Here is a 57,671-nt window from a genome sequence, read left to right as displayed (position 1 = left end):
CTTTACCCAAGATGGCCAAACTGCGGCGGATTTGATCAATCCGCTGACTGGCACTCGGCTGGCGACCTATCAACAGTCCGCAGTTTTTGCTTGGCTGAAAGATTTACACCGGGCTTTTTTGTGGGACGACAAAGGGCGGGCTGGCGCGGGCATTGTGGCGCTGCTGCTAAGCGTGCTATGTGTCTCTGGGGTATTTTTATTGGCGTCACGGGCGGGCGGTTGGCGCCAGCTATTTGCGCCGATGCGCAGTGCCAGCAATGGCGCAATCAGTCCAAGGCTACACGCCGAGTTAGCGCGTGCTGCGGCATTGGGGTTATTGCTATCGGCGCTGACCGGTAGCGTTATGTCAGCACTGCGTTTCGAGTTACTGCCTGAAGCCGCAGAGCTTGAGGCTGATTTCCCGCAAAAGGTGGCTGGCACAGCTGCGGCACCCGTTGGTACTCTGCCCGCATTACAGCAAACCGATTTGGTCGATTTACATCAACTGATTTTCCCGTCCCGCACCGATCCACAGGACTTGTATGCACTAAGCACCCATCAGGGCTCGGGGTATGTCGATCAAGCCACTGGGCAGTGGCTGTCCTATGCCGACTATGGCAATGCTGCACAGCTACAAACCTTCATTATGGAATTGCATACCGGTGAAACTTACTGGTGGCTGGGGTTGCTGTTTGGCCTTGCGGCGCTGACGGTGCCCGCTCTGGTTATCACCGGCTTTCAGATTTGGTGGCAACGACGTCGTGCCATGCCGCACCTGCAGGGGAACTCGGCAGTGGGGCAGGCAGATACGATTATGCTGGTTGGATCTGAGTCCAACAGTACCTGGGGTTTTGCCAACGCCTTATGCGAAGCATTAAAACACGCAGGTTGTCTGGTGCATCTGGCGCCGATGGATCAGCTGGCAAATCACTATGTCAAAGCCGAACGTTTGTTGATCCTCACCTCGACCTACGGTGATGGCGATGCACCGGCCTCGGCCAGTCAGTTTTTACAAAAGCTGCAAAAACTGCCGCCAACCCTAAGTTTACCCTTTGCCGTATTAGCGTTTGGCGATCGGCAATTTTGCAGTTTTTGTGCTTTTGCCGATCATGTGACTGAGGCGTTGCAACAACGGCAGTGGCCACAGCTGCTTGCCACCGACTATGTCGATCGACAGTCCGCCGCGACGTTTGAACATTGGGGCGTGGCACTTGGCAACGTGCTTGGCCGTCCTTTAATGCTGCACTATACGCCGGTGCTGCCAGCCTGCCATGGGTTGATGTTGGTCGAGCGGCAGAACTATGGTGAAGCAGTACAGGCGCCGACTTGTGTGTTGCGCTTTCAATCCGCCCCCCCGGGCAGCACACTACCGGTGTTTAGCGCGGGCGATTTGGTCGGCATTTTGCCACCAGGCAATGCGGCTCCTCGCTTTTACTCTTTAGCATCCGCCAGTACCGATGGCGTCCTCGAAATTTGTGTCAGGCAGCAGGACAATGGCTTGTGTTCAGGTTTTTTATACAACCTGAAATTTGGTGAAACTGCCGCGGGTTTTATTCAGAAAAATGCCCGCTTTAAACCTGCCGCCGGGAAGTCGCCCATTCTGCTGATCGGCGCAGGCACTGGCATTGCTCCGTTGGTGGGGTTTATTCGTGCCAACACCGCTCGCCGCCCTATCTACCTGTACTGGGGCGGACGTCTGGCAACTTCTGATTTCTTATACCAGAACGAACTTAACTCCTACTTGGCTGACCAGCGGTTATCACAACTCCATGTCGCATTCTCGCGAGGAGCAGAGCCTGCCTATGTTCAGGACAAACTGCTACAAGACGCAGATCAAATTCGGACTCTGATAAACGGCAATGCACAAATTATGCTTTGTGGCGGACGCCGAATGGCAACTGACGTCGCTACCAGCCTAAATACAATCTTGGCACCAATAGCATTAGATGTGGCGACTTTGAAAAAATCGGGACGATATTTGGAAGACACCTATTAAAACAAGCTAATCGCATGTTTATTAAAATTCATACTCCAGCGCAAAGCGCAAAGTACGATCAACAGTATCATTATCAATCGCCATAATCACCGCCAGCTCCCATTTTAATTGTTTCTGCTTATCAAACTTATGCACGCCCATTAAACTTGGTCCGGCGCCTTTGTAATTTTCTCCGACATATAATTCTATAGCGGGTTGCACTGCGGGTAACAAACGATAGCGGTATTGCGCCCTGAACTCCCCTTCCCATTCAGTTTCAATGGTTTTACCCCATTCGTACACTGCCAGTGCATTTAGCGTCAGACTGGTTGGGCCAAACTCTTTCTCCATTAACAGCCCGGTAGTAAATTCAAAGTTGTCCTGATTGTTCTGCCGCTCAAGTTCAAACAGCAGGCCCCAGTCAGCACTGTACTGGCCTTGCTCGGTCAGCATCCAGCGCAATTCGAGTTCGTAGCCAGACAACTTATAATCTTCAGGGCTTACTCTGTCTGCTATCAGATAAATTTCCAGTGCGGCGCGCTCAGCTACCGAAAAACCATAACCCAGCTTTTGCCCCATAGTGTTGTTGTCGGGGTGATCAGCCTGACGCTGATAAAAGTAGCGATATTCAACACTGCGCTCAAGCGCCTGTACATAAGGGTGATATACCTTATCTACTACCCGGCCATCGGCCAGACTATGCCCGCTTGTCATTAGCGCTAAAGAGCCAAGAACCCCATAAGCTAGTGAAGGAGAAAACCTCATTGCGCACTCCTTATGTTATTTTTCAGGTTGCGGCTACACCAGAGCAACAACCCCAGGCCGGCAATATATATAAGGCCTTGTGATAAAACCGGAGTGGCTTCATACCCCAGTAAAGCCTGCAAAAAGAAACCTAATTCAGACTGCTCCGGCAGCCATTGTTCGGTTTGCCATAGTCGCGGGCCTGAGGGCAGCCAGTCGGATTGAATGAGCAAAGCTGATGCCATCATTAACTGACGTACGCCCAGTAGCGACAGCAGCAACCGGTAACTGAGCATACGCCATTGTTTTAGCTCGGTTAGCAGGTAATACCACAGCACGGCAATACTGCTGCCAATGCCTACACCTAAGGCCATACCCAAAAGTAAAGCCGATGGGTCGGTATTGCCCTGAGTGGGCAACCAGATATACAGCAGTAAGTTGCTGCCATTGATACTGAGCAAACAGGCACAGGCAAAGGCCGACAACACCATTGCTGCATTACGCTTAGCTGCGGCCACACACAATAGCGCAAAGCAACCGGTGTATAGCAGGCTGTACAATAACTCCAGCCCGAAGCCATCAAGTTGCTCAGAGATCCAAAGCATATTGCTGCTAAAAAGTGTCAGCATCAGGATGGCTGGCAAAGAAAACAGCAGAATAAAACGCCGCCACTGGCTTCTGTGCCACACCAGCAAGGTAGCCAGCAGTAAAAATAATGGCAACAACTCGCGTAAAAACATCAGCACGGTATTAATTAGCATTGTCAGCCCTACGCTGTTGCCACTGCGCTTCGGGTAGCGCTATCAGCACCCCCTGGGCACTGTCGGGGTTATATTCACCAAAAAAATGGTAGCGGCCCGGTTGCAGTGGCCCTATAAACAAAGTGGCTTTGCCATTGCCTAAAATGACCTTTTCCCGGTTTAAGCTAAAGCTTTCAAATTCCTCTGGTGATGGGTCCTGGTTTAACACCTGCAGTTTTATTTTTTCACCGGCCGGCACATAAAGCACCGACGGGTGAAACAAGTGATCTTTAATCTGCAATTCAAATAGCGCGGGCTCTGCCAGCACAGGCAAAGCCAGACTCATTAATGCAAGATGTTGCCAGGGTATTCCCTTTGTCCTGTTTATTTTCACAAAGGCAGTTCCACTGTCACTTTTAAGCCGCTAACAGAATCTGCGGCGCCAAGGCGTACCTGACCCTGATGCAAATTAGCGATATCGCGCACTATAGCCAAACCTAAACCAGAACCCAAAGTACCCGATTGATGCCTGTCGCCACCTACCCGGTAGAAACGATCAAATACTCTGCTGTACTCTTCTGGCGGTATCCCCGGGCCGTTATCCTGCACCACCAGTACCGCTTTTCCGGCCTGTGTCATTAACTCCAGTTGAATAGCACCACCGGCCTGGGTGTATTTACTGGCGTTGCCTACCAGGTTACTGACTAGCAACCGTAACGCAAAAGCATCGCCTTTTAGCGATAAGTGCTCCAGCCCCAGAAGCTCAATCTGTTGCTGTTTTTTCTCAATCTGCGGGTACCAGTCGGCAACCACCTGACGGCATAAACCGGCTAAATCCAGTTGTTCTGTACGAGCCTGAAAATGCTCAGGGTTAGTGCGGTTTAACAGCATAATTTGTTCTATCAGGGCACTCATACGCTCAACACCGGCCTGTAACGCCAGCATAGAATCTTGCGAGTCAGCCATTCCCGATTGCTGCCATTGTTGTGAAGCATTATGTAAGTTCACCTGCAATACACTCAACGGTGTGCGCAGCTCATGCGCAACATCAGAGGCAAAGCGCTTTTCCCGTTCAAAAGCATCTGCTAAACGGGCAAATAACAGATTGGTGGTTTTCAGCATCTGATCTAATTCAGCAGGTACCTGCTCCAGCTCTACCGCTGTTAAATCATTGGCCTTTTTTGAAGCCAACTGAGCCGAAAAGCGTTTAATTGGAGACAATGCTTTGCTTACCACCAGCCAAATCAGTAATGCCTGTAGCGGTAAGCTAAGTACCACAGGGTAAATCGAGGCGGTAATCACTTCGTCGGCCAGTTGCTGGCGTTGCTGCAATGGCTGCGCCACTATCACAGTTAGTAGGGCTGTTGGCGTCTGGCGAAACACCCGCCATCTTTTGCCAGCAAAATTATGCTCGGTAAAGCCCTCAGTTTCTGCCATAGGTGTTTCAGGAGCTAAAGGGCTGCGATACACCAGTTGATTGTTTTGCCAAACCTGCAGTGCCAGCCCCAGCTCTTGCTGCGAGCCAGCCTGATACTGCTGTGCCAGACTGGACGCCAGCACTTGTAAATCCTGGTCAAACAATGCTTCTGCCCTGCTGGCACTTTGCCTGTAGCTTTGTAAAGCGGCTAAAAAACTGATTAAAGTAAAAAGCGCAATAAGGACAGTAACTAAATAGCGGCGAAGTGATCTCATAGCACGGTCATACCATGCTCACGCTGTAGCCCACACCGCGTAACGTTTTAATAAAATCTTTCGGCAGCTTTTTGCGTAAATTGGAAATATGCACTTCCAGAGCATTACTGGCAACTTCTTCACCCCAGGCATACAGGCTGGCTTCCAGTTGTTCGCGGGTTTTTATCCGCCCGGCGGATTCCATGAGTTCTTTGAGCAGCATAAATTCGCGACGCGACAAACCAACAACTTCACCTTCTACCTGCACTTTATGCGCGCTGGTATCGAGTTCTACCTGCTGCAGTTTAATTAAATGCGTGGCCGCAGTGCCAAGACGGCGCTCTATTACCCGTAAACGGGCAAAAAGCTCCGGCATTGCAAAAGGTTTTACCAGATAATCATCAGCACCTAAATCCAGGCCCCGAATACGATCATCTATGCCATCACGGGCGGTGAGCACTAAAACCGGCAGATTCCCTTCTCTTTGCCGGCTTTGTTTGAGTAAATCCAAGCCATCCATATCCGGCAGGCCAAGATCGAGGATCAGCGCGTCGCAATCTTTGGCTTTAATACTGCTTAACGCATGTTTGCCTGTACTGACATGATTAACCACAAACCCCTGGGCGGATAATGCCAGCAGCAAGCCTTTGGCTAAATCTAGATCATCTTCTACCAGTAACAGTCTCATTGCCTCTCCAGCATTAGTGCCTGACGCTGCCGTTTAACGTTTTAGTTTTTTAACCACTTTTACTTCCAGCGCAGTAAGCTCCTGCAACCGGCCTTTATCGGCAGTTTCACGCTCTGGGCGCGGCTTCGCCTGTTTGGCTTTGTCAATGTAGCCCATGGCTGCTTTATAGTCGCGCTTTTGCGTTAAAAATTCTGCATAAAAATAATTAGGATCAATACCTTGTGGGTTAATAGTTAAAGCCTTTTCTAACATCAGTTTTGCGGTTTTATCACTGCCAAAACCAATGGGCCAACCGGGCACCTTGTAATACAACACACCTAAACTGGTATAAGCCGAACCTTGCAGCGCCTGGCTATCAAGTTGCAATGCCGCTTCAAGATCAGTTTTTGAGCCTTCAGCCAGCGATATAGCGCCCAAACCACCTTTAGCACCGGCATAACTGGATTTAATAATGCCACGCCAAATTAGTGCTTCGGCTTTGTCAGGGTTAGCCGCTACCACTGCGTCGGCTTGTTCCAGCAGGGCCGCAAACGAGGCTTCTTTTTGCTCATCACTTATGCTGTAATTCACTTCCGCCCAACGATCTTGCAGGGGTTTAATATCCTGGAGTACATCGGCAAAAACCGATGCCGCCATCAATGTTGAAGTCAATAATAATGCTGGCACAAAAGCCACCAGACGTAATGTTTTGCTTAATGTGTTCATATCTACCTCGTTAGTGGTTTTTGCCCACTGCAAATAATTCAATGAGTGTTAATTTACTTTTTAACGCCATATCGACCAGCGCCGGGAACACCGCGTTCAGGCGAACAAAAAAACGCTCGGGCCAGCCAAGGAAACGGCGCAGTTCATTAGACTTCAGCTGTTTAATTAACTGCTCTGCCACCCAGGCCGGGCTATCCATGCTATTGCCCAGTTGTTGATTCAGTTGCACCACATCGCTGGAATTAATGCCGGTTTCTGTGGCTCTTGGTGCAAAGTACTTCACCTGAATATCGCTGCCCGCCAGCTCACGTTGCAAGGCTTCAGTAAAACCACGTAAGCCAAATTTAGTGGCGCAATAGCCGGTAAAGCCGGGGTGACCGATGCTGCCAAAGGCTGAGCCCACATTAACTATCTGGCCCTTACGCTGGCGTAACACCGGTAAAAACAGCTGACACAGCTGCATGGGTACCAGTAAATTAATACTGATCAGATCATTGAACTGTTGTTGCTGGCATAAACCAAATTGGCTGATACCAGCATTGTTGATCAGCACATCTATGCCGCCCTGCTGCTGGCAAAACTGCAGCAAAGCGTGTTGCTCTGTCACACGGGTTAAGTCGCAGCAGTACACCAGGGGTTCAACCGCCAACTGGCGTTGTAGCGTTTTGAGTTTTACGGCAGAGCGCCCGGTCAGAATAAGCCGTGTGCCCTCGCCGCTTAACTGTCTGGCCACTTCAGCGCCTATTCCACCGGTTGCCCCGGTTAGCAGAATCGTTTTACCCGCTAGAAAGCTCATGCCACACACTCCTCTGCCTGCGTTTTTTCGCTCAGGCCATGAGGTTGCTCCAAGCTACGAAATACATCACCGTATAAGTGGAAAAAGCGTTTGGCGCTGTGAATAATCAGTGCCTGCTCAGCCGGTTCGGTGATTTTATTCATCAGGCTTTCAAAGAACTTGATATGGTCCTGATCTAAAGCTCCGTGCGAGTTTAAATAGGTAAAGGCTTTACGTGGCAACTGCAAAGTACCGGCAATTTTACTGGCTGCCTGCTCCGCTAAAGCAATAGAGGTACCCTCAAGCACCAGCACCATGCCAAAAAAACACAATGGATTAACCCGACGCACCGAGTCATAAGCGTAAGATACCATCAGCTCAGTAGCAAAGGCTGGCGTGCTGCTGCGGGCCTGCTCTTTGTCATAACCACAGGCGGCTATGTCATTTAGCACCCACTCCTGATGGCCCAGCTCTTCTTCGATGTATTCTGCCACCGCTTCGCGTAACCATTCTTTCGACTCTGGCAGCAGAGCTCCCACCGACATTAACAGAGGTACTGTGTGTTTAACATGGTGATAAGCCTGAGTTAAGAAAGCCACATAATGATCCAGCGTGAAATCACCGGCAAAAGTGCGGCGGATCATCGGAGCGTCCAGCAAATAAGCCCGCTCTGCTTGCGTTGCGTTAACCAACGTTTGATAAAAACTCATAGGACTCTCCAATTGCTGTAGTAGGTACAAATAAATCATGAATTTGACGTTGGTATTTTTTAACCACGTCAGCACGGCGCGGCCGGCCATTGGCTGTTAGGGTGCCATCTGCCACAGATAAAGGCTGGGTTAGCAGGTGATAAGCTTTTATTTGCGCATAATCTGGTAGTTGCTGGTTCACCTGCTGCAGATAGGCAGGCAACAACGCTGCCGACTTGGGATCAGCAAGGTATAAAAGTGCCGCACAGTAAGGCTTGGCATCGCCAACCAACACCGCCTGGCGAATTAAACCGCTTTGTGTAAGCAAGGCTTCAGGCCATTCCGGTGAAATATTTCGGCCCAGGCTGGAAATAAGTAAGTTTTTACGCCGCCCCAGAATGCGTAACTGCCCTTTTGCATCCAGCTCGCCTAAATCACCGGTAAAAACCTTGTTGCCAGCTGAGGCCGCATCGCCCAAATAGCCCAAAAATGGCTGATTTACGACAATTTCGCCGCCAATAATCTCGATATCACGATGCGCTAACGGCAACCCAACTAATTCCAGTTCCAAGGCTGTGCTTTGCCTGGCATCAAAACTTGATAATGCCACCACAGATGCACATTCACTTAAGCCATACCCCTGGAACACTGGTAATCCAAGCCGTGACGCCTGCAGCAATAACGCAACAGAAACATGAGCACCTCCTACAGCGATAAATTGCAGTGACGACGGAGCTTGCCAGTCCTGAGTTCTCGCCATCACCAGCAGTTGCAGTAATTCCGGTACTAAAATCAGACTTTTGGGTGCTACGCTGGTTATAAGCTGAAGTAAAGCCTGTGGGCTGACAAGCTGGCTACCGCTAAAACCGCGCATTATATCCGGTGCTATCAGCACCTCGCCACCCGCTAACAATGGCGCATAAATACCCGCGATGTTTTCCAATAGCGTACTTAAAGGCAATAAACACAGGTGTTTAGGTGAATATTGTTTAATACGTTGAATAAGGCTGTGCGCCACATCAAGCTGGCTTTTTGCCGATAAACACACACCTTTTGGCTGTCCGGTTGAACCTGAAGTAAAGGTGATTTTTTGACAACCCGGTTTAATAGCTGCACCAGAGCCGGCTAATTCACGGCGATACATGAATAAATCACCGACTTGTTCCAACAGGGTAAATTCGGCTGTCAGTTGCTCGGTATCTGAAATATAAATATCTGGCTGCAACTGCGATATCACGTGCGTCAGTTGGCTACCAGTCAAATAAGTTGGCAGTGGCACCAATAATAAATCTGCATCCAGACAGGCTAAATCTAGCAGCGCCCACTGCGCTGAGCTATTGGCAGCCAACGCAATACGCCGCGCACCATAGCCTGATAATAGTTCCTGCCAGAAGCGCATCTGTTTTTTGATCTGGGCTTGCGGGTAACTTATCCCCGTTGCCAGATCGCGCAGCATAGCCGTCACGGGTAATTCAATACGCATTAGCAGTCTCCCGCCGGCAAACGGGCAACTAACTGATGTAACTGCGGCCAGTGCTGATGCGCTAAAGCAGTGAGCTTCTCTTCGCGATGAATAAGCCGGGTCACGGCGGCTAAATCCATCACGCACACTTTTGGATTGGTGTCGTAGTAGGTTCCCCAACTCGCCGCCTGTTCACCTAAAGCATCCGCTTTTGCCTCAGCCAATTCGGTCAGCTCAATGCCATGGCGGCTTAAAATATCGCGTACCTGTGTCGTGGCGGCACATAATAAATAGCGGTAATTTAACTGGTCCAGCGCATAAGCCATCAGTACGAAGAGTTGTAATAAGCTTTGCCGGTTTGACGCATACAAATGGCCAATTTCTATCAGCTGGCGACGCTCAGCAGACAAACCGTGATTGGCAAGTAATTGCTCTACGGCATCAGGCAAGTATTGCTCAATAAACAACGGCGTTTTAGCAGCACTGCGCAACCCCAATACGGCCTGCCACTGCCCATTGCGGCTTACACCTAATAAATTAGGCATAAAATGCTGCACTTTAGCCTGATAGTTAGTAGCAAAACCTTGTTGAATAAATTGCTGCAATGAACTGCGTTGTGGCTGATCAGGTAACACTAACTGTAAGCAACTTTCGCTGGGCTCAGGTTCGACGTTGTTGACACTTGTACTACCGCTGAGTTTGGCGCTGTGCATAAGACTAGTCATAACGGGCTCCTGTTTTACCGTTACAACCAGTCTGGAGGAGAATACTTAAAGTAGTCTTAAGACAATCTCAGGCAGGAGATTTATTTTATAACGTTGATGCAGCACAGCCATAAAGCGATTGTTCAACCGCTACGATACAGCCCTCAAGGCGTTGATAATAGTCGGGGGCATCTATTACGCAAAATTTATCTACATCAAAACCATAGCTCTTATACAACGCCATCAGTTGCTCAAAACTTACTTCACGGGTAGCCTGATCGCCCAGCTCACGCATACCATCTGCAACCCAGGGCACAGTGGGTTTAAGCGCGATCACCAGGTCGTACTTGGCAGGGTCAATAAAACTCTCTACCCGGCTTGCCACCTGGCCTAAAAATACCTGGCTGAAAAATGCTGTAACCACGGCATCGGTATCAAAAAAACATACCTTATTCGCGCTACGCAAGGCGGTTAAATCCTGCTCATACTGCAAATGGGTTATACGGTTAAAATCTTCCAGATCAAATAAATCGCCATTGCCGCCGACAATATCGTGCTGATAGTCACGGCCCAGCTCTTCCGACCAGGAGGTACAATACACTTTGGCAAGTTTGCGCGTTAGTGTGGTTTTACCACAAGACTCCGGCCCGGTGATCAGCACCTTACGGGCGAAAAACGGCCTGGCAGAGCCGGCGATATAGTCCCAGTGCAAATACGGGTGATTACGAATTTCTGTACCGCTAATGGGCCACTGAGTGCGCTGTGGGTCCAGGACTTTATACTCAATGCCGGGAAAATATCGATTGTGGCCGTCGCGGTAACTTTCTTCACCGCCATAAATCACGCTAAAAGGCTCAGGCACGGTGTGTTTAAGCTGCGTGGCGTAAGCGCCCCAGCCTTGTGGAAAAGGTGCCATAGCATCTTCATTCTGCAGCAGTATTTCAATACCCAGCCCCTGTAATTCCTGCGATAACCAGCGCTGGCGCAGTACGCCGCTGATATAAGCAATACCGGCGCTTTTGCACAGTTGCCCATCTTCCTGCGTACGCTCACTGATCACTACATACAGCTTGTCACACAAAGCATGGGCGCGCAGTATAGCGGTAATATGACCGCGGTGCGGTGGTAAAAACTTGCCGGGGAAAACACCCACTTTCATCGGTTTAATCCAAGTGTAATCTTAAAACTGAACCGTACACTGAATTGTAATAAAACACCATGCTAGTGCTTAAAACAAAAAACCCGCTACATAAGCGGGTTTTTATCAGCTAAATCAACAGCCTGTTACCAGCCAGTCAATTCTTTCAGTGCTTTACCGATATCGGCTAAGCTCTTAACCGTTTTAACACCAGCATCTTCCAGTGCAGCGAACTTCTCGTCAGCTGTACCTTTACCACCAGAGATGATGGCGCCTGCATGGCCCATGCGCTTACCAGCTGGTGCAGTTACACCGGCAATGTAAGACACAACTGGCTTAGTCACGTGTTGCTTGATATAAGCAGCCGCTTCTTCTTCAGCTGAACCACCGATTTCGCCGATCATAACGATGGCTTCAGTTTGTGGATCGTCCTGGAATAATTTCAGGATATCGATGAAGTTAGAACCTGGGATTGGGTCACCACCAATACCTACACAAGTAGACTGGCCGAAACCGTAGTCAGTAGTTTGTTTTACTGCTTCATAGGTCAGAGTACCTGAACGTGAAACAATACCTACTTTACCCGGCAAGTGAATGTGGCCTGGCATAATACCAATTTTACATTCGCCTGGCGTGATAACGCCCGGGCAGTTAGGGCCAATTAAGCGTACGCCTAATTCATCACACTTAACTTTAGCGTCCAGCATGTCCAGTGTAGGAATGCCTTCAGTAATACATACGATCAACTTGATGCCGCCGTTTGCCGCTTCCAGGATAGAGTCTTTACAAAAAGCAGCTGGTACGTAGATCACTGATGCTTCTGCACCAGTTGCTTCTACGGCTTCTTTTACAGTATTGAATACTGGTAAACCTAAGTGAGTCTGACCGCCTTTACCCGGAGTCACACCACCAACCATTTTAGTGCCGTAGGCAATAGCTTGTTCAGAGTGAAAAGTACCCTGAGCACCCGTGAAGCCCTGACAAATTACTTTGGTATCTTTATTAATTAAAACGCTCATTGATAACCCCTTATGCCTTAGCCGCTGCAGCAACTACTTGCTTGGCAGCGCTAGTCAGGTCTGTGTCAGCGATAATATTCAGGCCGCTTTCAGACAGCACTTTAGCACCCAGCTCTGCATTGTTACCTTGCAGACGTACAACCACAGGCACTTTAACGCCAACTTCTTTTACTGCGCCAATAACACCTTCAGCAATCATATCGCAACGTACGATACCGCCGAAAATGTTGATGAATACCGCTTTAACCGCAGTATCAGACAGGATAATTTTGAACGCTTCAACTACGCGCTCTTTGGTTGCACCGCCGCCAACGTCCAGGAAGTTAGCTGGTTGGCCACCGTGTAATTTAACGATGTCCATAGTACCCATAGCTAAACCTGCACCGTTAACCATACAGCCGATGTCGCCACCTAAAGCTACATAGTTCAACTCCCATGAGGCTGCATGTGCTTCACGTGGATCTTCTTGTGATGGGTCCTGCATTTCTTTCAATTCAGGGTGACGGTACAGAGCGTTGCCGTCGATAACCAGTTTGGCATCTAAGCAGTGCAGATCGCCAGCAGGAGTAATAACCAGTGGGTTTACCTCTAACAGAGCCAGATCTTTTTCCTGGAACAGTTTAGCCAGGCCCATAAAGATTTTTACGAACTGGTTAATTTGCTTGCCTTCCAGGCCTAATTTGAATGCTAACTCACGGCCCTGGAATGGCTGTGCGCCTACCAACGGGTCAATTGCTGCTTTCAGAATTTTTTCTGGTGTTTCGTGGGCAACGGTTTCAATTTCCACGCCACCTTCAGTAGATGCCATAAACACGATACGACGTGAAGAGCGGTCAACTACTGCACCTAAATACAGTTCTTTAGCGATATCTGTACAAGGTTCAACCAGGATACGGCTAACCGGCTGACCTTTTTCGTCAGTTTGGTAAGTCACCAGGTTCTTGCCAAGCCATTTTTCTGCGAAAGCTTTGATATCTTCTTTGCTCTTAACCAGCTTCACACCGCCCGCTTTACCGCGGCCGCCAGCGTGAACCTGGGCTTTAACAACAAACATATCGCCGCCGATTTTATCTGCAGCTGCTACCGCTTCTTCAACTGTAGCTGCGGCAATGCCTTTAGATACAGGCAAACCATATTGGGCAAACAGTTGCTTACCCTGATACTCGTGCAAATTCATGGCTATTTTCCGTTCATTTGAATATGAAAGCTGCACTGTTTAGTACAGCCTGACTTTGATCGGCGCATATTATAGTGCCAACCGGTTCGATAAAAAATGCTGTTGTCAAAAAACAACAGCATTTCTGCTTACTTTTGCCGAATAATCAGATATCCAGCAGGATACGGGTTGGATCTTCCAGCAATTCTTTAATAGTCACCAGGAAGCCTACAGACTCTTTACCGTCGATAATACGGTGATCGTAAGACAGCGCCAGATACATCATTGGCAGAATTTCCATCTTGCCATCCACTACCATGACGCGATCCTGAATTTTGTGCATACCCAGAATGGCGGATTGTGGCGGGTTGATGATTGGAGTAGACATCAGAGAACCAAATACACCACCGTTAGTGATAGTGAAGTTACCGCCGGTTAAGTCGTCCATAGACAGCTTACCGTCACGGCCTTTTAAGGCTAAGTCTTTGATGGCTTTTTCAATTTCAGCCAGGTTCATTTTGTCGCAATCACGCAGCACCGGTGTTACCAAGCCACGTGGCGTAGACACCGCAATGCTGATATCGAAGTAGTTGTGATAAACAATATCATCGCCGTCAATAGCAGCATTTACTTCAGGAAAACGCTTCAGCGCTTCAGTTACCGCTTTAACATAGAACGACATAAAGCCTAAACGGATACCGTGACGCTTTTCAAACACGTCCTGGTATTGCTTACGCAGGTCCATAATTGGCTTCATGTTCACTTCGTTAAACGTCGTTAACATGGCGGTTGAGTTTTTCGCTTCCAGCAGACGGTTCGCGATGGTTTTGCGTAAACGTGTCATAGGCACACGTTTCTGGCTGCGATCACCGGCTACCGCAGTGGGTGCAGAAGCAGCTGGCGCCGCAGCTTTTGCTGGGGCACCGGCGACAAACTTTTCTACGTCTTCTTTAGTCACACGGCCATTTTTGCCAGTGCCTTTAATTTTGCTGGCGTCTAAGCCTTTTTCAGCAATCATGCGGCGCACAGACGGACTTAAGGCATCGTCGTTGCTGTCGTCTGAACCTGTAGCAGGTGCGGCATCAGCTTTGGCATCGTCTTTCTTCGCTGGCGCATCGTCTTTTTTCGCTGCAGGTGCACCACCGGCTTCCATTTTACCAATAACTTCTTCAGCAGTTACGGTAGCACCGGTGTCATGAATGATTTCGCCCATTACGCCATCGGCCTGAGCAACAACTTCAAGTACCACTTTGTCGGTTTCAATATCAACTAATACCTGATCACGTGTTACGGCTTCGCCTGCTTTAACGTGCCAGGTGGCGATGGTTGCATCTGCAACGGATTCTGGAAGTACGGGTACTTTAATTTCCACTTTTTCACCTTTTACCGGTTGGTCTTATTTCGTTTAACCGGCCCGTTATACAGGCCGGACAATCAATTATTTAATAGTCAAAGCGTCGTTAACCAGCGCCTGTTGCTGCTTGTTATGCACCGACAGATAACCTACTGCTGGCGATGACGAAGCATCACGGCCGGTATAAACAAGCTGGCCGTTTTTAGGAATAGCAGCACGGAAATGATGCTGGCTGCAATACCAGGCGCCCTGATTCTGTGGCTCTTCCTGACACCAGACAAAGTCAGTCACATGCTGATACTGGCTTAACACTTCAGCCATTTCGTCATGCGGGAACGGATACAGCTGTTCAACACGGACAATCGCAACGTCTTTTTGTTCACGCTTGCGGCGCTCTTCCAGTAACTCGTAATACACCTTACCGCTACAGAACACCACACGCTTAACATCAGCTGGTTTGATATCGTCTATCTCGCCAATTACGTTATGAAACTTGCCTGCTGCCAGCTCTTCCAGCGTTGAAGTAGCCAATGGATGACGCAGTAACGACTTAGGCGACATAACAATTAGCGGACGACGCATTGGTCGTACCATCTGACGGCGCAACATATTAAATACCTGCGCCGGCGTAGTCGGGATACAAACCTGCATATTGTGATCAGCACATAGTTGCAGGAAGCGTTCCAGACGGGCTGATGAATGCTCCGGGCCCTGGCCTTCGTAACCATGCGGCAACAACAAGGTTAAGCCACACAAACGGCCCCACTTCTGCTCACCCGAACTTAGGAACTGGTCAATCACCACCTGTGCACCGTTGGCAAAATCACCAAACTGGCCTTCCCAAATCACCATGGCGCGAGGCTCTGCAGTAGCATAGCCGTATTCAAACGCCATCACGGCCTCTTCTGACAACGCAGAGTCGTATACCTGGAATGGCCCTTGTTTGTCACTGATATGTTCCAGCGGTGTATAGGTGCTGCCATCAGTCTGATTGTGTAATACCGCATGACGATGGAAAAAAGTACCACGGGCCGAGTCCTGGCCAACGATACGAATACGGCTGCCTTCGGCTACCGTGGAAGCATAGGCCAGAATTTCAGCGAAACCCCAGTCTATTTTCTTCTCACCAGAGAGCATTAAGGCACGGTCTTCATACACACGGCCGACCTGACGTTGCAGCGTGTGCGACTCTGGAATAGCAGTGGCTTTTTTGCCCAACTCGACCAGTTTTTCTACCGATACGCTGGCATCATAAGTTGAGTCCCAGTCATGGCCTAAGAACGGTGTCCAATCAACTGACGTTTCAGTCATTGGCCGCCACTCTTCTACCACACAATCGCCTTTATCCAGCGCATTACGGTATTGCTCAGTCATCTCACTGATTTGCTCAGTGCTGAACAAGCCTTCTGCCACCAGCTTTTGCGCATAAATTTCACGTGGGGTTGGGTGTTTTTTGATTTTCTGGTACATCAGCGGCTGCGTTGCATTTGGCTCGTCAGCTTCGTTGTGGCCGTTACGGCGGTAACATACCAGATCAATAACAACATCACGCTTGAAGGTATTGCGGTAATCCACTGCCAGCTGCGCTACAAACACCACAGCTTCAGGATCATCACCATTTACATGGAAAATAGGCGCCTGTACCATTTTAGCGATGTCAGTACAGTATTCCGTCGAGCGGGTATCTTCCTGTTTAGATGTGGTAAAACCAACCTGGTTATTGATCACTAAACGGATAGTACCACCCACTTTAAAGGCACGGGTTTGTGAAATATTAAAGGTTTCCGCTACCACGCCCTGGCCGGCAAAGGCTGAGTCACCATGAATGGTGATTGGCAATGCCAGTGAACCGTCGGTACAACCACGACGGTCTAAACGTGCGCGCACCGAGCCCATTACTACCGGATTTACAATTTCCAGGTGTGACGGGTTAAACGCCAGTGCTAAATGCACATTGCCGCCAGCTGTTTCAAAATCAGATGAAAAACCCATGTGGTATTTAACATCACCGGCGCCGACGACTTCATACTTACCGGCAAACTCGTCAAATAACTTTGACGGGTTTTTCCCCAGCACGTTAATTAAGGTGTTTAAACGGCCTCGGTGCGCCATACCGATAACACAATCTTTAGCGCCCTGCTCACCGGCACGGTGAATCATGGCTTTAAGCATTGGCACCATAGCATCGCCACCTTCCAGACCAAAGCGTTTGGCGCCCGGGAATTTGGAAGACAGGTATTTTTCCAGGCCGTCTGCCGCAACCAGGCCATTCAAAATACGGGTTTTGGCGGCTTTATCATAAGACGGTGCTGACTGAATAGATTCTAAACGCTGTTGGATCCAGCGTTTCTCATCAGTAGAAACAATGTGCATATACTCAGCACCGATAGAACCACAGTAGGTTTTCTCCAGCGCTTTGTGTAATTCACCCAGTTTCATGGTTTCTTTGCCAATGGCAAATGATCCAACATTAAACTCGGTATCGTAATCACTTTCTGATAAGTCGTGGTAAGACAGCTCTAAATCACGTACACGTGATTGCTTCCACAGGCCTAGCGGGTCAAGGTTAGCTTGCTGATGGCCGCGAAAGCGGTAAGAGTTAATCAGCTGCAATACTTTAACCTGACGACTGTCAGCAGCTGTACCGGAATTGACCACCACCACTTCGCGGTGTTTATTACGGGCCAAATCTGCGAATTGCTGCCTGACATCAGAGTGACGGGTTTCAAGATCGACGCCGTCAAGTTTTGGTAATTTGGCGAAAAACTCACGCCATTCGTCACCAACGCTGGTAGGTTCAGCTAAGTAGGATTCATAGAGCTCATCAACGTAGGCCATATTGCCGCCGCCAAGATGAGAAGACTCTAACCACGCCTTCATTACACCTTCGTGCATTTAGTTTCCCTTAATTTCCGCGCACCTGGAAAAAGTAGCAAAAAAACAGCCTGATTGCATGCAGCCTGGCTGTCTTTCACGCACATACCAAAAAAGGGCGCATTACAGCGCCCGGTTTAACAACATAGATTTAATTTCACCAATTGCTTTGGTTGGGTTTAAACCTTTCGGACAAACATTAACGCAGTTCATAATGCCATGGCAGCGGAATACGCTGAAAGCATCATCCAGATCGTTTAAGCGTTGCTCTGTTGCCGTATCGCGGCTGTCTGCCAGGAAACGGTAAGCATGCAGTAAACCAGCCGGGCCGATAAACTTGTCCGGGTTCCACCAAAACGATGGGCAAGAGGTTGAACAACATGCACACAGAATACACTCATACAAGCCATCAAGTTTAGCACGTTCTTCAGGTGACTGCAGATACTCACCGGCAGGTGGTAACTTACTGTCGTTGATTAAGTACGGCTTCACTTTTTCATACTGGGTGTAAAACTGGCTCATGTCGACAACCAGATCACGCACTACCGGTAAACCCGGCAGCGGGCGAATAACAATTTTACCGCCTTTAGTGCCTGCGGCTGATAAAGGCGTAATACAGGCCAGACCATTTTTACCGTTGATATTAAGACCATCAGAGCCACATACGCCTTCACGGCAACTGCGACGGAACGATAAACTTGGATCCTGCTCTTTTAATTTGATCAGCGCGTCCAACACCATCATGTCCCGGCCTTCCGGGTTGTCCAGCGTATATTCCTGCATGCGCGGCGCTTTGTCGACATCAGGGTTGTAACGATAGACTGAGAAAACTAACTTCTTCATCGCTGTGCCCTCTTAGTACGTACGTGCTTTAGGCACAAAGGACTCACGGAACTTAGGTTCCAGATTCACTTTACGCTTAAACATAGATTCAGTTTCCGGCGTGTAGACACTGTGACATAACCAGTTTTCATCATCACGATCCGGGAAGTCGAAACGGGCATGGGCGCCACGGCTTTCGGTACGGAAGTTAGCCGCTACCGCAGTTGAAAATGCCGTTTCCATCAGGTTGTCCAGCTCTAAACACTCAATACGCATGGTATTGAAGTCTGAGCTCTTGTCATCCAAACGGGCAAACTTTAACCGTTCACGAATTTCTTTTAATTCGGCCAAACCTTCAGCCATGGCAGCACCTTCACGGAATACCGAGAAGTTAAGCTGCATACATTTTTGCAGATCTTTCTTAATTTGCACCGGGTCTTCACCCTGGCCTGGCTTGGTATCTTCCCAGCGCTGAGTGCGGGCTAAAGCAGCATCCAAGTCTGATTGCGACGCCGCACGGGCTTCAGACGTAGCAGCCAATGCTTCACCCAAGTGCAGGCCGGTTGCACGGCCAAATACTACTAAGTCCAGCAGTGAGTTACCGCCTAAACGGTTAGCACCGTGTACTGATACACAAGCGATTTCGCCACAGGCAAATAAGCCAGCCACGATAGTTTCGTTGCCATCGGCAGTAGGTTTAATAACCTGGCCATGTACGTTAGTTGGAATACCACCCATCATATAATGGCAGGTTGGAATAACCGGGATCGGCTCTTTTACCGGGTCAACGTGAGCAAAGGTTTTTGATAACTCACACACGCCTGGTAAACGGCTTTCTAATACTTCGGCGCCTAAGTGGTCTAATTTAAGTTTGATGTGCACACCCCAAGGGCCATCACAACCACGGCCTTCACGGATTTCCGTCATCATTGAACGGGCAACCACATCACGGCCGGCTAAATCTTTCGCGTTTGGTGCATAACGCTCCATAAAACGCTCGCCGTCTTTGTTCAACAGATAACCACCTTCACCACGACAACCTTCTGTTACCAGGGTACCGGCACCGGCAATACCGGTTGGGTGAAATTGCCACATTTCCATATCCTGCAGCGGCACACCGGCACGCAGGGCCATACCTACACCGTCACCGGTATTGATATGCGCATTGGTAGTAGAGGCATAAATACGGCCGGCACCACCTGTTGCCAACACCGTTGCTTTGGCTTTGAAATAAACGATTTCACCAGTTTCAATATCAATAGCAGTACAACCTACTACAGCGCCGTCCTGGTTTTTCACCAGATCAAGCGCATACCACTCAGAAAATACCTGAGTTTTATTTTTTACGTTTTGCTGATACAGCAGATGTAGTAAAGCGTGACCGGTGCGGTCTGCAGCGGCGGCTGTACGGGCAGCTTGTTCGCCACCAAAATTTTTAGACTGACCACCAAACGGGCGCTGATACACACGGCCATTTTCAAAGCGCGAGAAAGGCAAGCCCATATTCTCCAGCTCGGTAATCGCTTCCGGGCCGGTTTTACACATATATTCGATAGCGTCCTGGTCGCCGATATAATCAGAACCTTTAACAGTATCAAACATGTGCCATTCCCAGTTATCCGGGTGGCTGTTACCCAGTGCCACAGTAATACCGCCCTGAGCAGATACCGTGTGCGAGCGGGTTGGAAACACTTTAGATAATAAGGCGCAGCTTAAACCAGACTGCGTAATTTGCAGTGCGGCACGCATACCTGCACCACCGGCACCAATTACAATGGCGTCAAACTCTCTTACTGGAATATTCACTTAAGCACCCCACAAAACAAACAGGCCAACCGCAACATACGAGAAAGCCAGCGCATAAAGGAAGAATTGCAATACTGCGCGCAGAGCCGCTGATTTGATGTAATCAGTCAGCACCTGCCACAAACCAATGCGGGTGTGCACGGCAATAGACACTAAGGCTAACAAGGTAAAGACTTTTACCAGCGTATTGGCAAACAAGGCTTGCCACGCTTCAAAGGTAACTTCCGGCGTAATAAGGAAGAAACCGAGAATAAATACACTGTAAAGCGCCAGCACTATGGCTGTTGCTCTCAGAGATACATAGTCCTGCACGCCATCGCGTTTCAGACTTGCCTGGTTTAAAACCATAACCATACTCCTGCTAATACTGCTAATACTACCCACAGCACTATTGTCACTTTTGCGCTTAAGTTGCCGGATTTCAGCTCTTCCCAGTGTCCCATATCCATGATCAGATGGCGGATACCGCCAACCAGGTGATAGATAAGAACAGTGATAGTGCCCCAGGCAATGAATTTAGCCAGATGAGACGTCATCAGCGCTTTAACATAGTCAAAGCTCTGCTGATCCTGAAGCGAGTAAGCCCAGGCCCAGATAACGAATACCAATGCAAAAAACAATGCCACGCCCGTAACACGGTGCAGAATTGACGCTATGGCAGGTGCCGGAAACGATATGGTAGAGAGGTCGAGATTTACTGGTCTTTGTTTTTTCACAGTGCTTGCCCATCGATGCCCATTATCGAGCTCTTGTTGTCATTGTCGTTGTCATTGCTGTATAAACAGTCAACACCCAAAACCAATACACCTTTTTGCTCAAGCTGGATCAGTCCTGCCGGATTCAGCAAAAAGTGCTTGCTGAGTGAACTGTTTAAAAACCGCAATAGTATATATTTCGCGACTCGGTATTACAATTTTTGTTTGGTTTTACTCGAAAAAATCCGTATTTGGAACATTACACATTTTACAGACTAGAGCAATAATACTAGAGTCGAATACTTATTAAGCAGAAACGCATTAAAATTGACTTTAAGGGGTCGTTTGCAGGTAGAATAGCGACCAATTTGCTAAATTCCTTTAACCCGATACTACAACAACAGGAGAAATCCAATGGCAGATAAAAAGGCCGTCGTGCAGGTCGATGGGAAATCGTTCGAGTTGCCAATATACTCTGGCACCGCCGGCACTGACGTAATTGATGTTCGCGCCTTGGGTCAGCATGGTTACTTCACTTTTGACCCGGGTTTTATGTCTACCGGCTCATGTGAATCCAAAATCACCTACATTGATGGCGATGAAGGCGTGCTTTTGCACCGCGGTTATCCTATTGAGCAGTTGGCTGAACACTCAGATTACCTTGAACTGTGCTACCTGTTATTAGAAGGTGAATTACCGCAGGCTGAGCAATATAACCAGTTTAAAAACACCATTACGCGCCATACCATGGTGCATGAAAAAATCGCCTCGTTTTTCCAGGGCTTCCGTGTTGATGCCCACCCGATGGCGATGCTGTGTGGCGTAGTAGGTGCACTGTCGTCTTTCTATCACTCCGATTTGGACATCAACGACCCTGAACAACGTAAACGCAGCGCGCACCGTTTAATTGCCAAGTTGCCAACTATTTCGGCGATGGCATTTAAATACACTGTTGGTCAGCCTTTCGTATACCCACGTAACGATTTAAGCTACTCAGAAAACTTCCTGCATATGATGTTCTCTGTACCGGCAGAAGATTACAAAGTTAGTCCTATTCTGGCTAAAGCCATGGACCGCATCTTTATGTTGCATGCCGACCACGAGCAAAATGCGTCTACTTCTACTGTACGTTTAGCCGGTTCATCAGGTGCTAACCCTTATGCCTGTATCGCGGCTGGTGTAGCCTCTTTGTGGGGCCCTGCGCATGGCGGTGCCAACGAAGCCTGTCTGAAAATGTTACAGCAAATCGGCTCTGTCGATCGTATTCCTGAGTTCGTAGCACGGGCAAAAGATAAAAACGACAGCTTCCGTCTGATGGGCTTTGGCCATCGCGTGTATAAAAACTTTGACCCACGGGCCAAGGTAATGCGCGATACCTGCCATGAAGTGTTAAAAGAGCTGAACGTTAAAGATCCACTGTTAGATGTAGCAATGGAATTAGAGCGTATTGCGCTGTCAGACACCTACTTTATTGAGAAAAAACTGTACCCGAATGTGGATTTCTACAGTGGTATTATCTTAAAAGCTATCGGCATTCCAACCAGCATGTTTACGGTGATTTTTGCGATGTCACGTACCGTAGGCTGGATTTCACACTGGGACGAAATGCTGGGCGAAAAAGGCCACAAAATCGGCCGTCCGCGCCAGTTATACACCGGCTACAACACCCGTGATTTTAAACCGCTGAATAAGCGTTAATCTCACTGGTTTGGCAAAGGCGGCTTCGGCCGCTTTTTTGTTGCCTAACCTTTCGGTGCATTTGCGCCAGCTTAAGAAAACAGGCAAAATCGCGCTATCTTAGCCAGTGGACCTCCCTGCCCTTATGCCCGCTTTTGATGTTCAGCAGTTTCGCCAACAATTTGCTTTTTTTCAGCAACAGCCAGATTGGGTGTATTTAGATAATGCCGCCACTATGCATAAACCGCAGGTGGTGATTGATGCAGTTACGCAGTTTTATCAGCAATACAACAGCAATGTACACCGCGGCGCACATCAGTTAAGCCAGCAGGCCACCGCGCTGTTTGAGCAAGCCCGCAATACTGTTGCCAGCTATATTAATGCCCCGCATTTACATGAGGTTATTTTTTGCAGTGGCGCCACGGCAGCACTGAATCAGATTGCTTTTGGTTTAATGCATACGGTGCTGCAACCAGGCGACCGTATTTTACTGACACAGCTGGAGCACCACGCCAATATTGTGCCCTGGCAACTGCACTGCCAGCGCTTTGGTGTGATCATTGATGTAGTGCCGTTAACACCCGATCATCAGTTGGATATGCTGGCATACCAGCAATTACTGCAATTAAAACCTAAAGTGGTCAGTTTCAGCCATATTTCTAACGTATTAGGCCATATTCAGCAGGTAGCTGAAATGGTTGCTCTGGCAAAAGCAGCAGATGCGATTACGGTAGTAGACGGCGCTCAGGGCATAGTGTACCAGCAGCCGGATATGCAGCAGCTGGATTGTGATTTTTATGTATTTTCCGGCCATAAACTGTATGGCCCCACCGGCATAGGTGTGTTGTATGGCAAAACAGCGCAGTTAGCGCGCTTAACGCCAATTTTTGCCGGCGGTGAAATGATTGACACCGTCAGCTTTGTTAACACTACATTCAACAAATTGCCATTCAGGTTAGAAGCCGGTACGCCCAATATTGCAGGCGCTATCGGCCTGTCTGCCGCTATTGACTGGCTACAAAAAAGCAACAATCAGCAAATCATACAGCATAAATCGCTGTTATTAAAAGAGTTCTACAACGGGTTAACGGCAATAAAAGGCATAGATATTTTATCTTCGTCTGTGCATAATGCCGGTATAGTGGCATTAAATGTTGACAGTGAGCACCCTGCTGACGTCGCTGAGTTACTTAATCAGCAAAAAATAGCGGTAAGGTCGGGGCAACATTGTGCTATGCCATTATTTAGCTACTTAGCGCGGCCAGGTGCCATAAGGTGCTCCTTTGCCGCTTATAATACGCTGGATGATGTGAACCGGTGTTTGCTCGCATTGGAGCAAGCCGTGGAGATTTTAACTGCATGACACTAGAACAATTATTAGCAGATACCAAACCCGCTTTGCTGGATATTCAGCAACGCGATTTGACGGAAATAGCACAAGCCAAAGACTGGCAGGCAAAATACCGGGTGCTAATGCAACTGGGTAAAAAGCTGCCTGCTATTCCGGAAAAAATGAAGCAGCCGGAACTGTTGGTAAAAGGCTGCGAAAGCCGGGCCTGGCTCCTGCATTATCATGACAAGGCTACAGATAAACACTACTTTGTGCTCGACAGTGAAGCCCGTATTGTTAAAGGATTGATGGCAATTATGCTGTGCCTGGTTAATGGTATGACAACCGCCGAGCTGTGCAAATTTGACTTATGGCATAAATTTGATCAGTTGGCTTTAAAGCCTTACTTAAGCCAGTCACGCGGTAATGGTTTACTCGCCATGGCCGAACGGATTAAAGCCTGCTGCCCTGCAAAGTAGTAATAATGTGTTTTGCACAGAAGGAATGCTTACGCCGACACGCCGTGAATACATCCATGTAGGCTCGATTCAGGCATCCATGCCTTCAACGGTCAGCTTTAAGCACACCTTCTGCGCTAATAACTATCGCTTTAAGCCTGTGCCAGCTTTTTCAATACTCTGGACACAGCGGCAAAACCGAAACTGGCGGTAACCACGGTAACAGCACCAAAACCGCCGCTGCAATCCAGCCGCATACTACTTATCTCGCCGTCTGCGCTCACCTGCGCGGTTTTTTGCTGACAAACGCTGCCATCTGGTTGCGGGTATACCAGTTGCTCGGTTGAAAACACACATTCAATACCAAAGCGGCGTTTTGGGTTACGGCTGTAATTGTAGTCACGCCGCAAGCTGTTACGAACTTTAGCCAGTAGTGGGTCGTTAACGGTTTGGGTGAGATCGGTAATTTGTATTTGTGTCGGATCAGTTTGGCCGCCAGCGCCACCGGTGCTTATTACTTTGATTTTATTACGCTTACAATGCGCCAGCAGTGCTACTTTGGCTTTAATCGAATCAATAGCGTCCACCACATAATTCATATCAGCTGTTATCAGCTCACGCAGGTTGTCGGTAGTGACAAAATCCTCTATCTGATGCACAACACATCGTGGGTTAATGGCGTTAATACGCTGCGCCATCACCGCTACCTTATCCTGCCCTACCGTATCGCTCAGGGCATGCAACTGGCGGTTAATATTGCTAATGCAGACATCATCCAGGTCAATCAGGGTAATTCTGCCAATACCAGAGCGGGCCAAAGCTTCCGCTGCCCAGCTGCCAACACCACCAATGCCGACAACACAAACGTGCGAGTTGCGAAAAGTCTCCAGCGCGGCCACACCATATAACCGGGCAATGCCGGCAAAACGTAATTGATAATCGGACATCTTTATTCGTTAACCTGCTGAGGTAAAATGTAATTTGGCCAGTTCATTTGCCAGGGCTGAGCCCAGTGTGACAGCGCCCCGCTTTGACCAAGTTGCTGATATAAAACGCCTTCTGTCGGCGCCTGTACATACTGATATTCGGTATTGTGCAAACAAAAGCGCAGCGCATAGGCATGCAGATACACCCGGTCTGCCGCTGTGCCCTGATACAACGTATCGCCGGCAATGGCCGCCCCCATACTTTTTAGCGCAACTCTGATTTGGTGGGTTTTGCCACTGTAGGGTTTAACTAAAAATGCCCGAAACGGCAGCTCTGCAAAACCCTGACTAATAAAATAGGTTACAGCCGGGTTTTGCTGGCTGCTAAGCAATTTCCAGGCGCCACGCCGTGCTGATGCCATATCGCCTTTCACCCAGCCCTGCTTTTTTGCCGGCTTGGCTACACTTAGCGCCAGATAATATTTCTCTACCTGGTGCGTGCTAAACAGCTGTGTTAACTGTGCCGCTGCAGCACTGCTGCGGGCCAGCACAATTAGACCCGAGGTCACTTTGTCCAGCCGGTGCACCGGGTACAACTTATAGCCCAGTTGCTGCTGCGCTAAAACCACTAAGCCCGGGCCATCGTCGGAGTGAAAACTAATACCGGCAGCTTTATTCAGCAGCACGAAATCTGCAGTTTCAGCTATCAGTGTAAAAGCGGTGGTCATCAGTTTAGGCTGGCAGCATAAGCGCGGGCATGCTCCAGATCTGCCGGCGTATCCACACCCACTGCCGGCGTTTCCAGTGCAGTATCAACATGAATTGATTCACCATGCCACAGTACCCGCAGTTGCTCCAGGCTTTCAATCTGCTCCAGCGCAGAGGCTGGCCAGTCGATGTAATGCTGAATAAAGGCAGCCCGGTAAGCATAGATACCAATATGGCGGCGATAATGGCTGGCTAATTCAGCCTGAAAAGTGCCGTCACGGTCAAACGGAATAACACTGCGGCTAAAATACAATGCATAACCGTGTTTATCGCTAACCACTTTGACAATATTCGGGTTGGCAATTTCAGCCGCATCCAACAGGGGTACGGCTAATGTCGCCATTTGGGCCTTTTGCTGAGCAGCCAGATTTTGCGCAACCTGGCGAATAATCAACGGCGGAATAAACGGCTCATCACCCTGCACATTTACCACTACCGTATCCGCAGCAAGCTGTAACTTATTGACCACTTCGGCCAGCCGTTCGGTGCCGGAATTATGATCTGCACGTGTCATGCAAACTTCGCCACCAAAGCGCTCTACGTCTGCGGCTACCCGGCTGTCGTCAGTGGCAACAACAACCCGGTGCGCACCACTTTGCAGTGCCTGCTGGTAAACCCGTTCAATCATCGTTTTACCGGCGATATCAGCCAGCGGCTTGCCCGGCAAACGACTGCTGGCGAAACGTGCCGGAATAACCACTATGAACGCCATTGTTCTGCCTCTTCCAATGTCAGTTCACGGGCTTCATCAGCCAGCAATACCGGAATATTATCGCGCACCGGATAGGCCAGGCGGTCAAAGGTACAAATCAGCTGCGGCGAAGCCTGATCATATTTCAGTTTGCCTTTACATAACGGACAGGCCAGAATTTCGGTTAATGCTACTTTAAGTGCCATAACTGCTCCGCAGATTAGTTAAAAGGGTATCTAGTTTTTGTTGTAGTGAGTTATCCAGTGCCGCATCCACGCCAAGGCTAAACCAGTCAGCACGGGCAAAATCGCGACATTTCACAGCATCTTTCTCAGTCATCAGCAGCGGGCCCTGAATATCAGAAAAATCAGCAGCGCTGAATTTATGATGATCAGCAAAATAATGCCGTGCTGTTACAGTAAAACCGGCAGCCAGCGCCGTGCGCTCAAAGCGCTGCGGGTTACCAATTCCAGCTATCAGGGTTACCGGGCCGGGCGTTAAGGTTGCTTCGCTGCACAGCGCTTTTGCTGTTGCGGCTTTTAGCTGCATCACGCCATCGGCCTGAGCATAAGGCAGACTGTTTGCCACGACCAGATTGGCCTGTTTTAAACGCCAGGTGCCTTCACGTAACGGGCCGGCCGGCAATAACTGGCCATTGCCCAAACCCCGGCTGCCATCAATCAGAACAATCTCTGCATCGCGTGCCAACCGGTAATGCTGCAAGCCATCGTCGCTGACTATAATATCAACCTTGGTATTGGCCAGCAGATATTCTGCGGCGGCAACTCTATCTGGGCATACGACTACCGGGCAACCACTACGCTGTGCCAACAACAGCGGCTCATCGCCCACCTCTGCCGCTGCTGCATCCGTTTGCACCAATACAGGTGCTTTGATGTTAGCGCCATAACCACGGCTGACAATGCCGGGTGTCCAGCCTTGATTGCGCAGCGTTTGGCACAGCAATAACGTAAACGGCGTTTTACCGGTGCCGCCAATGCTGATATTGCCGACGACAATAACCGGAGCATTCACTTTTACCTGCTGTTTTATACCCAAGCGAAACAGCGCCCGGCGTAATGCCGTGATAACGCCATACAGCCAGGCCAAAGGCAATAACAACCAATAAGCTTTATGGCCCTGATACCATAGCCGTTCGATAAAGCTCACTGCTGCTCGCCAAACTGCAGTTTATACAGCTGTGCATAAGCGCCGTTTTGTGCCAGTAAGCTGGTGTGATCGCCCTGCTCTACAATACGGCCCTGGTCCATCACAATAATGCTGTCGGCGTTTTCAATAGTGGATAACCGGTGTGCAATCACAATACTGGTGCGGCCTTTTAACAGCTCATTAAGTGCGGCCTGAATTTTACGCTCAGATTCTGTATCCAGCGCTGAGGTGGCTTCATCGAGGATCAGGATCGGCGCTTCGCGTAATAACGCGCGCGCTATGGCGATACGCTGACGCTGGCCACCGGATAAACTGACGCCGTTTTCACCGATAACGGTATTCAGACCATCTTTTAACTGGCTGGCAAATTCCAGCACATGGGCTTTTTCAGCCACGGCAAGTAAGCGCTCTTCAGACACCGGCTCTGTGCAACCATAACTGATATTGTTGGCAATACTGTCGTTAAATAAAGTTACGTGCTGCGACACCACGGCCATCTGCAACCTTAACGAGGCCAGAGTGCAATCGCGAATATTATGTCCGTCAATAAAGATACCGCCGCTGCTGATTTCATAAAAACGCGGTAATAAGCTGGAAATGGTGGTTTTACCGCTGCCGGAGCGGCCAACCAGAGCAATGGTTTTACCGGCTGGCGCACTAAAACTGACATCAAACAGCACTTGTTTGTCATGTCCGGGGTAGCTGAAGTTTACGTTTTCAAAGCGGATTTCACCGCTAACATTGTCTAATACTGCAGTGCCGGTATCCTGCTCTAACGGCTGGTCCAGCACCTCAAATACGCTGTTAGCCGCAGCCAGGCCACGCTGAAATTCACTGTTCACAGTGGTTAGCTGCTTGAGCGGGCGCAGCAACATCATCATAGAGCCAACAATAGTGGTAAATTTACCTGCAGTCAGGCTGTCGAGCATTTCGGGGAAACTGGCCATGTAAATAACAAACGCCAGCGCAAAAGAGGCAATAATCTGAATGGACGACACACTAATAGCGCGGGTGGCCTCCATTTTAACATCCTGGCGCCGGGTCAGGTTATTTACCTTGGCAAAACGTTGCTCTTCAATCTGCTGCCCGCCAAACGACAAAATAACTTTATGGCCGTTTAACATTTGCTCCGAGCAGGTGGTGACTTCACCCATCGCGCCCTGAATATTACGGCTGAGCAAACGAAAGCGTTTCGATACCAGCCGCACGACAATGGCAATAACCGGGGCTATCAGCAGAAAAATAGAAGACAACTGCCAACTGATCCAAAACATCATCACCAACAAGCCGATGACAAAAACACCTTCGCGCAGCAACACCGCTAATGCTTTTGAGGTGGCCTGTTTAATTTGTTCGGTATTGTAGGTCACCTTAGAGATTAACTCACCGGTAGAATGTTGATCATGAAAGCTGACCGGTAAGCGGATATAGTGGCGGAATAACTGGCGGCGCATTTCCTGCACCACATGGGTACCGACCCAGTTAAGGCAGTAGCTGGCGATAAAGTTAAACACGCCGCGTAAAATAAAAATGCCGATTATAAACAACGGGGCATAGCGCAGATAATCGGTGTTTTTCTGGTTAATACCAATATCAATAAAGTCTTCTAACTGAGAGATAAAAAATACGTCCACTAGAGCATAGCCCAACATGCCAAACGCTGCGGCAGCAAACCCCAGCCGGTAAGGTTTTACATAGCTGAGCAAACGACGAAAAGTAGCAGGTGATGTAAACTGAGACGCAGCCAAAGAATAGTTCTCTAAGAAAAATTTTGCTTATTCTAGCGTGTTGTTAGCAAGGTTTCAGCATTTCCCACCGGCTTTTGCAGCCAAAAGGGTATTCTTTGCGCGCGGTATTCACTCAGATGCAGCGCCTGCTCACTAATATCCAGCCTGATAGCGCCGCCATGCGCGGTGTTGTGTAGTGGAATACCCAGCATCTGCAAGCGTTGTTGCACAGCAATGGCCGGATGCTGATGGCGGTTATACAAACTGGCGCTGTTTAACGCCAATTGCGGCGCCAACTGGTGTAAAAAAGTAAAATGGCTGGAACTGCTACTACCATGATGAGACAGCACCAGCACGTTAGCGGTTAACTGCGGATAGCGCGCAATAAGCTGCTGTTCAACCTTGGCACCAATATCGCCTGGTAACAGGATTTGCCAATCATACAGCTGTATTAACAGTACACAGGAGCTATCATTTTTATTGCCGAAATCCCCGCCGGTGGCCAGCATTTGTAACCGGGCCGCTAAATAGTGTTGTGGTATGGCGCTGCAGGGTTGCGCATTATCAATGTGGTCTATATCAGTGTAAATTTGCGCCTGCGGGTAAAACGCTGTGAGCAATTGCCAGTCACCGGTATGATCGCTGTCATCGTGGCTTAAGATTACATAATCCAACTGGCGTACACCGCGCTGGCGCAAATAAGGCAATACCTGCGATGCCGTGGCACTGTGCTGGCCATAACGTGGCCCAACATCATACAACACACCGCGCTGACCATACTGTAGCAACACTGCCAGCCCCTGCCCGACGTCGATCAGATGCAACTGCCACTGAGCAGGCCGGGCAAATGCCAGCACTAATGGCAACACCAGCACAACGCCAAGATAAAGAAACAGGCGTTGGTATGACAATAAATACAGCACACTGGCAATAAGCAGGCTGCAAATCACCAGCCAGTGCTGATCCGGCCAGGCCCACCAGCTGTTGCTTTGTAACGCGCTCCAGTTAAGCCACCACAGCAAGGGCTGAAACAGGGTATCGGTTAACTGCCAAAACAGATTGCTGCCAGGTAGCTGAGCTAATTCAGCCAACAGGCTGAGAAACAACAACGGTATAGCCAGCAAACTGCACCACGGTACCCACAATACATTCGACACCAATGCCAGTACCGAACTGCCGTCAAATAATAACAGGCTCAGTAGCGACATAAATAAGGTCAGGCAAAAGTGAAAACGCAAAAACAGGTAGAATTTACTGCGCCAGTGGTGGGTATAACGCGGTTGCAGCCATAACACGGTAAAAATAACCGCCACGGCAAGCACCGACAGCCAGAAGCTTTTACTCAAGACAAAAAACGGCTGTACCAGCAACAGCCCTGCTGTAAGCAATAGCCAGTAATGGCTGTAACTCAAGCGCCGGTACTGCAACCAGGCCACTACCATCAGCAGTAAGGCAAATGCCGCTCTGATGGTTGGAATAGCAAAACCGGCCAGCCAGGCATAGCCAAATGCCGCCAACAGCGCACCGGTTAACGCTACGCCCTGGCGCCAGGCTAAGTAACGCAGCGGCCAGGGCATAAAACGCAGCACAAAAAAGCTCCAGCCAAACACCAGGCCAATATGCAAACCGGAAATGGCCAGCAAATGCGCTAAACCAGACTGCTGCAACCCGTGCCACAGCGCCGGTGAAAACTGGCGCTGTCCTGTAGTCAGTGCCAGTAATAATGGCGCACTGTTTAGATCTGCGGTGGCATGCTGCAACCGCGCTATCAGCCGCTGGCGCAAAGACACTGAGTGGGGCAGCAATTTCGCCTCAGAATCGGTCATTACTGAACCCTGCGCCAGCACGCCCTGCAGTAAAGCCTGCGCTTCACGGTTAACTCCGGCCGGGTTAGCACTGCCAGCGACCGGCCTTAGCCGTGCATTCAGCTGCCAGCGCTGGCCCTCCTGCAGAAGAACCGGAGGTTGTGACCAATTCAGCTGGATCTGATACCCTGCAGCGGTGCTGTTTTCCAGTTGTAATGTAAATTGGCTATACTCAGCATAGTGTTTTGGTATACCAACAATGCTACCGTGCAGTGGCGCACTGTAGTTCAACAGCTGCAGCTGTTCGGTTTGATAAGCGGCAAACTGGGTTACCCAGCAACAAAAAAAAGCAACCAGCCCCGCACAAAACCGGTAGCGAACCGCAAACAAGAGTATAGTTAGCGGCAGCAGCAAAAATACTGTGAAAAAAGGTGGCACTATTGGCAAAAATAATGACAATAGGCTGCCTGCAAGCACACCGATACAAAAAGATTTCATGTCTGTTTTTTGTGAATAGGTTGTAATGCCAAAGAACTTTATAAAGAAATATTTACCATCGCCAGAAAAAATCAAGCAGCAGAAGCTGCTTAAAATATTTGGCTCGCTGTTACACGATGGTAATTTATGGCACCTGAACCGACGCTCTGCCCGCGGCGCTTTTGCCGTTGGGCTGTTTTTCGCCTGGATGCCAATCCCGTTTCAGATGGTGGCATCTGCAGCTGTTGCAATACCGATGCGGGTGAATTTGCCATTATCGGTAGCGCTGGTGTGGTTAACCAACCCTATTACAATGCCGGTTTTGTTTTACATTAGCTATCTGGTAGGTTGCGTGGTGCTAAGAACGCCGCTGGAGCCTTTCGCTTTTGAAGCCAGCTGGGATTGGCTGGCACACAGTATTCATACTATCGGTAAACCTTTTCTGGCAGGCTGTTTACTGATGGGAATTTGCTCCGCCATTGTTGGCTATTTTGTTATCGACTGGCTATGGCGCTTATCGGTAAGAAAAGCCCAGCTGGGCAAAAAATTAAAACGGAAAAACCAACCACCGCTTTAACGTTGCCCCAGCACCCGCGCAGGTTGTACCTTACTGGCACGCCACGCCGGATAAAGCGTTGCCAGTAAACTCATCACTATTGCCACACCAAAGGTCAGCAACACATCCTGCCACTGTAATAATGACGGTACAAAATTAATAAAATAAATACTTGGGTCCAACAGCGATTTACCCAGCAGGTTCGTTACAAAGGCAAACACCGGCTCAATATAGCTGGCAAGCAATACGCCAACAATTAAGCCTGCTACCGCGCCAATTAAGCCGTTAAGCCAGCCCAGCCACATAAAGGTACGTATAATTACCGCTGGCGACACCCCCATAGTAAGCAAAATGGCAATATCGCCTTCTTTTTCCCGCACTGCCATCACCAGTGTGGCAACGATATTAAAACTGGCTACCGCAATCACCAATGCCAGTACCAGATATAAAATACTGCGTACCATCTGAATGTCCTGATAGACATGGCCCTGGCTGCGAAACCAGTCCAGCAGGTAAACATAATCTTCGGACACCCGGCCAAGCTCACGCGCCATTTGCGGTGCCTGAAAAATATCGTCCAGCCGAAAAGCAAAGCCCTGCACCGTGCCCGGCTCAAAGGCCAGCAATTTCGCCAGCGTGGCCATATCCAGCCAGACATGGCTGTAATCCAGCTGGCCGCCTACAGCAACTATAGCGCTGACGGTCAGGCTGGCAGTGCTGTGGCTGGCCAGGCGGCCATCTTCGGTTAGCTTTGGCAATAGTAACTGTACCTGCTCACCCACACTGACATTCAGCGCATCGGCAATACCCTGCCCCAGCACAATATCGCTTTCTTGCAGAGTATCAAGCTGCCCGGCACTGATATAACTGGCAAAATCACTGATGCCGCGCTCTGAGGTAATATCTATGCCGCGCACTTCTGCCGCTTTAACTTCTGTACCGGCCCTTAGCATGCCGTTACTTTTAATATAAGGTGCTACCGCTTCAACACCGGCAACCTCAGCAAACAGTTGTTGCTTACGTTGCCAGTCGTGCAAGTTATGCTGCACAGCTTCCAGCTCAACATGCGGGATCACCGACAACAAACGCTGTTTCAGTGCCAGCTCAAAGCCATTCATTACCGATAAAGCCAGGATCAGAATAGCCACACCAAGCGCAATGCCCAAAGTAGAACTGGCAGAGATAAAGCGGATAAACCCGCTGCTATGGCGGGTAGAACGATAACGCCGTGCTAACTGCCAGGCCAGACTAGCCATGCGGGTTCTCCAGACGGCCATCGCGCATAGAGACGTGCCGGTCCAGCCGGGCAGCCAGTGCCAAATCATGGGTAACAACAATAAAACTGGTACCAAGCTCGCGGTTTAACGTGCGCAGTAACTGATAAATACTCTCGGCAGTATGCTGATCCAGATTACCGGTCGGTTCATCCGCCAATACCAGTGCCGGCTCACCCACTAACGCTCTGGCAATAGCAACACGCTGGCGCTCACCACCGCTGAGTTCTGCCGGTTTATGGTGGCTGCGGTGTGACAAGCCTACCCGCTCCAGCATCACGTTGGCGCGCTGATTAGCAGCAGTGGCAGATAAACCGCGGATCAGCAATGGCATAGCAACGTTTTCTAATGCAGTAAAATCCATCAGCAAGTGATGAAACTGGTAAATAAAACCCAGCTGGCCATTACGCAAAGCTGCTTTTTGCGGCGATGTCATCCGGGCTACATCCTGACCTAACAAACTTAAGCTGCCGCTGTCGGCCTGATCCAAAGTACCCAAAATATGCAGTAAGGTGCTTTTACCTGAGCCAGAGCTGCCAACAATTGCCAGCATATCGCCACGTTTAATAGTTAAATCAATACCATGCAGTACTTCAGTAACCTGCTGACCGTCACGGTAACTTTTGCACAATTGTGTTGCCGTTAATACATTACTCATCGCGTAAAATGTCCGCCGGATTTATTGCTACAGCGCGTTTTGCCGGATACCACACTGCCATCAGTGTCAAAGCCAGTGCACTTAGCAAAATTAACAAGATTTGTTCTAGCTGAATATCTATCGGCAACTCTACGCCCGGAGCCACCGATAAACCGAGCATATGTAGTATTGGGTTTAGCTGCCAGCATAACAACACACCAGCAACGGCGCCGCTTACAGCACCGGCCAGGCCGTTACTGATCCCCTGCACAGCAAAGACGGTAAACAACTGACGATCTGTCATGCCCAGGGTTTTTAAAATGGCAATTTCAGCTTGTTTGTCAGTTACCATCATCACCAGAGCAGAGACAATATTAAACGCTGCTACCGCAACAATCAGCAGCAACATCAGCCACATCATGGCTTTTTCCATCGCCACGGCAGCAAATAATTTGCCATGGCTTTGTCGCCAGTCCTGCACTTTTAAACCGGATTCTGCCGCCAGTTGCCCACCCAGTGTAGGTGCGGCAAAGGGCTCTTTGAGGGTAACACGCCATTGCTGATCTTTGCCTGCGGCACTTAATAACCGGGTTAAATCATCCAGTGATGTTACTGCAATCAGCTTATCGACATCGGAGCCGGTTTCCAGAATGCCCGCCACGGTAAACAACCTCTGGCGCGGCACCCAGCCCATCGGCGTATAGCTGCCGGCCTGCGGCAACATAAAACGCACCGGGTCGCCCACAGATACTTCCAGTTGCTCGGCCAGGCCACGCCCCAGCACTACCCCGTAACGCTGCGACGCAAAATCCTGCCAGTCGCCAACCAGCAACGCCTGCTGCATAAATGCCGGTAAAGCATCGGTTGTTACGCCTTGTAACAACACAGCCGTTAACTGCCTGGGCGATTGCACCAGCGCTTCTGCCTGTAAAAACGGGTTAATCTGTAGCACCGCAGAGCCAGCCATCAGGCGTTGTTGCCAATCTTGCGGACTGTCTGCCGGCGTAGTCACCACCAGATGCGGAATCACACCGAGAATACGTTTTTTCAGCTCGCCCTCAAAACCGTTCATTACCGAGCTGACAATAGTCAGCGCCATCACGCCTAAAAAGATCCCGGCGACGGAAAATAACGTAATGAAAGAGATAAAGGCATTACCCTTTCGGCTCTGGCTATAACGTAAGCCGATTAATAAACTGACTGGTAACTGCATCCTAATATTCAGGACAATGCCCACGTTAGATGGTAAAGTGGCGTCGATCATAGAGATTATTGCCTGTCGTGACAAGCAGCTTGCAAAGGTATTGCCATGAGTGATTTCACATTACAGCAGTTAGATGATGCCTATCAGGATTACTTCAGCATTGAACATGCAATCAGCATCAATGCCCGGCCGCTGGATATTGCCTTACCCGATGCAGCTGCATTGCAAAATGCGATCCCGGCGCCGTTTTTAATGGCCTCTGAAGCCAGCAATTTGAATAACTCAGCATTACGCTCATTAAACCGCTTAGGTGAGCTGGCTGAAGAATTAGCACTTTATTTGCAACAACAGGCACGTAAAATAGATTTGCTGCTGCAATACGTACTGCAACAGCAAGACAGCAATAGCCAGCGTTATTCTACCCTGAGTTACGGCGGCAGCGGTTGCAGCTTTTTAGCCGATATTGCACTGCAGCCCATGCAAGTACTTGAACTGAAAATATTTCTGGATAATAACGATGGCGCGGTATTTTGCTATGGCCAGGTACTCAGCTCTGAGCCGGCAGACGGCCAATGGCAGATAAAAGTGGTGTTTAACCGTATTCGTGAAGAAGACCGCGAACTGATCGTACGCGCCAGCCTGCATCAGCAATCGCGTTTACTAAAACAAAAAGCAGAGCAGCGTCAACGGCAAGACACCTGAAAACGCTGTCAGCACTGTAACTCTATTTCATTTTTTGTAAGGCTTCGTCGTTTTAATGGATCTGATCTCTTCTCTGCCACAGCTTAAACATGCCCAGGATCAGCTACACTGGGGCAATTTACAAGGCGCCGCCCTGCCACTGGCACTGGCACAATTAATTACACAACAACCCGCATTGTACCTGTTGGTTGTACCGGACACGCCAACCGCATTAAAACTGGAGCAGGAACTGGGCGTGTTTTATCAGCAGCAAGACTGCCCGCTGCTTACGCTGCCCGATTGGGAAACCCTGCCTTACGACATATTTTCGCCGCATCAGGATATCGTATCGCAGCGGCTAAAAACGCTGTATCAGTTACCGCGGCTGACGCATGGTTTGGTGATAGTGCCGGTTAGCACACTGCTGTTACGTATTTGCCACCGTGATTTTCTCGAACAAAACAGTTTTCTGATTAAAAAAGGCCAGCAGGCGGATTTAGCCGCGTTAAAACGCCAACTGGCGGCTGTCGGTTATCGCAGTGTTGAACAGGTGATGGAGCACGGCGAGTTTTCAGCCCGCGGTTCAATATTAGATTTATACCCGATGGGTGCCAACGTCCCCTATCGCATCGACTTTTTTGACAACGACGTAGATGGTATTCGTACCTTTGACCCGGATAACCAGCGCAGCCTGCAAGCCGTAGAAGCTATAGAATTGTTGCCAGCACGCGAGTTTCCAACCGATCAGGCTGCAATAGAACGCTTTCGCATAGCGTACCGTGAACGCTTTAACGCCAGAAACGAAAAAGAGTCGCTATACCAGCAGGTTAGCCAGGGCATGTTGCCGGCGGGTATTGAATATTACCTGCCGCTATTTACCGAAAAAACTGCCACGTTATTTGATTATTTGCCAGCGAACAGCCGCTGCCTGCTACTGGGAGATACCGAGCACAGCGCCGATAAATTCTGGCAGGAGCTAAAGCGCCGCTTTGACGACCGCGCCATTGATCTACTGCGGCCAATACTGCCACCAGCACAGCTGTATCTGAGTACCGACCAGCTGTTTGCCAGCTTAAAAAGCTATGGCCGTATCCGGTTAAGTATTGCACCACTGCCCGCCAAAGCCGGTAGCGCCAATGCAGCAGCAGAAACCCTGCCCGATTTAAGCGTGAATCACCAGCTGAAAAACCCACTGCAGGCCTTGCAAGAGTTTATTCTGCAGTTAAAGCAGCAACAGGGCCAACTGGTATTTTTTGTTGAAAGCGAAGGCCGACGCGAAAGCCTGCTGCAACTGCTGCACAAAGCCGGCGTGCATGTATCGCAATTTGATGATCTCAATGCCTTTAGCCGCAGCAGCGACGATTTAGGCATAGTGGTAGGCGCATTGGAGCAAGGCGTATTGCTGCGCCGGGCTAAACCACTGGCGCTGGTAAGCGAAAACGAGCTGTTTGGCCAAAAGATTAGCCAGCGCCGGCGGCGTAAACGCAGCCAGCAGGTATCCAGCGATACCGTTATCCGCAATCTGGCCGAGCTGAGCATTGGCCAGCCGGTAGTACACTTACAACACGGTATTGGCCGTTATCAGGGCTTGCAGCTGCTTGACGCCGCCGGTATCAGTGCCGAATTTGTTACCATTGAATATGCCAGCAGCAGCAAGTTGTATGTACCTGTTACCTCTTTACATTTGCTCAGCCGCTACAGTGGTAGTGATGCCGAGCATGCACCGCTGCATAAACTGGGTAATGACACCTGGGAAAAATCCCGCCGTAAAGCCGCCGAAAAAGTACGTGATGTGGCTGCAGAGTTACTCGATGTTTATGCTCAGCGTGCTGCGCATAAAGGCTACGCCTTTGCTTTAGATGAACAGCAATACCTGTCTTTTGCTGACAGCTTCCCGTTTGAGGAAACCGCCGATCAGCAAGATGCCATTGATGCCGTGCTGCGCGATATGCAAAGCCCGCAACCGATGGACCGGCTGGTATGTGGTGATGTTGGTTTTGGTAAAACCGAAGTGGCTATGCGTGGTGCCTTCGTGGCGGTGAATGACGGCAAACAGGTAGCTATTCTGGTGCCTACTACACTGCTGGCGCAGCAGCACTTTGAAAACTTTAAAGACCGTTTTGCTAATTGGCCGGTTCGGGTAGAGGTATTATCACGCTTTGTCAGCGCCAAAGAGCAAAAAGCCATTCTGGCAGATGTGGAAAATGGCAAAGTGGATATTCTGATTGGCACCCACAAATTGTTGCAGGATGACATAAAACTGCATGATCTGGGTCTGCTGATTGTCGATGAAGAGCACCGCTTTGGCGTACGCCAGAAAGAAAAAATCAAAGCACTGCGTGCAGATATCGATATTCTTACGCTAACGGCAACGCCTATTCCGCGTACGCTGAATATGTCGATGTCGGGTATGCGGGATTTATCTATTATTGCCACGCCACCGGCGCGGCGCCTGGCAGTAAAAACCTTTGTGCGCCAGTACGAAAGCGGCTTGATCCGGGAAGCAGTAATGCGCGAAATTTTGCGCGGCGGCCAGGTGTATTTTCTGCATAACGACGTAGCCAGCATTGAAAAAGCCGCTGCCGATTTAGCCGAGCTACTGCCAGAGGCGCTGATCGGTATCGCACATGGCCAGATGCGTGAGCGCGAGCTTGAACAAATTATGTCTGATTTTTACCATCAGCGCTTTAACGTCTTACTCTGCTCTACCATTATTGAAACCGGTATCGACGTGCCTACCGCCAATACCATAATCATTAACCGGGCGGATAATTTCGGCCTGGCACAGTTGCATCAGCTGCGGGGCCGGGTTGGACGCTCACACCACCAGGCTTATGCCTATTTACTCACACCACCACCAAAACGCTTAACCAAAGACGCCGAAAAACGCCTGGAGGCAATCGCCAGCCTGGAAGATTTAGGCGCCGGTTTCGCGCTGGCCACACATGACCTGGAAATTCGTGGTGCCGGTGAGCTGCTGGGTGACGAGCAAAGCGGCCAGATTGAATCTGTGGGCTTCAGCTTGTATATGGATATGCTGGAACAAGCCGTTAATGCGCTAAAAAATGGCCGTGAGCCCAGCCTGGATGCCATGTTAAGCCAGCAAACCGAGATTGAGCTGCGTATCCCGGCCTTATTGCCAGACAGCTACATACCCGATGTAAACCTGCGGTTATCCTGCTATAAAAAGCTGGCATCTGCCCGCAGCACCGACGAACTGGATGAAGTACAGGTAGAACTGATTGACCGCTTCGGTTTACTGCCCGATGCGGCAAAAAATCTGGTAGCATTGTCTGAATTTAAGCTGCAGGCAGAGCAACTCGGTATTCGCCGCATTGAAGCCAATAATAAAGGCGGTGTGATAGAATTCAGCGACAGAACCGCCGTATCACCCGGTTATATTATCGAACTTATCCAAAAGCAGTCGCGCATCTTCAAGCTTGAAGGCGGCCAGAAACTGCGGTTTAGTATTAATACAGATGACAGCAAAGCGCGTTTAAGCTTAATAGAAAACATGCTGTCTGACTTTGCCCGACATAAGGTAAGCAAATGATTAAAGCCCTGAAGTATTGCCTGTTAAGCAGTGTTTTACTAACTAGCCCGCTAAGCGCTCAGCAACAACGCTGGTTTGAGGTGGAAATGCTGGTGTTCAGCCAGACACCCGGTGCAACGATACAGGAAACCTTTGGCGACAGCGTCAAAGCGATTAAACCCGGCCGCGCTTATGATTTGTTAACCCCGCGCTATCAGCCAGACATCGCCAATTTACTGTCTGAACTGCCGCTGTGCCCACAGGATACCGGCTTTGCCAGCGAATTTAAGCTAATGCCGCTGCGCTCACAGACAATGTGTATTTTTGAGCCGCAAGTAAAACCGTGGCAACAATACAACCTGTTTCAACCACGTAATACCATTAATAAAGTAGCCTATCCGTTACAGCTGCCAGCCGTTATTACCGGCCGTGGCGAGCATCAGAATACTCCTTATCTGGCTGATGACAGCGCCCTGCAGCTGCGCGATATTGCCCAAAAAATTAATCGTCAGGCCGGCATGTCACTGCTGCTGCATACCAGTTGGCGCCAGGCACCGGTAACAGAGCGGCGCGCCATAGCCAGCCGCTGGTTTGCCGGAAAAAACTTCTCGCAACAATTCGACTACTGGAGCCAGCCACGCAATTTGCTTGTAGCAACTGCTGATACCGCGCTAACCAGCAACACGCCAACCTATTCCATGACCGACACCGGTAGCGATACCCAACTGCTAAGCCAAATTGATACATTGCTACAACAACTTAGCGCTAACAGCCAGCTACCGCCACCTCCGGGTGAGCAACTGCCAGCCATTGCGCCAGAGCAACAAAGCCTCAGTAGCTTACCGGATCAGGTGTGGCAGCTTGATGGCTTATTTAAGCTGCATCTGGATCACTATTTATTTGTTAACACCGAATTTAATCTGCGTATTCCGTCGGCAGATAAGTTAAACACCGTTTATGTGCGGCAAAGCCGGCGGGTGATCAGCGGTGAGATACATTATCTGGACCACCCTCACCTGGGTATTATTCTGCAGATCCGCCGGTTTGATCCTCCAGCTGCGGAATAATGCCAGGCAAACGGGCCTCTGTAGTAAAAAAATTGCTACAAATGTATTGCTAAAGCAGGCGTAAATGCCTAAGCTTGCGCCCGTATTACATATTTAAACAAAACAGTGCGGGTATATAACAAATTGTTTTTCTATAGTATCTATACCAACCTGAAATATTACAGAGCAAAATGGAAAATCTGAGCCCTTTACCGGAATTTAGTGCCAAGCACTACTTACTGTTAGTGGCATTACTGGTTGTTGCCAGCAGTTGCGCACCAGCTTTAAGCTGGTTGTTTCCTTCTCTGGCCGGTACTGTCTGGATAACACTGGTGCCGCCTTTGCTGGGCCTGTACCAGCTATTATTGTTATTTCGCAACCTTGGCATTGTTAAGTTGCCCGGTGTTGCCTGTTATTCAGCCCTGCTGGCACCACTTTCTGTGCTGAGTTTTTATCAGTTCGTACTGCACTAACATAGCTTTTATCATTTTTGAGCTATTCATTTTGCGCTATCATAGCAGCGCCCACTAAAACAGTGGGTGCTTTTGCTATATGGCTGCCACTGTCTGCCATTTGCTATTTTAAGGTTGTAACGGATGTCTATTAACTGGTTCCCGGGCCATATGCACAAAGCCCGTAAAGAAATCGCTGAAGTCATGCCGCAGGTCGATATTATTATCGAAATGCTCGATGCCCGTATTCCGTTCTCCAGCGAAAACCCTTTGGTGCCGCAGCTGCGTGGCAATACTCCCTGTATTAAAGTGCTGAATAAAGCCGATTTAGCCGATCCGCTGCTAACCCGGCGCTGGGTTGAACATTTTGAGCAACAGGCCGGCGTAAAAGCTATTCCGATCAGCCAGCAAAACCCGGAGCAAATCCGGGCGTTGCTGCAACTGTGTAACGACATGCTGCCAGAGCGTAATCTGGATATCCGTGCCGCACGGGCGATGATAATGGGTATTCCTAATGTCGGTAAATCGACCTTAATTAATACTCTTGCCGGGCGTACCATTGCCAAAACAGGTAACGAAGCCGGTGTAACTAAAATGCAGCAGCGCATTAAGCTGGAAAATAATGTTATTTTAACCGACACGCCGGGCTTTTTGTGGCCTAAACTCAGCCCGCCTACCTGTGGTTACCGCTTAGCGGTTACCGGCGCAATAAAAGATACCGTGTTTGATTATGCCGATATTGCCATGTTTGCTGCTGATTATTTGTTAAAAACCTACCCGCAGGCAGTAATGCAACGCTTTGGCTTAACCGAACTGCCAGAAAACGATTTAGCCCTGATGGATGCCATTGGTGTTAAACGCGGCGCAATGCGCAAAGGCGGTATTGTGGATCTGGAAAAAGCCGGCAGCATATTAATTACTGAACTACGTGCTGGCAATCTGGGGCAGATAACCCTGGAAACCCCGGAAATGGTAAGCCAGGAGCAAATTGACGCTAAAGCTGAAGAAGGCGCTAAAGCTAAAGAAAAAGCCGAACGTGAAGCTGAGCGCAAGCGTAAAGCCCAGCGAAAATATCGCTAGACCATAGCGCCGGCAAGTAGCGTGAAAGCTAAGGCCACGCGGCGCTTGTTGAGAGCGCAGCAACACGCTACTATGAACACCTTGTTATTGAGGGCGTTATGCTGCGCAAAACCATAGGTTTGATTATTCTGCTGGCAATTATGCTTAACCACGCTGTCGTGGCGTGCGATGCTATGGTTGTGCATTTACCGGATCATACTCACTCCTATACCAGCCTGACCGACACTCATAACGACAGCAAACTCAGCAATACAAACCTCAGCGACAACAGCCACAGCGATGATACAGATCAGCACAGCCCGCATGCGCATGTAAGTTGTCATATTGCCTTTTTACATGGCGTTGAGCTGCTTAATTTCAGCAGCGCCGCCATCACCGGCACTAACCGCAGTTGCCAAACCATCAGTTACAGCCCTCCGGTACCGCCTCCTAACGTTTAATCCTGTTCGTTTTTCACTTTAATCTGAACTAACAGGAGCATACCTATGTGTATGAGATTTACGCTGCCCATCTTGCTGGCAGTTACAGGCTATTGCCTGAGCGCAAGCGCCGAACCAAGTGCAAACGCCGGGCTAAACGCAAACGCAGAACCGTTGTCATTGCAACAGGCATTACAACACACATTGCAGCGCAGCTCAGTGCTGCAGGCCTATCCTTATCAACAACGAATTGCCGAAGCTAACCTGTTGCAGGCAGGCAACCGCCCTGTACCACAACTGGATATTGCGGTTGAAAATATTTTTGGCAGTGGCGACAACCGTGGCCTGGCCGGTGCTGAACTGACTTTAAGTTTAAGCCAGCAGATTGAACTGGGCAGTAAACGCCAGCGCAGGCTTGATGTTGCCGGCTGGCAATCTCAGTTGCAGCAAGATGACTACGAATTAGCCCGCCTGGATGTGCTCGCCGATACCACCGGGCAATATATTCAGCTACTGCACTTGCAGCAGCAGAGGCTACTGACCGAGCAAAAAATTGGCCGCGAAACGGCTTTACTTAACACTGCACTGGAGCGCAGCAAAGCCAGCAACCTGCATGAAGCAGATATCAGCCGTATTAAACTGAAGCTGCTGCGTAGCCAGATTGCACTGACAACCTTAGATCAACAACTTGAGCTGCAACGTTATAAGCTGGCGGCGCGCTGGAATGCCGAGCCTGATTTTAGCGCCGTAACAGGTAACCTCTCTACCCTGCCCCTGCTACCGGGGTTAGCCGAGCTACAAACCCGTCTGCAACGCAGCCCACTGACCAACCGCTACCTTACCCGGCAACGCTTAGCCCAAAGCCGCTTGCAACAAGCCGAAGCTGACAGCAAAGCCGATATCACCTTATCTGCCGGGGTAAAGCGTAATGAAGCCCAGAATGATACCTCGCTGGTGCTGGGTTTCAGCCTGCCGCTATACAGCGCTGCCACCAGCAAAGCAAGCCGGCAGATGGCACAGGCTGAGCAAGAACTGGCAGCAACACAACAGCAGCTTAACCATACCGAGCTGAACTTGCTGCTAAAGCATTACCTGCTGCAGCTCAACACCTTGCGCTCGATTACGGCGGCTATTACCAACCAACTGCTGCCACAGGCCGCGCATTTGCTGGCCACCAGCACCGCAGGCTATCAGCAAGGCCAGATTGATTTACTCAGTGTGCTGGCCGCTGATGAAGAACTGGCGCAAGCCAACCTGGAACTGCTTGAAAGCCAGAGTCGCTTTCATCTGATCTTACTGGAGCTGGAACGCCTGACGGGACAACCGCTGGCGTTATCCGGCCCTGTGCCATTACCGGCAATGGAGAATGAATAATGCAACAACTTACCGTAAAACCATTAAAAACACCGCGCTTGTCTGTTGTTATCTGGCTGGTTGTGTTGGCTACTAATTTACTGAGTTTGCATGTCAATGCCGCTGCAGCGCTACATGGCAGTCATGGCTCTGCCCAGACACAGAATGACTCCCGGCACGATAAACATGAGGATAACCACGACCATGAAGACAGTGATGAACACAACGATGAACATAGCGATGAGCATGAACATAGCGATGAGCCACCGCTAAAAATCAGCGAGCGCATGCTAACGCTAAACCAGATCAGCACAGAAACTGCAGCCGCCATAACGCTGGTACAAAAAATTCACCTGTATGGTGTTATCACTGAAGTGCCGGAGCAGCAAGCCACAGTTAAAGCCCCCTACGCCGCTGTGGTGGATAAGGTGCTGGTAAAGCAAGGTGATAATGTCAGCAAAGGCCAGTTACTGGCCAACCTGACTAACCTTAGCAGTTTAAAAACCTATCAGCTGCGTGCACCGCTGGCCGGAATGGTTACCCGGCGCTATTTAAACGACGGCGAACTGATCCGCGACGAACCCCTGCTGGATATTGCCAACTACAGCAAGGTTTATGCAGAGCTGTCAGCCTTCCCATCTGATATTGCGCTGTTAAAACCGGATATGCCGGTTAGTGTTTTCAGCCTGCATCAGGCCAAAGCAGCCAACGGCACTATCAGTTATATCTCCGCACAAATGACCGAAGGCCACATTGCCCGCGCCCGCGCTCTTATTAATAACGACGACGGTTACTGGCGCCCGGGTATGCATATTAAAGCTGATATCCATACGGCAGAACTTAAGGTAGCGGTTGCAGTTAAGAAAAGCGCCCTGCAGCGCATTGATAATCAGCCTGCAGTATTTGTGCGCTACGGCGACAGCTTTGAAGTACAAAAGCTGACACTGGGCCGTGAGGATGATGACTATATCGAGGTGCTCAGCGGGCTGGAGGCTGGCAGCGAATATGCCAGTGCTAACAGCTTTATTCTTAAAGCCGATTTACTAAAATCCGGCGCAAGCCATCAGCATTAGGAGCACGCCATGATTGATTTGATCCTAAAACAGGCGTTGCAGCGGCGTTATCTGGTATTGCTGCTTACCCTGCTGCTGGCACTGGCAGGTTTATGGCAGGCACAAAAACTGCCGATGGATGCCGTACCAGATATCACCAATGTGCAGGTGCAAATTAATACCTCAGCACCGGGTTATTCACCTCTGGAGGCAGAGCAACGCCTTACCATCATTATTGAAAACGCCATGGCTGGCCTGCCAAAACTGCAGTATAGCCGCTCGTTATCACGTTATGGCATGTCGCAGGTTACCGTGGTATTTGATGAAGGCACCGACATTTACTGGGCCCGCCAGCAAGTGTCGGAGCGGCTGCAAAGTGTGCGCGATAACCTGCCCGCCGACAGCCAGGCCAGCCTTGGCCCGATAACCAGCGGGCTGGGTGAAATATTTATGTACTCGGTTAGCGCCAGTGCAGATGCACGTACCGCAGAGGGCAAACCGTACAACGCGGAAGACTTACGCACGATACAAGACTGGCAGATAAAACCGCAGCTGGTCAAAGTAACAGGCGTAACCGAGGTTAATGCCATTGGCGGCTACCAGCGCCAGTATCAGGTAGCCCCCGATCCTGCGCGGTTACTGGCTTTTAAACTAACCCTGGATGATATCGCTACAGCCCTGAAGCGTAATAACAGCAATATTGGCGCCGGTTATATTGAGCAGCGCGGTGAGCAATGGCTGGTTCGCTCCCCCGGCCAGTTTACAAGCCTGAATGATATCGGCGAGCTGGTTATTGCCAAGCGGGACGATGCCCCGGTGCGACTGCGGGATGTAGCAGACGTTATCTATGGCAAAGAACTGCGCACCGGCGCAGCCAGCCTGAACGGCGAAGAAACCGTACTGGGTACGGTGTTTATGTTAATGGGTGAAAACAGCAGAACAGTATCCAGAGCAGTAGCGGCTAAGCTGGATGACATTAACCTGCGCCTGCCAGAGGGCGTGCAGGCTTATCCGGTATATAACCGCACCACTTTGGTAGATAAAACCATTGCCACCGTGCAAAAAAACCTGTTTGAAGGCGCCGTGCTGGTTATGGTCGTGCTGTTTATCTTTTTGGGTAATATCCGCGCGGCGCTTATTACCGCACTGGTTATTCCGCTTAGCCTGCTGTTCGCCATCAGTGGTATGGCACTGAATAAAGTCAGCGGTAATCTGATGAGCTTAGGCGCAATAGACTTTGGCTTAATTGTCGACGGTGCCGTTATCGTCAGCGAAAACTGCCTGCGTCGTTTAGGCCTGGCGCAGCACCGGCATGGCCGTTTGTTAACACTACAAGAGCGTTTAGCCGAGGTGTATCTGGCCACGCGGGAAGTGTTTACCCCGGCAGTATTTGGTGTACTGATTATTATGCTGGTATTTTTGCCTGTATTTGCCTTAAGCGGTGTTGAAGGCAAAATGTTTCACCCTATGGCCTTTACGGTTATTGCCGCACTGGCAGGTGCTGTGCTGCTGGCCATTAGCTTTGTACCGGCAGCCATTGCCATTTTTATCCGCGGTAAAGTAACTGAACAGGACTCAGGCTTAATGCGGATATTAAAACGCGGTTACTCGCGCTTACTAAGCAGCACTTTGCACCATCCGTTGCCGGTTATTGCTTCGGCACTGCTGCTGGTTGTGCTGGTGTTCTGGCAGGGCAGCAAGCTTGGCAGTGAGTTTATGCCACAGCTGGATGAGGGCGATATCGCACTGCATGCGCTGCGGATCCCAGGCACCAGTTTGTCGCAGTCACTGCAAATGCAGTTGCTGCTGGAGCGTGAAATTGCTGCTATGCCACAAGTTAAGCATGTATTTTCTAAAATTGGCACCGCAGAAATCGCCACTGACCCTATGCCACCGAATGTCGCCGATACCTTTGTCATATTAAAACCACAATCAGCCTGGCCGGATCCTAACCTGAGCAAAGCCGCCTTAACAGAACAGCTGCGGCAGATAGCACAAGCGATCCCGGGTAATAATTATGAGTTTACCCAACCGATACAAATGCGCTTTAACGAGCTTATCGCCGGTGTAAGAGCCGATGTGGCGGTGCGTATTTACGGCGATGATTTAACCGAGCTGACTAAAGCTGCAGAAGCGGCAACGGTGCTGCTAAGTAATATTGCTGGTGCGAAAGATGTGCGTATGGAACAAGCATCTGGTTTACCTATGCTGTCGATTGAACCCGAGCGAAATCATCTGGCACTACTGGGAATAGACGTTGCTACGGTGCAACAGACCATCCAAACCGCTATTGGCGGTTTGCAGCTGGGGCATATTTATGAAGGCGATAAAGCTTTTGCACTGGTGCTACGTTTAGCTGACGATATCCGCTCAGATCCACAGCAATTAAAGCGGTTGCCGGTTGCTTTGCCCGATACCGGCACTGAACTAACCTATGTACCGCTGGGCGAGATCAGCCATTTTAATGAAATTAACTCACCCAACCAGATAAACCGCGAAAGCGGTAAGCGCAATATTGTTGTCAGCGCCAATATCGCCGGGCGCGATTTGGGCAGTTTTATTGCACAAACCCGCCAGGTTATGAATACACAGCTTACACTCCCGGCCGGATATTGGCTCGACTACGGCGGCAGCTTTGAGCAGCTGCAATCGGCCTCTGCCCGGCTGGCCTGGCTGGTGCCGCTGACATTACTGCTTATTTTTGGCTTACTGTTCAGCGCACTTGGCAGTGCAAAAGATGCCGCTATCGTATTTAGCGGCATACCACTGGCTTTAACCGGCGGGCTGGGGGCACTGATGCTGCGCGATATGCCACTGTCTATCTCGGCTGCGGTAGGTTTTATTGCACTATCTGGTATCGCGGTATTAAACGGCGTGGTCATGCTGGCGATGATTAAACAGCTACGTGAGCAAGGTGCGGTGTTGCAAGACGCCATAATGCAAGGTGCTGTACTGCGTTTAAGGCCGGTGCTGATGACAGCACTGGTAGCCAGTTTAGGCTTTATTCCTATGGCGTTTAACACCGGCGCAGGGGCCGAGGTACAGCGCCCGCTGGCAACGGTGGTAATAGGCGGTATTATGTCTGCCACTGTGCTTACACTACTGCTGCTACCCTTGTTATATAAACTGGTACACCGCAAACACAGCTGCTAACACAACGACTAGCACAGCTTTACGTTAGCTGCGGCGCTAACTATTTTAGCGCCGCCATTGTTAAACCCGGCTAGCAGCCCCAACTAGGTTGCAGCGCATTCTTAACGATTAAGACACAACCAACCAGCTCCAACTAAACAGTTTCAACCAACATAGAGGGTTAACCCATGTTTTACGATATTACCGTAGTGCAATCTAGCAAAATGCTGCAAAATTTAAGCGCCATCCTTGATAAAGGTGCCACCTTTGCCGAAAGTAAAAAAATTGATGTCGCGGTTTTACTGAATTCGCGTTTAGCGCCGGATCAATTTCATCTGATCCGCCAGGTACAAATTGCCTGTGATACCGCCAAATTAGGCGTAGCCCGTATCACCGGCAAAACAGACAGTGCCCCCAAGCATGCCGATGATGAAACCACATTAGCGCAATTACAGCAGCGCATCAGCGATACGGTGGCTTATCTGGCCAGCTTTACCGAGGCCGATTTCAGCCATGCCGCCACGCAAAAAATCACTCAGCCACGCTGGGAAGGTAAATACCTGAGCGGTTATGAGTTTTTAATCCAGCATGTAATACCCAACCTGTATTTCCATATCACTACCACCTACGCCATTTTGCGTCACAATGGTGTTGATGTGGGTAAAAAAGACTACCTGGGTGCGATGCCTTATAAAGTTTAACGCCTAGTGTAAAACGCCGGGCATTAACCCGGCGTTTTCGTCTTTGAAGTTTAGCGCTCCAGTACAATCCGATAACGGGCTTTACCGCTTTTTAAATGTGCCAGCGCCTCATTTATTTGCTCAAACTTAAACATTTCCACTACCGGTTTAATATCATGTTGCACGGCAAACTCCAGCATCTTAGCAATAGTTGCCGGGCTGCCTACCGGCGAGCCAGACACAGAACGCTGTGCCATAATCAGGCTAAATACGCCGATATTCAATGGCTCCAATGTAGCGCCAACAAAGTGCAACCGGCCTTTTGGCTTTAAAGTCGACAGGTATAAATTCCAGTCCAGCGCCACATTCACGGTAGAGATAATTAAATCAAAGCGCCCTGCTGCCTGCTCTATCTCTGTGCTGTTGCGTGAATTAATACATTGATGCGCGCCCAGCGTTTTGGCTTCCTCTGTTTTACTGTCACTGGAAGTAAAAGCCGTTACGTCACAGCCCCAGGCACGTAAAAACTGCAGCGCGATATGGCCAAGCCCGCCAATACCAATTACCGCCACTTTATCGGTGGGTTTTATATCAAACTGCACCAGTGGGTTAAATACAGTAATACCACCACAAAACAGCGGGCCGGCCGTTTTCGCATCCATGCCTTGGGGCAGTGGCACGACACTGGCGGCATTGGCACGTACTTTGTCGGCAAAACCGCCATGGCGGCCCACTATGGTGCCTTGCGCCTGGTTGCACAGGTTATGGTCGCCGCTACCGCAGCTGCTGCACACTTTACAATAATCTGAATGCCAGCCCAGCCCCACAACTTGCCCGGTTTTAAGATGGCTAACCGCTTCACCCACAGCACTGATGCGGCCCACTACTTCATGGCCGGCAACCAGCGGGTAAGCTGACATGCCCCATTCATTATTCAACATCGACACATCTGAATGGCAGATCCCACAGTAATCCACCTCTATTTCTACATAATCACGGCCAAGCGTACCCGGTTCATATTGCCAGGGTACCAGTTTACTGTTGGCCTCCAGTGCGGCGTAAGCGTTAATCATATTCTCTCCTGCAAGGTTGCGGTTTACGTTAGCAATACAACTAACAGTATTAACCAGATCCGCCAAGTTGCGGTGAATTTGGTAAAAAAGACGACCCGGATGCGATGCCGTATAAAGTTTAAACTAAAAAAACTTGCTTGTGACTATTAGTAACTAACTGTAAAAGCTCTATTTTATCCGCTTTGACTACTGATAAACTAGCCGCTTCGCGGTAAGTTGCCAGGTGGTATATATGCAATCGCAGGTTTTGTTGTCTCTTGTTGTACCGTTTTACAACGCTGCGGATTATTTTGCTCAATTATTGGCGTCGGTTGAAACACAGCTGACAGATGCGGTCCAGGTAGTGTTAGTGTGTGACGGTGCAACAGACAACAGCCTGGAATTAGCGCAACAGCATATTGCCACATCCACTAAGCCCGGCAGCTATCTACTGCTGCAACAGCCCAATAGCGGCGTGAGCGTGGCCAGAAATCTGGGTATTGCCCATAGTACAGGGTGCTATATTGGCTTTCTTGATGCTGATGATATGATCTTACCCGGCTATATGGCTCAGTTACTGCACGTTATCGCACAGCATCAGCCTGATCTGATTGAAATAGGCTATAAACGTTTTAGCGATATATCGGCCCTGCCAACTGCCAGACCACACTACATGCGCCACAAAGCCGGCAAGCATAAGGTTAGCGGTGTTGCTACCGCTGTGTTTCAGTCAAACCGCTGGTTTCCCTGGCTAAGAATATACCGTAAAGCGATAGCGCCAGATTTTAATTTCCCACCTGGCATCGCATTTTGCGAAGACGTTATGGCAGTACCCACCTTGTACCAGCAAGCGTTTCAACTGTTTCATTTACGTGTACCGCTTTATGGCTACCGTGAACACAGCTCAAGCGCATCGTTTAATGTTAAACCAGAGCAGCAACTGCAATTGCAGCAGTTTTTCACCGGCTTGCAGCAAGGCACCTTTTACCCGGCCATATCCGCACGCTGGCGCAATATTTTGTTGTTAAATCTGGCTTATTTGTTATACAGCTTACAGCTCAACAACCCGGCAGTTAAAGCACTGCCAGTAGCCTTTGAGCAGCAGTTCAGAACACTGCTTAAACAACTGTGGCTAACACCGGGTTTCTCGCTGCGGAAAAAACTAACGCTGGCATTTGCTTCGTACTTTTTCCACACCAACCGTGCACGCAAAATATGAAGGTGCCAAACCGCAACCATCACACCATACTATAAACTAGCACTCTGGTGTCAGAGCATAATCACCCAGCATCCTTTCCAGTTCAGCCGCGGGTAAGGGTTTACTGAAGAAATATCCCTGCATGGCATCACAGCCGTTTTTCTTCAGGTAATCTACCTGCTGCTGATACTCCACCCCTTCCGCCACCAGTTTTAACCCCATACTCTGCCCAAGCGAAATAATCGCCTGCACGATAACGGCTTCACCCTTAGTCTGGTTAATATCATCAATAAAGGATTTATCAATTTTAAGTGTATTAATAGGCAGGTTTTTTAAATAGCTCAGGCTGGAATAGCCGGTACCAAAGTCGTCTAACGATACCGATACGCCAATGTCGCGTAAGCCCTGCAAAATAGATACTGCGCTGTGCATTGTTTCCATCAGCACGCCCTCGGTGATTTCCAGATCAAGGTAAGATGCGGCAATATTATTTTCTGACAACACGTTCAGGATCAGGCTTTGTAAGTCACCGCGGTGAAATTGCAGGGTAGATAAATTCACCGACACCGCAGGCACATTCAGGCCGTTATCCAGCCATTGCCGGATCTGCCGGCCAACATTGGCCACTACCCATTCATCCACCAGTAATATTAAACCGCTACGCTCTGCCAAAGGGATAAAGTCTGCCGGAGACACTAGCCCCAATACCGGGCTGTGCCAGCGTACAAGCGCTTCCAAACCGGTAATATTGCCTGTTTGCAAACACACTTTGGGCTGGTATACCAAGGCAAATTCTTCCTGTTGCACTGCGGTACGTAAGCAAGATTCCATTTGCAACCGTTGCTGTACTTTAGTTTCCAGCTCCGGGCTAAAAATACAGTACTGATTCCCACCTGCGCTCTTACTGGAATGAAGTGCGATATCAGCGTATTTCAGCAGTGTATCAAAATTGAATGCATCATCAGGAAACACAGCAACTCCAATACTGGTAGTAACAGATAAATTAGTGTGTTCAGCCATTTTAACGGTATCAATACCCGACACCATCTGCTGCATTAATGCCGATAACTGCACGATATCTCTGACATCACGCAAAATGACTAAAAACTCGTCGCCACCGCTGCGCGAAACGATGCCATTGTCAGCCACCATGTGCGTAAGATAACCGGCAACTCTTATCAGCAGTTGGTCACCAACACCCCGTCCCAGTGCATCGTTCACATCTTTAAACCGATCCAAACCCAGGCATACCACAGCAATTTTTTTTAATGCTTGTTTTTGCTCAAATGCTGCAGCTTCAAAATAGCTTTGTGCCGATAATCTGTTTGCCAGCCCTGTCAAGCTATCGCGGCTGGCCAGATAGTTGATCAGGACCTGAGCATCATGTGCTTCTGATTTGTCGACCAGCGTAGTAATGAAATGAGAGATCTGATTACCATTTTCACAAAAGGTATAAATTGTCTCTGTCATGGGGATCACATTGGCGTCTTTAGAGCGGTTCCACACCTCGCCACTCCAACAGCCAGATTGTGTCAACTGCTGCTTAATTGCACTGAAAAATGCCGGTTCATGCTTATCAGAGCGGATTAACTGCAACGACTTTCCGACCACTTCACTTTGCTGATAACCAGTTAAATGACAAAACGCCGGGTTTACCGCTAAAATGGTGTCATCTATGTTGGTGATCAAAATCGCACTGGGGCAAACCGCAAAGGCTTTTTCCAGCAACGGCAGCTTAAACTGCGATATTCTTGACAGCCCCATAACCGCCTCCGTGTTGTTTCGCTACCACTTCATTATGGCTTTCGCTATCTCTGATAACGGCATTATCTGATCAACGGCGTCACGTTTTATCGCCTCTTTTGGCATACCAAAAACCACGCAGGATGCTTCATCCTGGGCAATGGTATAAGCACTGGCCTGGCGCATTTCCAGCAAACCGGCAGCGCCATCATCTCCCATGCCTGTCATAATGATGCCAAGTGCATTTTTTCCTGCGGTTTTAGCTACCGAGCGAAACAATACGTCTACTGACGGGATATGCCGGTTAACCAAAGGCCCGGCGATAACATCTACGTAATATTGCGCGCCACTGCGCTTTAGCAGCATATGTTTGCCGCCCGGAGCAATTAATGCCCGCCCGGGTATTAACCGCATGCCATGCGTTGCTTCAAGCACTTCTATTTCACAAATATTATTCAGCCGCTGGGCAAAGGCTGCGGTGAATTTTTCCGGCATATGCTGCACTATCACAATACCAGGGCAAACTCTGGGTAATTGCGACAACACCGCTTCCAGCGCCTGCGTTCCGCCGGTAGAGGTGCCCATTGCTACCAGCCGCTCCGTGGTTTGCGTCATCGCACTGCCAGACGCTGTTAGCACTGCATCTGCAGTGTGTTTTTGTTTTGCTTTCAACGGTATGGCAGGGGCTACCGTAAGCCGGCTTAACCGCGCCTGCGCAGCTCCGATAACTGCTGAAACAATGTCAGAGCCCGAGTCTTCCAAAAACTTTTTTAAACCCATTTTAGGTTTGGTCACAATGCTTACGGCACCGGCTGCCAATGCCTGTAAAGAGGTCTCCGCGCCTTTTTCGGTTAGTGTGGAGCAAATCACCACCGGTGTAGGCCGCTCTGCCATAATTTTGCGTAAAAAACTAATGCCATCCATCCGAGGCATTTCCACATCCAGTACGATAACGTCTGGCCACTGTTTTTGCATTTTCTCCAGCGCGTAAATAGGGTCTGCGGCCACATCAAGCACGTTTATTCTGGCATTCTCAGCCAGCTTTGCACTTAATACCTGGCGCACTACCGCAGAGTCATCAACAATCAGTACATTAATTTTATTCATGGTAAGACACTCATAACAACGCAGCCAGCTGCGCTTTTCGTACCAAAGTAGTGCCGGTGCCAACCATAAAATCGACATAACGGTATACCGTGCCGCCTAAGTCAGCCTCAACCACGGTAAAACCGTATTTGCGCGATTCATTAATTGCGGCAATACGATTGCGGCACGACACATTAACGCAGCTGTGGCACAACTCTGTACTCTGATTGCGATCGGGCCCGGTATCTGCACAGGTTGTTTTAAGTTGTCTGAACATATTGGCTGCGCCAAATAGCCGTACCTGATACTCGCGCGGCTTGGTGCCATGCTTCTCTATTTCTTTTAGCAAAATACGCATAAATTCATCGGCATAACGGGCATCGTTATCAGCGTTGCTTTTTCTGGTTGGCAACACGTAGTGGCACATGCCACCAATACGCTTTTTCGGATGCCAAAACACCATCGCCACACAAGAGCCCAGCAAAGTCTGAATGCGTAACGGCTGCACAGAGAACTGATAATCACCGGGCATCAGCACCTTAACCGGAGCGCTATGGGTCATTGCCGTCACGTTTTCGGTTTCTGAAACACAGCCGGTACGATCATTTTCAGTTCACTGTTAATGCCCTGTAAACTTTCGCTGTGACCAATAAATAAGAACCCTCCCGGTTTGAGTACCGCTTGCAGCCGGTTTACCACCTGTCGCTTGGTATCTATATCGAAGTAAATCATGACATTGCGCAAAAAAATAATATCAAACAGGCCAACGTCAGGCAGTTTGGCATTCAGGTTACAGTGAAAAAACTGCATTTTGTCGCGTAGCGTTTTATCAATCATAAAAGTGCCGGCCTGAGTACCAATACCTTTGAGGCAGTAACTGGTTAAATAAGGCCGGGCAATGTTGTCTGCCTGTGCAATCGGATACTGGCCGGTTCTGGCTTTGTCTAACACCCGCGTGCTGATATCCGATGCCAGCACCTCCCAGCTACGGCCAACCAGGCATTCCTGCATTACCATGGCAATACTGTAAGGCTCCTGCCCGGATGAACAGGCTGCACTCCAGATACGAAAGCTACCAGAGCCACGGTTTTGCAACTCCAGCTGCTTTTTTAAAAACGAAAAATGATTCGGTTCGCGAAAAAAGTAAGTTTCATTTGTTGTCAGTAAATCTATCGCTGTCTGAACTTCGTGCCGGTATTCCTTTTGCGCCAGCAACGCAAGATATTGGCCAAAATTGCTCAGTTGGTACTCTCGTAAGCGCTTCGATAAACGCCCGGCTACCAGAGGTTTTTTAGTGTCTGATAAGCTGATACCGGCAATGTCATATAGCATTGTTTGAAACTGAGCAAACTCACGATCGCTTAACTCTGAAGCATTCACAAAAAATCCTTTTACTCTCTGGCCACGATCAAACTGTTAGTCATGCCGTTCATCGTCAACCCGCTCAGTCAGGGCAGACAATTCATCTACCGACAGCACCCTATCGACATTAAGAATAATGACAAACTTGTCGTCTATTTTGCCCATACCAGAGATAAAGTCTGGCCGTAATTTAGCGCCAAATTGTGGGGCACGTTCAATTTGCGCCGGCGAAATTGCCAACACTTCAGAAACTGAGTCAACAACAACGCCGATCACATGTTGCTCTTGCTCTGACGATAACTGAATTTCAATAATCACCACGCAACTGCGTTTACCCACCACTGAGCTGGGGCGGCCAAAACGGGCTTGTAAGTCAATTACCGGCACAACCTGGCCGCGCAAGTTAATAACCCCGCGGACAAAGTTGGGCATCATCGGCACCGACGTAACCTGACCATACTCAATAATTTCCTTAATACTTAAAATACCTATGGCAAACATTTCTTTGTCCAGCAGGAAAGTCAGGTACTGGCTTTCCTCCTCGCGGACTTTCTGTTTTACCAATACATGCTCTGCCTTTACCAGATTAGTCATAACACTCTCCCTCAGAAGCGGACAAACTCAGCTTCACTGGCGCCAGCTATACCTAACTTTGCATGAGTTGATATTTTTTTCGCTGCTGCAGGCGCGCTATTATTTGGCCGCCTTGCAGCCGTTAAACTGTCAGCATTCACGCGGAAGAAGGCGACAAGTTGTTGCAACTGCTCTGCCTGCCCGCTCATTTCTTCGGCAGTAGCTGCCAGCTCTTCTGAGGCAGAAGCATTTTGCTGGGTGATCTGGTTCATTTGTGTCATGGCAACATTCACCTGCGACAAGCCGGTAGACTGCTCATTTGATGCCGCTGCAATTTCCTGTACCAGATCAGAGGTTTTATTAATGGCAGGCAGCATCTCGTCCAGTAAACTACCAGCACGCTCGGCTAAATCCACACTGCTGCCGGCAACCTTGCCAATTTCCTGCGCCGCCACCTGGCTACGCTCAGCCAGTTTACGTACCTCAGCAGCTACAACAGCAAAGCCTTTGCCATGCTCACCGGCACGGGCAGCTTCAATAGCAGCGTTTAATGCCAGTAGGTTAGTCTGGTAGGCAATATCATCAATAATGCTGATTTTGGCAGCAATTTGCTTCATCGCCTGTACGGTTTCTTTAACGGCGATGCCGCCTTCGTTGGCTTGTTTTGAGGCCTGTGCAGACATATTGTCGGTGACTTTGGCGTTATCCGCGTTCTGGTTAACAGACGCCGACATTTGCTCTACAGCAGAACTGGTTTCTTCCACGCTGGCCGCTTGCTCGCTGGTGGCCTGGCTTACGCTTTGTGCTGTGCTTGATACCTGCTCAGAAGCTGAAGAAATATTGTCAGTGGCACTGCGTACCTCACTGATAATTTGCGCCAGCTTATCTACCATCTGTTTAAAGGCATATAACATACTGCTGTTATCGCCGCGTGCCAGTACGATTTCTCCGGTCATATCACCGCCGGCTACCCGCTCAACAATAGCGGTAACATAATTAGGCTCGCCCCCCAACTGCTGCAAAGTACTACGGGCAATAAACACCCCCAACAACACCATAAATACTAAAGCTATTATCGTAACAACAATCATCGTTGTATTCGCTGTATCAGCGTTAGCAGTGCCCTGCACGACCGCTTCACTTGCAAAATCACTATTTAGATTAACAAGTTGATCAATCAAGCTATCTGATTGATTATAAATAGGCAGAACAACTTTCATTGCCTCATAAAACTCAATAAATAGCGCCCTTTGCTCTGTTTCTGAGCTGTTACGGCTTAGCCGTTCAATAATACTTTGCACCCTATCTGTAGCTGTACGATATGCATCCTGGCTAACTGAAAACTGCCGGAACAATTCCTCACCACGTTCAGTTCGCGGAAATTTTGTATAAGTATCATATCCCTGCTGATAAATAGCGCGCCGGCGTTCAATTTCCTCAACCACGTTACGAAACTCGGTATGTGCATTGTAATCATTTTCAAAAAATGAAACCCGCCGCATAACTGACTGCGCAGCTGTCCGGCCATCTTTCA

General features: G+C 49.4%; 52 protein-coding genes (1 of these 52 running past the window's edge). 16 read left to right on the top strand and 36 right to left on the bottom strand.

Features of this window, described 5'->3' with window-relative positions; all coding sequences use genetic code 11:
- Positions 1-1,975, top strand: the 3' portion of a protein-coding gene (locus AR688_RS07495) for a PepSY domain-containing protein (RefSeq protein ID WP_068231494.1). The gene continues 227 nt to the left of window position 1, outside the view; 1,975 of the gene's 2,202 nt are visible here — the last part of the coding sequence; the start codon falls outside the window, past its left edge; its stop codon occupies positions 1,973-1,975.
- 21 nt (positions 1,976-1,996) lie between these two features.
- Here the strand turns inward: AR688_RS07495 and AR688_RS07490 are convergent, their stop codons facing one another.
- The 19 genes from AR688_RS07490 to sdhC all read right to left on the bottom strand — a co-directional run bounded on the left by AR688_RS07490 (position 1,997) and on the right by sdhC (position 21,017).
- Entirely contained in the window at positions 1,997-2,719 is a 723-nt protein-coding gene (locus AR688_RS07490; RefSeq protein WP_197412160.1) for a hypothetical protein, read from the bottom strand.
- A complete protein-coding gene (locus tag AR688_RS07485) occupies positions 2,716-3,459 on the bottom strand; it encodes a hypothetical protein (RefSeq protein WP_068231485.1) in 744 nt (247 codons plus the stop codon). Before AR688_RS07485 ends, AR688_RS07490 begins: the two co-directional genes overlap by 4 nt.
- Positions 3,449-3,784, bottom strand: coding sequence for a cupredoxin domain-containing protein (locus AR688_RS07480; protein WP_068231482.1), 336 nt, complete (start codon positions 3,782-3,784; stop codon positions 3,449-3,451). The genes AR688_RS07485 and AR688_RS07480 overlap by 11 nt, the downstream gene beginning before the upstream one ends.
- Positions 3,785-3,828: 44 nt before the next feature.
- A complete protein-coding gene (locus tag AR688_RS07475; protein WP_068231480.1) occupies positions 3,829-5,130 on the bottom strand; it encodes an ATP-binding protein in 1,302 nt (433 codons plus the stop codon).
- A gap of 7 nt (positions 5,131-5,137) precedes the next feature.
- Positions 5,138-5,797, bottom strand: a complete 660-nt coding sequence (locus AR688_RS07470) for a response regulator (protein ID WP_068231477.1) — start codon at positions 5,795-5,797, stop codon at positions 5,138-5,140.
- Between the two features lie 33 nt (positions 5,798-5,830).
- Positions 5,831-6,502 carry a tetratricopeptide repeat protein gene (locus AR688_RS07465; RefSeq protein WP_068232073.1) on the bottom strand — a complete coding sequence of 224 codons (672 nt, stop codon included), beginning with the start codon at positions 6,500-6,502 and terminating at the stop codon, positions 5,831-5,833.
- A gap of 10 nt (positions 6,503-6,512) precedes the next feature.
- The gene (locus tag AR688_RS07460) at positions 6,513-7,298 is read right to left on the bottom strand and encodes an SDR family oxidoreductase (protein ID WP_068231474.1); all 786 of its coding nucleotides are present in this window, start codon (positions 7,296-7,298) and stop codon (positions 6,513-6,515) included.
- Entirely contained in the window at positions 7,295-7,987 is a 693-nt protein-coding gene (locus AR688_RS07455) for a TenA family transcriptional regulator (RefSeq protein ID WP_068231471.1), read from the bottom strand. Before AR688_RS07455 ends, AR688_RS07460 begins: the two co-directional genes overlap by 4 nt.
- Positions 7,962-9,449, bottom strand: coding sequence for an AMP-binding protein (locus AR688_RS07450; protein ID WP_068231464.1), 1,488 nt, complete (start codon positions 9,447-9,449; stop codon positions 7,962-7,964). The genes AR688_RS07455 and AR688_RS07450 overlap by 26 nt, the downstream gene beginning before the upstream one ends.
- The gene (locus AR688_RS07445; RefSeq protein ID WP_082694708.1) at positions 9,449-10,153 is read right to left on the bottom strand and encodes a thermostable hemolysin; all 705 of its coding nucleotides are present in this window, start codon (positions 10,151-10,153) and stop codon (positions 9,449-9,451) included. Before AR688_RS07445 ends, AR688_RS07450 begins: the two co-directional genes overlap by 1 nt.
- An 85-nt stretch (positions 10,154-10,238) precedes the next feature.
- Positions 10,239-11,291: a multifunctional transcriptional regulator/nicotinamide-nucleotide adenylyltransferase/ribosylnicotinamide kinase NadR gene (gene nadR, locus AR688_RS07440; RefSeq protein WP_068231459.1), complete on the bottom strand. Its 1,053-nt coding sequence runs from the start codon at positions 11,289-11,291 to the stop codon at positions 10,239-10,241.
- A 125-nt stretch (positions 11,292-11,416) separates the two neighbouring features.
- Positions 11,417-12,289, bottom strand: a complete 873-nt coding sequence (gene sucD / locus AR688_RS07435) for a succinate--CoA ligase subunit alpha (protein ID WP_068231456.1) — start codon at positions 12,287-12,289, stop codon at positions 11,417-11,419.
- A 10-nt stretch (positions 12,290-12,299) separates the two neighbouring features.
- Positions 12,300-13,466 (bottom strand): ADP-forming succinate--CoA ligase subunit beta, encoded by a 1,167-nt coding sequence (sucC, locus tag AR688_RS07430; protein WP_068231452.1) that lies wholly within the window; start codon positions 13,464-13,466, stop codon positions 12,300-12,302.
- Between the two features lie 145 nt (positions 13,467-13,611).
- Positions 13,612-14,817 carry a 2-oxoglutarate dehydrogenase complex dihydrolipoyllysine-residue succinyltransferase gene (gene odhB / locus AR688_RS07425; protein ID WP_068231450.1) on the bottom strand — a complete coding sequence of 402 codons (1,206 nt, stop codon included), beginning with the start codon at positions 14,815-14,817 and terminating at the stop codon, positions 13,612-13,614.
- Positions 14,818-14,883: 66 nt separating this feature from the next.
- On the bottom strand, positions 14,884-17,694 hold the full coding sequence (locus AR688_RS07420; RefSeq protein WP_068231447.1) for a 2-oxoglutarate dehydrogenase E1 component: 2,811 nt from the start codon (positions 17,692-17,694) through the stop codon (positions 14,884-14,886).
- A 102-nt stretch (positions 17,695-17,796) separates the two neighbouring features.
- The gene (locus AR688_RS07415; RefSeq protein ID WP_068231444.1) at positions 17,797-18,516 is read right to left on the bottom strand and encodes a succinate dehydrogenase iron-sulfur subunit; all 720 of its coding nucleotides are present in this window, start codon (positions 18,514-18,516) and stop codon (positions 17,797-17,799) included.
- 12 nt (positions 18,517-18,528) lie between these two features.
- A complete protein-coding gene (gene sdhA, locus AR688_RS07410; protein WP_068231440.1) occupies positions 18,529-20,301 on the bottom strand; it encodes a succinate dehydrogenase flavoprotein subunit in 1,773 nt (590 codons plus the stop codon).
- A complete protein-coding gene (gene sdhD / locus AR688_RS07405) occupies positions 20,302-20,649 on the bottom strand; it encodes a succinate dehydrogenase, hydrophobic membrane anchor protein (protein WP_068231434.1) in 348 nt (115 codons plus the stop codon). It lies immediately after the preceding gene.
- The gene (sdhC, locus tag AR688_RS07400; protein WP_082694707.1) at positions 20,640-21,017 is read right to left on the bottom strand and encodes a succinate dehydrogenase, cytochrome b556 subunit; all 378 of its coding nucleotides are present in this window, start codon (positions 21,015-21,017) and stop codon (positions 20,640-20,642) included. Before sdhC ends, sdhD begins: the two co-directional genes overlap by 10 nt.
- Positions 21,018-21,410: 393 nt before the next feature.
- On the opposite strand from sdhC, the gene AR688_RS07395 reads away from it, so the two are divergent.
- From AR688_RS07395 to AR688_RS07385, 3 genes are all read left to right on the top strand, one after another.
- Entirely contained in the window at positions 21,411-22,694 is a 1,284-nt protein-coding gene (locus tag AR688_RS07395) for a citrate synthase (protein ID WP_068231431.1), read from the top strand.
- 124 nt (positions 22,695-22,818) lie between these two features.
- Positions 22,819-24,036 carry an aminotransferase class V-fold PLP-dependent enzyme gene (locus AR688_RS07390; RefSeq protein ID WP_068231429.1) on the top strand — a complete coding sequence of 406 codons (1,218 nt, stop codon included), beginning with the start codon at positions 22,819-22,821 and terminating at the stop codon, positions 24,034-24,036.
- On the top strand, positions 24,033-24,482 hold the full coding sequence (locus AR688_RS07385; RefSeq protein ID WP_068231427.1) for a SufE family protein: 450 nt from the start codon (positions 24,033-24,035) through the stop codon (positions 24,480-24,482). The genes AR688_RS07390 and AR688_RS07385 overlap by 4 nt, the downstream gene beginning before the upstream one ends.
- Before the next feature lie 131 nt (positions 24,483-24,613).
- On the opposite strand, the gene tcdA is transcribed toward AR688_RS07385, so the two are convergent.
- The 7 genes from tcdA to AR688_RS07350 are packed head-to-tail and all read right to left on the bottom strand — an operon-like array spanning position 24,614 to position 32,007.
- Positions 24,614-25,408 carry a tRNA cyclic N6-threonylcarbamoyladenosine(37) synthase TcdA gene (tcdA, locus tag AR688_RS07380; protein ID WP_068231424.1) on the bottom strand — a complete coding sequence of 265 codons (795 nt, stop codon included), beginning with the start codon at positions 25,406-25,408 and terminating at the stop codon, positions 24,614-24,616.
- A gap of 2 nt (positions 25,409-25,410) precedes the next feature.
- Positions 25,411-26,115, bottom strand: a complete 705-nt coding sequence (locus AR688_RS07375) for a TIGR01621 family pseudouridine synthase (RefSeq protein WP_068231423.1) — start codon at positions 26,113-26,115, stop codon at positions 25,411-25,413.
- Positions 26,115-26,867 (bottom strand): 3-deoxy-manno-octulosonate cytidylyltransferase, encoded by a 753-nt coding sequence (gene kdsB, locus AR688_RS07370; RefSeq protein WP_068231422.1) that lies wholly within the window; start codon positions 26,865-26,867, stop codon positions 26,115-26,117. Before kdsB ends, AR688_RS07375 begins: the two co-directional genes overlap by 1 nt.
- Positions 26,855-27,052, bottom strand: a complete 198-nt coding sequence (locus AR688_RS07365) for a Trm112 family protein (protein WP_068231421.1) — start codon at positions 27,050-27,052, stop codon at positions 26,855-26,857. The genes kdsB and AR688_RS07365 overlap by 13 nt, the downstream gene beginning before the upstream one ends.
- Entirely contained in the window at positions 27,042-28,016 is a 975-nt protein-coding gene (gene lpxK, locus AR688_RS07360; RefSeq protein ID WP_068231418.1) for a tetraacyldisaccharide 4'-kinase, read from the bottom strand. The genes AR688_RS07365 and lpxK overlap by 11 nt, the downstream gene beginning before the upstream one ends.
- Entirely contained in the window at positions 28,013-29,764 is a 1,752-nt protein-coding gene (gene msbA / locus AR688_RS07355) for a lipid A export permease/ATP-binding protein MsbA (protein ID WP_068231415.1), read from the bottom strand. Before msbA ends, lpxK begins: the two co-directional genes overlap by 4 nt.
- Positions 29,765-29,796: 32 nt before the next feature.
- Positions 29,797-32,007: a DNA internalization-related competence protein ComEC/Rec2 gene (locus tag AR688_RS07350; protein ID WP_197412159.1), complete on the bottom strand. Its 2,211-nt coding sequence runs from the start codon at positions 32,005-32,007 to the stop codon at positions 29,797-29,799.
- Positions 32,008-32,071: 64 nt separating this feature from the next.
- On the opposite strand from AR688_RS07350, the gene AR688_RS07345 reads away from it, so the two are divergent.
- Complete coding sequence (locus tag AR688_RS07345; RefSeq protein WP_068231410.1) at positions 32,072-32,602, top strand: DUF2062 domain-containing protein; 531 nt, start codon at positions 32,072-32,074, stop codon at positions 32,600-32,602.
- Here AR688_RS07345 and AR688_RS07340 read toward each other — a convergent pair.
- From AR688_RS07340 to AR688_RS07330, 3 genes are read right to left on the bottom strand one after another with little or no spacing between them, the layout of a single operon-like run.
- Entirely contained in the window at positions 32,599-33,837 is a 1,239-nt protein-coding gene (locus AR688_RS07340; RefSeq protein ID WP_068231407.1) for a lipoprotein-releasing ABC transporter permease subunit, read from the bottom strand. The genes AR688_RS07345 and AR688_RS07340 overlap by 4 nt on opposite strands.
- Positions 33,830-34,513, bottom strand: a complete 684-nt coding sequence (gene lolD / locus AR688_RS07335; RefSeq protein WP_068231405.1) for a lipoprotein-releasing ABC transporter ATP-binding protein LolD — start codon at positions 34,511-34,513, stop codon at positions 33,830-33,832. Before lolD ends, AR688_RS07340 begins: the two co-directional genes overlap by 8 nt.
- A complete protein-coding gene (locus AR688_RS07330; RefSeq protein ID WP_231732015.1) occupies positions 34,506-35,756 on the bottom strand; it encodes a lipoprotein-releasing ABC transporter permease subunit in 1,251 nt (416 codons plus the stop codon). The genes lolD and AR688_RS07330 overlap by 8 nt, the downstream gene beginning before the upstream one ends.
- 45 nt (positions 35,757-35,801) lie before the next feature.
- Between AR688_RS07330 and AR688_RS07325 the strand changes: the two genes are divergently transcribed.
- From AR688_RS07325 to AR688_RS07280, 10 genes are all read left to right on the top strand, one after another.
- Positions 35,802-36,398 (top strand): PilZ domain-containing protein, encoded by a 597-nt coding sequence (locus AR688_RS07325; RefSeq protein WP_068231403.1) that lies wholly within the window; start codon positions 35,802-35,804, stop codon positions 36,396-36,398.
- A 55-nt stretch (positions 36,399-36,453) separates the two neighbouring features.
- Complete coding sequence (mfd, locus tag AR688_RS07320; RefSeq protein ID WP_068231400.1) at positions 36,454-39,930, top strand: transcription-repair coupling factor; 3,477 nt, start codon at positions 36,454-36,456, stop codon at positions 39,928-39,930.
- The gene (locus tag AR688_RS07315; protein WP_068231397.1) at positions 39,927-40,976 is read left to right on the top strand and encodes a CsiV family protein; all 1,050 of its coding nucleotides are present in this window, start codon (positions 39,927-39,929) and stop codon (positions 40,974-40,976) included. Before mfd ends, AR688_RS07315 begins: the two co-directional genes overlap by 4 nt.
- A gap of 170 nt (positions 40,977-41,146) precedes the next feature.
- Complete coding sequence (locus tag AR688_RS07310; protein ID WP_068231394.1) at positions 41,147-41,428, top strand: hypothetical protein; 282 nt, start codon at positions 41,147-41,149, stop codon at positions 41,426-41,428.
- Positions 41,429-41,551: 123 nt separating this feature from the next.
- Entirely contained in the window at positions 41,552-42,487 is a 936-nt protein-coding gene (ylqF, locus tag AR688_RS07305) for a ribosome biogenesis GTPase YlqF (protein WP_068231392.1), read from the top strand.
- Positions 42,488-42,585: 98 nt separating this feature from the next.
- Entirely contained in the window at positions 42,586-42,927 is a 342-nt protein-coding gene (locus AR688_RS07300; RefSeq protein WP_068231385.1) for a hypothetical protein, read from the top strand.
- 45 nt (positions 42,928-42,972) lie between these two features.
- Positions 42,973-44,280 (top strand): TolC family protein, encoded by a 1,308-nt coding sequence (locus tag AR688_RS07295; RefSeq protein ID WP_082694706.1) that lies wholly within the window; start codon positions 42,973-42,975, stop codon positions 44,278-44,280.
- Positions 44,280-45,332 carry an efflux RND transporter periplasmic adaptor subunit gene (locus AR688_RS07290; protein ID WP_068231381.1) on the top strand — a complete coding sequence of 351 codons (1,053 nt, stop codon included), beginning with the start codon at positions 44,280-44,282 and terminating at the stop codon, positions 45,330-45,332. The genes AR688_RS07295 and AR688_RS07290 overlap by 1 nt, the downstream gene beginning before the upstream one ends.
- 9 nt (positions 45,333-45,341) lie before the next feature.
- Entirely contained in the window at positions 45,342-48,464 is a 3,123-nt protein-coding gene (locus tag AR688_RS07285) for an efflux RND transporter permease subunit (protein ID WP_068231378.1), read from the top strand.
- Between the two features lie 167 nt (positions 48,465-48,631).
- Positions 48,632-49,144 carry a DUF1993 domain-containing protein gene (locus AR688_RS07280; protein WP_068231376.1) on the top strand — a complete coding sequence of 171 codons (513 nt, stop codon included), beginning with the start codon at positions 48,632-48,634 and terminating at the stop codon, positions 49,142-49,144.
- A 50-nt stretch (positions 49,145-49,194) separates the two neighbouring features.
- On the opposite strand, the gene ahr is transcribed toward AR688_RS07280, so the two are convergent.
- Positions 49,195-50,196, bottom strand: a complete 1,002-nt coding sequence (gene ahr / locus AR688_RS07275) for an NADPH-dependent aldehyde reductase Ahr (protein ID WP_068231373.1) — start codon at positions 50,194-50,196, stop codon at positions 49,195-49,197.
- A 232-nt stretch (positions 50,197-50,428) separates the two neighbouring features.
- Between ahr and AR688_RS07270 the strand changes: the two genes are divergently transcribed.
- Positions 50,429-51,394 carry a glycosyltransferase family 2 protein gene (locus AR688_RS07270; protein ID WP_068231370.1) on the top strand — a complete coding sequence of 322 codons (966 nt, stop codon included), beginning with the start codon at positions 50,429-50,431 and terminating at the stop codon, positions 51,392-51,394.
- Positions 51,395-51,430: 36 nt separating this feature from the next.
- Here the strand turns inward: AR688_RS07270 and AR688_RS07265 are convergent, their stop codons facing one another.
- The 6 genes from AR688_RS07265 to AR688_RS19880 all read right to left on the bottom strand — a co-directional run.
- Entirely contained in the window at positions 51,431-53,137 is a 1,707-nt protein-coding gene (locus AR688_RS07265; RefSeq protein ID WP_068231367.1) for a sensor domain-containing protein, read from the bottom strand.
- Between the two features lie 21 nt (positions 53,138-53,158).
- Complete coding sequence (locus AR688_RS07260) at positions 53,159-54,223, bottom strand: protein-glutamate methylesterase/protein-glutamine glutaminase (protein ID WP_068231364.1); 1,065 nt, start codon at positions 54,221-54,223, stop codon at positions 53,159-53,161.
- A 10-nt stretch (positions 54,224-54,233) separates the two neighbouring features.
- Positions 54,234-54,764, bottom strand: coding sequence for a chemotaxis protein CheD (locus tag AR688_RS07255; RefSeq protein ID WP_068231361.1), 531 nt, complete (start codon positions 54,762-54,764; stop codon positions 54,234-54,236).
- A gap of 5 nt (positions 54,765-54,769) precedes the next feature.
- A complete protein-coding gene (locus AR688_RS07250; RefSeq protein ID WP_082694705.1) occupies positions 54,770-55,582 on the bottom strand; it encodes a CheR family methyltransferase in 813 nt (270 codons plus the stop codon).
- 36 nt (positions 55,583-55,618) lie between these two features.
- Positions 55,619-56,158 (bottom strand): chemotaxis protein CheW, encoded by a 540-nt coding sequence (locus AR688_RS07245; RefSeq protein ID WP_068231358.1) that lies wholly within the window; start codon positions 56,156-56,158, stop codon positions 55,619-55,621.
- Positions 56,159-56,169: 11 nt separating this feature from the next.
- On the bottom strand, positions 56,170-57,671 hold a 1,502-nt coding region (locus tag AR688_RS19880; protein ID WP_156420246.1), incomplete at its 5' end, for a methyl-accepting chemotaxis protein.

It is taken from the genome of Rheinheimera sp. EpRS3 (assembly GCF_001513785.1).
Classification (GTDB): Bacteria; Pseudomonadota; Gammaproteobacteria; order Enterobacterales; family Alteromonadaceae; genus Alishewanella.
Note: the sequence above shows the minus strand (reverse complement) of the source record. Positions and strands in the feature narration are given on the sequence as shown.

Coding starts and splice junctions, on each gene's coding strand:
- AR688_RS07490 (WP_197412160.1), bottom strand. CDS start 2,719: ATGAGGTTTTCTCCTTCACTAGCTTATGGGGTTCTTGGCTCTTTAGCG.
- AR688_RS07485 (WP_068231485.1), bottom strand. CDS start 3,459: ATGCTAATTAATACCGTGCTGATGTTTTTACGCGAGTTGTTGCCATTA.
- AR688_RS07480 (WP_068231482.1), bottom strand. CDS start 3,784: ATGAGTCTGGCTTTGCCTGTGCTGGCAGAGCCCGCGCTATTTGAATTG.
- AR688_RS07475 (WP_068231480.1), bottom strand. CDS start 5,130: ATGAGATCACTTCGCCGCTATTTAGTTACTGTCCTTATTGCGCTTTTT.
- AR688_RS07470 (WP_068231477.1), bottom strand. CDS start 5,797: ATGAGACTGTTACTGGTAGAAGATGATCTAGATTTAGCCAAAGGCTTG.
- AR688_RS07465 (WP_068232073.1), bottom strand. CDS start 6,502: ATGAACACATTAAGCAAAACATTACGTCTGGTGGCTTTTGTGCCAGCA.
- AR688_RS07460 (WP_068231474.1), bottom strand. CDS start 7,298: ATGAGCTTTCTAGCGGGTAAAACGATTCTGCTAACCGGGGCAACCGGT.
- AR688_RS07455 (WP_068231471.1), bottom strand. CDS start 7,987: ATGAGTTTTTATCAAACGTTGGTTAACGCAACGCAAGCAGAGCGGGCT.
- AR688_RS07450 (WP_068231464.1), bottom strand. CDS start 9,449: ATGCGTATTGAATTACCCGTGACGGCTATGCTGCGCGATCTGGCAACG.
- AR688_RS07445 (WP_082694708.1), bottom strand. CDS start 10,153: ATGACTAGTCTTATGCACAGCGCCAAACTCAGCGGTAGTACAAGTGTC.
- nadR (WP_068231459.1), bottom strand. CDS start 11,291: ATGAAAGTGGGTGTTTTCCCCGGCAAGTTTTTACCACCGCACCGCGGT.
- sucD (WP_068231456.1), bottom strand. CDS start 12,289: ATGAGCGTTTTAATTAATAAAGATACCAAAGTAATTTGTCAGGGCTTC.
- sucC (WP_068231452.1), bottom strand. CDS start 13,466: ATGAATTTGCACGAGTATCAGGGTAAGCAACTGTTTGCCCAATATGGT.
- AR688_RS07420 (WP_068231447.1), bottom strand. CDS start 17,694: ATGCACGAAGGTGTAATGAAGGCGTGGTTAGAGTCTTCTCATCTTGGC.
- AR688_RS07415 (WP_068231444.1), bottom strand. CDS start 18,516: ATGAAGAAGTTAGTTTTCTCAGTCTATCGTTACAACCCTGATGTCGAC.
- sdhD (WP_068231434.1), bottom strand. CDS start 20,649: ATGGTTTTAAACCAGGCAAGTCTGAAACGCGATGGCGTGCAGGACTAT.
- AR688_RS07395 (WP_068231431.1), top strand. CDS start 21,411: ATGGCAGATAAAAAGGCCGTCGTGCAGGTCGATGGGAAATCGTTCGAG.
- AR688_RS07390 (WP_068231429.1), top strand. CDS start 22,819: ATGCCCGCTTTTGATGTTCAGCAGTTTCGCCAACAATTTGCTTTTTTT.
- AR688_RS07385 (WP_068231427.1), top strand. CDS start 24,033: ATGACACTAGAACAATTATTAGCAGATACCAAACCCGCTTTGCTGGAT.
- tcdA (WP_068231424.1), bottom strand. CDS start 25,408: ATGTCCGATTATCAATTACGTTTTGCCGGCATTGCCCGGTTATATGGT.
- AR688_RS07375 (WP_068231423.1), bottom strand. CDS start 26,115: ATGACCACCGCTTTTACACTGATAGCTGAAACTGCAGATTTCGTGCTG.
- kdsB (WP_068231422.1), bottom strand. CDS start 26,867: ATGGCGTTCATAGTGGTTATTCCGGCACGTTTCGCCAGCAGTCGTTTG.
- AR688_RS07365 (WP_068231421.1), bottom strand. CDS start 27,052: ATGGCACTTAAAGTAGCATTAACCGAAATTCTGGCCTGTCCGTTATGT.
- AR688_RS07345 (WP_068231410.1), top strand. CDS start 32,072: ATGCCAAAGAACTTTATAAAGAAATATTTACCATCGCCAGAAAAAATC.
- AR688_RS07340 (WP_068231407.1), bottom strand. CDS start 33,837: ATGGCTAGTCTGGCCTGGCAGTTAGCACGGCGTTATCGTTCTACCCGC.
- lolD (WP_068231405.1), bottom strand. CDS start 34,513: ATGAGTAATGTATTAACGGCAACACAATTGTGCAAAAGTTACCGTGAC.
- AR688_RS07330 (WP_231732015.1), bottom strand. CDS start 35,756: ATGATCGACGCCACTTTACCATCTAACGTGGGCATTGTCCTGAATATT.
- AR688_RS07325 (WP_068231403.1), top strand. CDS start 35,802: ATGAGTGATTTCACATTACAGCAGTTAGATGATGCCTATCAGGATTAC.
- mfd (WP_068231400.1), top strand. CDS start 36,454: ATGGATCTGATCTCTTCTCTGCCACAGCTTAAACATGCCCAGGATCAG.
- AR688_RS07315 (WP_068231397.1), top strand. CDS start 39,927: ATGATTAAAGCCCTGAAGTATTGCCTGTTAAGCAGTGTTTTACTAACT.
- AR688_RS07310 (WP_068231394.1), top strand. CDS start 41,147: ATGGAAAATCTGAGCCCTTTACCGGAATTTAGTGCCAAGCACTACTTA.
- ylqF (WP_068231392.1), top strand. CDS start 41,552: ATGTCTATTAACTGGTTCCCGGGCCATATGCACAAAGCCCGTAAAGAA.
- AR688_RS07300 (WP_068231385.1), top strand. CDS start 42,586: ATGCTGCGCAAAACCATAGGTTTGATTATTCTGCTGGCAATTATGCTT.
- AR688_RS07295 (WP_082694706.1), top strand. CDS start 42,973: ATGTGTATGAGATTTACGCTGCCCATCTTGCTGGCAGTTACAGGCTAT.
- AR688_RS07290 (WP_068231381.1), top strand. CDS start 44,280: ATGCAACAACTTACCGTAAAACCATTAAAAACACCGCGCTTGTCTGTT.
- AR688_RS07285 (WP_068231378.1), top strand. CDS start 45,342: ATGATTGATTTGATCCTAAAACAGGCGTTGCAGCGGCGTTATCTGGTA.
- AR688_RS07280 (WP_068231376.1), top strand. CDS start 48,632: ATGTTTTACGATATTACCGTAGTGCAATCTAGCAAAATGCTGCAAAAT.
- ahr (WP_068231373.1), bottom strand. CDS start 50,196: ATGATTAACGCTTACGCCGCACTGGAGGCCAACAGTAAACTGGTACCC.
- AR688_RS07270 (WP_068231370.1), top strand. CDS start 50,429: ATGCAATCGCAGGTTTTGTTGTCTCTTGTTGTACCGTTTTACAACGCT.
- AR688_RS07265 (WP_068231367.1), bottom strand. CDS start 53,137: ATGGGGCTGTCAAGAATATCGCAGTTTAAGCTGCCGTTGCTGGAAAAA.
- AR688_RS07260 (WP_068231364.1), bottom strand. CDS start 54,223: ATGAATAAAATTAATGTACTGATTGTTGATGACTCTGCGGTAGTGCGC.
- AR688_RS07255 (WP_068231361.1), bottom strand. CDS start 54,764: ATGACCCATAGCGCTCCGGTTAAGGTGCTGATGCCCGGTGATTATCAG.
- AR688_RS07245 (WP_068231358.1), bottom strand. CDS start 56,158: ATGACTAATCTGGTAAAGGCAGAGCATGTATTGGTAAAACAGAAAGTC.